At 73.7% G+C, this 56,717-nt stretch carries 55 protein-coding genes and 1 riboswitch (1 of these 56 running past the window's edge); of the genes, 40 read left to right on the top strand and 15 right to left on the bottom strand.

Translation table 11 applies throughout. From position 1 onward, the window contains the following. On the top strand, positions 1-154 hold the final stretch of the coding sequence (gene thiI, locus ABZT47_RS19035) for a tRNA uracil 4-sulfurtransferase ThiI (RefSeq protein WP_354843324.1). The gene continues 1,169 nt to the left of window position 1, outside the view; only the last 154 of its 1,323 coding nucleotides appear in the window; its start codon lies beyond the left edge, outside the window; it ends in the stop codon at positions 152-154. 19 nt (positions 155-173) lie between these two features. On the opposite strand, the gene aroF is transcribed toward thiI, so the two are convergent. Next, positions 174-1,211, bottom strand: coding sequence for a 3-deoxy-7-phosphoheptulonate synthase (aroF, locus tag ABZT47_RS19030; protein ID WP_354843321.1), 1,038 nt, complete (start codon positions 1,209-1,211; stop codon positions 174-176). A 452-nt stretch (positions 1,212-1,663) separates the two neighbouring features. Here aroF and ABZT47_RS19025 point away from each other — a divergent pair, with 452 nt between their 5' ends. The 3 genes from ABZT47_RS19025 (at position 1,664) to ABZT47_RS19015 (ending at position 4,607) form a co-directional block, all read left to right on the top strand. Further along, entirely contained in the window at positions 1,664-2,272 is a 609-nt protein-coding gene (locus tag ABZT47_RS19025; protein WP_354843318.1) for a sulfite oxidase-like oxidoreductase, read from the top strand. Positions 2,273-2,434: 162 nt separating this feature from the next. Continuing rightward, positions 2,435-3,649, top strand: coding sequence for a histidine kinase (locus ABZT47_RS19020; protein WP_354843316.1), 1,215 nt, complete (start codon positions 2,435-2,437; stop codon positions 3,647-3,649). A gap of 73 nt (positions 3,650-3,722) precedes the next feature. Next, entirely contained in the window at positions 3,723-4,607 is an 885-nt protein-coding gene (locus tag ABZT47_RS19015; protein WP_354843313.1) for a LytTR family DNA-binding domain-containing protein, read from the top strand. Positions 4,608-5,661: 1,054 nt separating this feature from the next. Here the strand turns inward: ABZT47_RS19015 and ABZT47_RS19010 are convergent. Then, on the bottom strand, positions 5,662-6,525 hold the full coding sequence (locus tag ABZT47_RS19010) for a deoxyribonuclease IV (RefSeq protein ID WP_354843310.1): 864 nt from the start codon (positions 6,523-6,525) through the stop codon (positions 5,662-5,664). A gap of 173 nt (positions 6,526-6,698) precedes the next feature. Between ABZT47_RS19010 and uraD the strand changes: the two genes are divergently transcribed. The 9 genes from uraD to alc all read left to right on the top strand — a co-directional run bounded on the left by uraD (position 6,699) and on the right by alc (position 15,203). Then, positions 6,699-7,424 (top strand): 2-oxo-4-hydroxy-4-carboxy-5-ureidoimidazoline decarboxylase, encoded by a 726-nt coding sequence (gene uraD / locus ABZT47_RS19005; protein ID WP_354843307.1) that lies wholly within the window; start codon positions 6,699-6,701, stop codon positions 7,422-7,424. Continuing rightward, complete coding sequence (gene uraH, locus ABZT47_RS19000) at positions 7,421-7,744, top strand: hydroxyisourate hydrolase (protein ID WP_354843304.1); 324 nt, start codon at positions 7,421-7,423, stop codon at positions 7,742-7,744. The genes uraD and uraH overlap by 4 nt, the downstream gene beginning before the upstream one ends. A gap of 2 nt (positions 7,745-7,746) precedes the next feature. Beyond that, entirely contained in the window at positions 7,747-8,619 is an 873-nt protein-coding gene (pucL, locus tag ABZT47_RS18995) for a factor-independent urate hydroxylase (RefSeq protein ID WP_354843301.1), read from the top strand. A 12-nt stretch (positions 8,620-8,631) separates the two neighbouring features. Further along, the gene (locus ABZT47_RS18990) at positions 8,632-9,507 is read left to right on the top strand and encodes an FAD binding domain-containing protein (RefSeq protein WP_354843299.1); all 876 of its coding nucleotides are present in this window, start codon (positions 8,632-8,634) and stop codon (positions 9,505-9,507) included. Next, positions 9,498-9,971: a (2Fe-2S)-binding protein gene (locus tag ABZT47_RS18985; RefSeq protein WP_354843297.1), complete on the top strand. Its 474-nt coding sequence runs from the start codon at positions 9,498-9,500 to the stop codon at positions 9,969-9,971. The genes ABZT47_RS18990 and ABZT47_RS18985 overlap by 10 nt, the downstream gene beginning before the upstream one ends. Then, the gene (locus tag ABZT47_RS18980) at positions 9,968-11,452 is read left to right on the top strand and encodes an 8-oxoguanine deaminase (protein ID WP_354843294.1); all 1,485 of its coding nucleotides are present in this window, start codon (positions 9,968-9,970) and stop codon (positions 11,450-11,452) included. The genes ABZT47_RS18985 and ABZT47_RS18980 overlap by 4 nt, the downstream gene beginning before the upstream one ends. 208 nt (positions 11,453-11,660) lie before the next feature. Then, on the top strand, positions 11,661-12,806 hold the full coding sequence (locus tag ABZT47_RS18975) for a glycerate kinase (RefSeq protein WP_354843291.1): 1,146 nt from the start codon (positions 11,661-11,663) through the stop codon (positions 12,804-12,806). Continuing rightward, positions 12,793-14,121, top strand: a complete 1,329-nt coding sequence (gene allB, locus ABZT47_RS18970; RefSeq protein WP_354843288.1) for an allantoinase AllB — start codon at positions 12,793-12,795, stop codon at positions 14,119-14,121. The genes ABZT47_RS18975 and allB overlap by 14 nt, the downstream gene beginning before the upstream one ends. Next, positions 14,118-15,203, top strand: a complete 1,086-nt coding sequence (alc, locus tag ABZT47_RS18965; RefSeq protein ID WP_354843285.1) for an allantoicase — start codon at positions 14,118-14,120, stop codon at positions 15,201-15,203. Before allB ends, alc begins: the two co-directional genes overlap by 4 nt. Positions 15,204-15,248: 45 nt before the next feature. On the opposite strand, the gene pknB is transcribed toward alc, so the two are convergent. From pknB to thiO, 4 genes are all read right to left on the bottom strand, one after another. Then, on the bottom strand, positions 15,249-17,180 hold the full coding sequence (gene pknB / locus ABZT47_RS18960; protein WP_354843283.1) for a Stk1 family PASTA domain-containing Ser/Thr kinase: 1,932 nt from the start codon (positions 17,178-17,180) through the stop codon (positions 15,249-15,251). Positions 17,181-17,273: 93 nt separating this feature from the next. Next, positions 17,274-18,032, bottom strand: coding sequence for a thiazole synthase (locus ABZT47_RS18955; RefSeq protein ID WP_354843869.1), 759 nt, complete (start codon positions 18,030-18,032; stop codon positions 17,274-17,276). Positions 18,033-18,162: 130 nt separating this feature from the next. Continuing rightward, positions 18,163-18,363 carry a sulfur carrier protein ThiS gene (gene thiS, locus ABZT47_RS18950; protein WP_354843281.1) on the bottom strand — a complete coding sequence of 67 codons (201 nt, stop codon included), beginning with the start codon at positions 18,361-18,363 and terminating at the stop codon, positions 18,163-18,165. Positions 18,364-18,427: 64 nt separating this feature from the next. Then, a complete protein-coding gene (gene thiO, locus ABZT47_RS18945) occupies positions 18,428-19,591 on the bottom strand; it encodes a glycine oxidase ThiO (protein ID WP_354843278.1) in 1,164 nt (387 codons plus the stop codon). After that, positions 19,585-19,697: riboswitch (TPP riboswitch) on the bottom strand. (Overlaps the previous gene by 7 nt.) Before the next feature lie 178 nt (positions 19,698-19,875). On the opposite strand from thiO, the gene ABZT47_RS18940 reads away from it, so the two are divergent. The 3 genes from ABZT47_RS18940 to thiE all read left to right on the top strand — a co-directional run bounded on the left by ABZT47_RS18940 (position 19,876) and on the right by thiE (position 22,085). Beyond that, a complete protein-coding gene (locus tag ABZT47_RS18940; RefSeq protein ID WP_354843275.1) occupies positions 19,876-21,045 on the top strand; it encodes an FAD-dependent oxidoreductase in 1,170 nt (389 codons plus the stop codon). Positions 21,046-21,136: 91 nt separating this feature from the next. After that, positions 21,137-21,469, top strand: a complete 333-nt coding sequence (locus tag ABZT47_RS18935; protein WP_354843272.1) for an Rv2175c family DNA-binding protein — start codon at positions 21,137-21,139, stop codon at positions 21,467-21,469. Then, positions 21,447-22,085, top strand: a complete 639-nt coding sequence (gene thiE, locus ABZT47_RS18930) for a thiamine phosphate synthase (protein ID WP_354843269.1) — start codon at positions 21,447-21,449, stop codon at positions 22,083-22,085. The genes ABZT47_RS18935 and thiE overlap by 23 nt, the downstream gene beginning before the upstream one ends. An 18-nt stretch (positions 22,086-22,103) precedes the next feature. Here the strand turns inward: thiE and ABZT47_RS18925 are convergent, their stop codons facing one another. After that, positions 22,104-23,171 carry a polyprenyl synthetase family protein gene (locus ABZT47_RS18925; RefSeq protein WP_354843266.1) on the bottom strand — a complete coding sequence of 356 codons (1,068 nt, stop codon included), beginning with the start codon at positions 23,169-23,171 and terminating at the stop codon, positions 22,104-22,106. A 416-nt stretch (positions 23,172-23,587) separates the two neighbouring features. Here ABZT47_RS18925 and metF point away from each other — a divergent pair, with 416 nt between their 5' ends. Further along, positions 23,588-24,520, top strand: a complete 933-nt coding sequence (gene metF, locus ABZT47_RS18920) for a methylenetetrahydrofolate reductase [NAD(P)H] (protein ID WP_354843263.1) — start codon at positions 23,588-23,590, stop codon at positions 24,518-24,520. An 81-nt stretch (positions 24,521-24,601) separates the two neighbouring features. Here metF and secD read toward each other — a convergent pair whose 3' ends face one another. Together secD and ABZT47_RS18910 are read right to left on the bottom strand one after the other, a co-directional pair. Beyond that, complete coding sequence (gene secD, locus ABZT47_RS18915) at positions 24,602-26,857, bottom strand: protein translocase subunit SecD (protein ID WP_354843260.1); 2,256 nt, start codon at positions 26,855-26,857, stop codon at positions 24,602-24,604. 36 nt (positions 26,858-26,893) lie between these two features. Beyond that, entirely contained in the window at positions 26,894-27,352 is a 459-nt protein-coding gene (locus ABZT47_RS18910; RefSeq protein WP_354843257.1) for a hypothetical protein, read from the bottom strand. A gap of 151 nt (positions 27,353-27,503) precedes the next feature. On the opposite strand from ABZT47_RS18910, the gene ABZT47_RS18905 reads away from it, so the two are divergent. From ABZT47_RS18905 to ABZT47_RS18885, 5 genes are all read left to right on the top strand, one after another. Beyond that, positions 27,504-27,881: a hypothetical protein gene (locus ABZT47_RS18905; protein WP_354843254.1), complete on the top strand. Its 378-nt coding sequence runs from the start codon at positions 27,504-27,506 to the stop codon at positions 27,879-27,881. 560 nt (positions 27,882-28,441) lie between these two features. Then, a complete protein-coding gene (locus ABZT47_RS18900; RefSeq protein ID WP_354843251.1) occupies positions 28,442-28,783 on the top strand; it encodes a TraR/DksA C4-type zinc finger protein in 342 nt (113 codons plus the stop codon). Positions 28,784-28,837: 54 nt separating this feature from the next. Then, positions 28,838-30,421 carry a helix-turn-helix domain-containing protein gene (locus ABZT47_RS18895; protein WP_354843248.1) on the top strand — a complete coding sequence of 528 codons (1,584 nt, stop codon included), beginning with the start codon at positions 28,838-28,840 and terminating at the stop codon, positions 30,419-30,421. Positions 30,422-30,571: 150 nt separating this feature from the next. Further along, complete coding sequence (locus ABZT47_RS18890; RefSeq protein WP_354843246.1) at positions 30,572-31,816, top strand: FAD-dependent oxidoreductase; 1,245 nt, start codon at positions 30,572-30,574, stop codon at positions 31,814-31,816. Positions 31,817-31,918: 102 nt separating this feature from the next. Continuing rightward, positions 31,919-32,653 carry a HAMP domain-containing sensor histidine kinase gene (locus ABZT47_RS18885; RefSeq protein WP_354843243.1) on the top strand — a complete coding sequence of 245 codons (735 nt, stop codon included), beginning with the start codon at positions 31,919-31,921 and terminating at the stop codon, positions 32,651-32,653. Between the two features lie 64 nt (positions 32,654-32,717). On the opposite strand, the gene ABZT47_RS18880 is transcribed toward ABZT47_RS18885, so the two are convergent. Together ABZT47_RS18880 and ABZT47_RS18875 are read right to left on the bottom strand one after the other, a co-directional pair. Continuing rightward, on the bottom strand, positions 32,718-33,272 hold the full coding sequence (locus tag ABZT47_RS18880) for a GNAT family N-acetyltransferase (RefSeq protein WP_354843240.1): 555 nt from the start codon (positions 33,270-33,272) through the stop codon (positions 32,718-32,720). 40 nt (positions 33,273-33,312) lie between these two features. Next, positions 33,313-33,789 carry a YbaK/EbsC family protein gene (locus ABZT47_RS18875; RefSeq protein WP_354843237.1) on the bottom strand — a complete coding sequence of 159 codons (477 nt, stop codon included), beginning with the start codon at positions 33,787-33,789 and terminating at the stop codon, positions 33,313-33,315. Between the two features lie 129 nt (positions 33,790-33,918). Between ABZT47_RS18875 and ABZT47_RS18870 the strand changes: the two genes are divergently transcribed. Then, on the top strand, positions 33,919-34,800 hold the full coding sequence (locus ABZT47_RS18870) for a L,D-transpeptidase family protein (protein ID WP_354843234.1): 882 nt from the start codon (positions 33,919-33,921) through the stop codon (positions 34,798-34,800). Positions 34,801-34,811: 11 nt separating this feature from the next. Here ABZT47_RS18870 and ABZT47_RS18865 read toward each other — a convergent pair whose 3' ends face one another. Further along, a complete protein-coding gene (locus ABZT47_RS18865) occupies positions 34,812-35,963 on the bottom strand; it encodes an epoxide hydrolase family protein (protein ID WP_354843231.1) in 1,152 nt (383 codons plus the stop codon). A gap of 63 nt (positions 35,964-36,026) precedes the next feature. On the opposite strand from ABZT47_RS18865, the gene ABZT47_RS18860 reads away from it, so the two are divergent. From ABZT47_RS18860 to ABZT47_RS18850, 3 genes are all read left to right on the top strand, one after another. Then, positions 36,027-37,004 carry a YafY family protein gene (locus tag ABZT47_RS18860; RefSeq protein ID WP_354843228.1) on the top strand — a complete coding sequence of 326 codons (978 nt, stop codon included), beginning with the start codon at positions 36,027-36,029 and terminating at the stop codon, positions 37,002-37,004. Positions 37,005-37,619: 615 nt separating this feature from the next. Further along, positions 37,620-38,060, top strand: coding sequence for an SAV_6107 family HEPN domain-containing protein (locus ABZT47_RS18855; RefSeq protein WP_354843225.1), 441 nt, complete (start codon positions 37,620-37,622; stop codon positions 38,058-38,060). Between the two features lie 232 nt (positions 38,061-38,292). Further along, positions 38,293-39,762 (top strand): FAD-dependent monooxygenase, encoded by a 1,470-nt coding sequence (locus tag ABZT47_RS18850; protein ID WP_354843222.1) that lies wholly within the window; start codon positions 38,293-38,295, stop codon positions 39,760-39,762. A gap of 1 nt (position 39,763) precedes the next feature. On the opposite strand, the gene ABZT47_RS18845 is transcribed toward ABZT47_RS18850, so the two are convergent. The 3 genes from ABZT47_RS18845 to ABZT47_RS18835 form a co-directional block, all read right to left on the bottom strand. After that, complete coding sequence (locus tag ABZT47_RS18845) at positions 39,764-41,062, bottom strand: globin domain-containing protein (protein ID WP_354843219.1); 1,299 nt, start codon at positions 41,060-41,062, stop codon at positions 39,764-39,766. A gap of 80 nt (positions 41,063-41,142) precedes the next feature. Further along, a complete protein-coding gene (locus ABZT47_RS18840; protein WP_354843216.1) occupies positions 41,143-41,571 on the bottom strand; it encodes an Rrf2 family transcriptional regulator in 429 nt (142 codons plus the stop codon). Between the two features lie 328 nt (positions 41,572-41,899). Continuing rightward, entirely contained in the window at positions 41,900-42,394 is a 495-nt protein-coding gene (locus ABZT47_RS18835) for a transcriptional regulator (protein ID WP_279783368.1), read from the bottom strand. A gap of 475 nt (positions 42,395-42,869) precedes the next feature. Between ABZT47_RS18835 and pyrR the strand changes: the two genes are divergently transcribed. From pyrR to ABZT47_RS18765, 14 genes are all read left to right on the top strand, one after another. Beyond that, positions 42,870-43,490, top strand: a complete 621-nt coding sequence (gene pyrR, locus ABZT47_RS18830; RefSeq protein ID WP_354843212.1) for a bifunctional pyr operon transcriptional regulator/uracil phosphoribosyltransferase PyrR — start codon at positions 42,870-42,872, stop codon at positions 43,488-43,490. A 58-nt stretch (positions 43,491-43,548) separates the two neighbouring features. Further along, positions 43,549-44,481 carry an aspartate carbamoyltransferase catalytic subunit gene (locus ABZT47_RS18825; protein WP_354843866.1) on the top strand — a complete coding sequence of 311 codons (933 nt, stop codon included), beginning with the start codon at positions 43,549-43,551 and terminating at the stop codon, positions 44,479-44,481. Further along, positions 44,478-45,782, top strand: a complete 1,305-nt coding sequence (locus ABZT47_RS18820) for a dihydroorotase (RefSeq protein WP_354843210.1) — start codon at positions 44,478-44,480, stop codon at positions 45,780-45,782. Before ABZT47_RS18825 ends, ABZT47_RS18820 begins: the two co-directional genes overlap by 4 nt. After that, entirely contained in the window at positions 45,779-46,927 is a 1,149-nt protein-coding gene (gene carA, locus ABZT47_RS18815; protein ID WP_354843207.1) for a glutamine-hydrolyzing carbamoyl-phosphate synthase small subunit, read from the top strand. Before ABZT47_RS18820 ends, carA begins: the two co-directional genes overlap by 4 nt. Further along, positions 46,920-50,210, top strand: a complete 3,291-nt coding sequence (carB, locus tag ABZT47_RS18810) for a carbamoyl-phosphate synthase large subunit (RefSeq protein ID WP_354843204.1) — start codon at positions 46,920-46,922, stop codon at positions 50,208-50,210. Before carA ends, carB begins: the two co-directional genes overlap by 8 nt. Positions 50,211-50,247: 37 nt before the next feature. Beyond that, positions 50,248-51,120, top strand: coding sequence for a dihydroorotate dehydrogenase electron transfer subunit (locus tag ABZT47_RS18805; RefSeq protein WP_354843863.1), 873 nt, complete (start codon positions 50,248-50,250; stop codon positions 51,118-51,120). After that, positions 51,110-52,084 (top strand): dihydroorotate dehydrogenase, encoded by a 975-nt coding sequence (locus ABZT47_RS18800; protein WP_354843201.1) that lies wholly within the window; start codon positions 51,110-51,112, stop codon positions 52,082-52,084. Before ABZT47_RS18805 ends, ABZT47_RS18800 begins: the two co-directional genes overlap by 11 nt. After that, positions 52,081-52,779, top strand: coding sequence for an orotidine-5'-phosphate decarboxylase (gene pyrF, locus ABZT47_RS18795; protein ID WP_354843198.1), 699 nt, complete (start codon positions 52,081-52,083; stop codon positions 52,777-52,779). The genes ABZT47_RS18800 and pyrF overlap by 4 nt, the downstream gene beginning before the upstream one ends. A 491-nt stretch (positions 52,780-53,270) precedes the next feature. Beyond that, the gene (gene mihF, locus ABZT47_RS18790) at positions 53,271-53,594 is read left to right on the top strand and encodes an integration host factor, actinobacterial type (RefSeq protein WP_114031276.1); all 324 of its coding nucleotides are present in this window, start codon (positions 53,271-53,273) and stop codon (positions 53,592-53,594) included. 151 nt (positions 53,595-53,745) lie between these two features. After that, on the top strand, positions 53,746-54,309 hold the full coding sequence (gene gmk / locus ABZT47_RS18785) for a guanylate kinase (RefSeq protein WP_354843860.1): 564 nt from the start codon (positions 53,746-53,748) through the stop codon (positions 54,307-54,309). Positions 54,310-54,418: 109 nt separating this feature from the next. Further along, positions 54,419-54,682 (top strand): DNA-directed RNA polymerase subunit omega, encoded by a 264-nt coding sequence (rpoZ, locus tag ABZT47_RS18780; RefSeq protein ID WP_189166350.1) that lies wholly within the window; start codon positions 54,419-54,421, stop codon positions 54,680-54,682. Positions 54,683-54,734: 52 nt separating this feature from the next. Then, complete coding sequence (gene coaBC, locus ABZT47_RS18775; protein WP_354843193.1) at positions 54,735-55,955, top strand: bifunctional phosphopantothenoylcysteine decarboxylase/phosphopantothenate--cysteine ligase CoaBC; 1,221 nt, start codon at positions 54,735-54,737, stop codon at positions 55,953-55,955. A gap of 142 nt (positions 55,956-56,097) precedes the next feature. Next, on the top strand, positions 56,098-56,466 hold the full coding sequence (locus ABZT47_RS18770; protein ID WP_354843190.1) for a hypothetical protein: 369 nt from the start codon (positions 56,098-56,100) through the stop codon (positions 56,464-56,466). Between the two features lie 135 nt (positions 56,467-56,601). Continuing rightward, positions 56,602-56,717: S-adenosylmethionine synthetase N-terminal domain-containing protein (locus ABZT47_RS18765; RefSeq protein WP_354836556.1), on the top strand; the 116-nt coding region annotated here is incomplete at its 3' end.

Raw genomic sequence — 56,717 nt, 5'->3', positions numbered from 1 at the left:
CCAGCTCGCCGACTCCATCCAGGAGTACAAGCTGGACGGCGCGCCCGTGGGCGTCCGTCGGAGCCCGAACGCCGCGGACGCCCTGGACGCCGCGCCGGCCGCAGATGCCGCGCCCGCAGTGGACGCCGCGCCGGCCGCGCCCGCCGCGGTCTGACCGGCCGGCGCCGGCCGTTCTAGACCACCGGGGCGAGCTTGGTGGCCAGGGTGCGGTTCATCAGCGGGGGGAAGTCGCGCGCGATGGCGGCCAGTTCGGCCAGGTCGCCGTCCACGAGCGCCTGGGGGCCGTCGCAGAGCGCCTGCTCGGGGGTCGGGTGCACGTCGATGATCACACCGTCGGCCCCCACGGCGATCGCCGAGCGGGTCAGCGGGAGCACCAGGTCGCGGCGGCCGCCCGAGTGCGAGGGGTCGACGATGACCGGCAGGTGCGACAGCCGCTGGGCCACCGGCACGGCCGAGATGTCCAGGGTGTTGCGCGTCGCGGTCTCGAACGTGCGGATGCCGCGCTCGCACAGGACGATGTCCAGGTTGCCGCGCTGGGCGATGTACTCGGCCGCCATGAGCCATTCCTCGATCGTGGCGTTCATGCCGCGCTTCAGCATGACCGGCCGGCCCACCGACCCGACGGCCTGCAGCAGCGCGAAGTTCTGCGCGTTGCGCGTGCCGACCTGGAGCATGTCGGCGTAGGAGGCGACGAGTTCGACGTCGTGGGCGTCCACCACCTCGGTCACGATGGGCAGTCCGGTCTCGGCGCGCACGTCGGCCAGGATGCGCAGCCCTGCCTCGCCGAGCCCCTGGAAGGCGTAGGGGGAGGTGCGGGGCTTGTACGCGCCGCCGCGCAGCAGGGTCGCGCCGGCGGCCTCGGCCATGCGGGCGGCGGCGAGCGTCTGGTCGGGGGTCTCCACGGCGCACGGCCCGGCGATCAGCGTGACCGTGTCCGGCCCGATCGGCACCCCGCCGACCCGGACCGTCGACCGGTCGGGATGGTTGTCCCGGCTCACGAGCTTGTAGGGGGTCGAGACGCGCATGACGTCGGCCACGCCGTTCATCCCGCCCAGGTTCAGGTTCATGAACTGGGCGATGTCGCCGACCAGGCCGATGATCGTCCGATTGACGCCACGGCTGACGAACGCATCACCGCCGGCCGTGGCGACGAGGTCGACGATGGCGTCGACGTCCTGCTGAGTGGCCCCGGGGGCCATGACGATGACCATGTGATGCCCTTTCTCCGGACCGCGGTCGCGGTCGAGGTGTTCGATACCGGAAAACGACGAAGGCCCCGGGTCCTGATCAGGACCCGGGGCCTTCGTCGACGTCTGGCGGTCAGCGCAGCGTCTGACGGCGATCGGCCGATTCCACGGGTCCGTCGCCATACCAAAACTCCAACGCGGTACGCATCGCCGCAAGCATAACCCATCCCCAGCGGTGGGCGGCGACGGCGCAGGTACGGCCGGCAGGGCCGTCCTGTGCGACCGAGGGCAGGGCCGTCCGTGGAGGGAACCGTCCGCGGGGGATGGGACCGCCGGGCGCTGCGCCGGCACGGCCGCCGGTGGATCGTCCGTGGGTGGATGGGATCGTCCCGCCGTCCGGGGGAGGGCCGCCACCCCGGGCGGGTTAACGGGGTGCCAATGCCGCGCGGCCGACAGCGCGATGGCAGGATTGCTGCGTGCCGGATCCAACCGAGGAAACTCGACTGCCCCCCGGGCAGTACGTCCCCCGTGGCCGACCGGTCCTCCACTACGGCCGGGTTCCCGGGTTCCGGCCGGAGAGCTGGAACCTGTCGGTCTTCGGAGCCACGGCGTCGGGGGAGGAGATCCGCTTCACCTGGCCGGAGTTCTCCGCCCTGCCGCGCGTGACCCTCATCGCCGACTTCCACTGCGTCACCAAGTTCTCGATCATGGGTAACGAGTGGGGAGGCGTGCCGGCCGGCGCCCTGCTGGAGGCCGTTCCCCCGGACCCCGGGGTCACCCATGTCATGATCTGGGGTGAGTACGGCTACAGCGCCAACCTGCGCCTGTCGGACTTCGCGCGCGACTCCACCCTGTTCGCCCTCGAACTGGACGAGAAGCCGCTGTCGGCCGAGCGGGGCTTCCCGGTGCGCGTCGTCGTGCCCCACCTGTACGCGTGGAAGAGCGTCAAGTGGGTGCGCGCCGTGGAGTACCTGGTCGCCGACCGCCGCGGGTTCTGGGAGGAACGCGGCTACCACAACTTGGGCGACCCCTGGCGCGAACAGCGCTACGCCTACCAGGAGGAACCCGGCGACGGCCCCGCCTGACCCCGCCGGCCGCCGTACGGAGAGGTGCTCGCGTGGCCGCCGCACAGCCGGTCGCGCGCCCTGGCCGGGCCGGTGCGGGCTTCGGCCCGCCTCTGACGCCGGCGCGGGCCCGCCGTCCGGTTCCCACACGATCACATCGGGTGACCGATTACGGTTGCCCGCATGCTGCACACCGGGTGGGCGCTGCTGTGCGTCCTCAGCGGCCTGGCCGGGTACCGCCTGGGCCGTCGCCGTCGCGGCGATGCGGGCGCGGGCGGCCGGGCGGGGGAGGGCGGCCCGGCCGGCGACGCCACCTTCGCCGCGCTGCACGTCGCCGCGATGGCCGCGCCCTACCTGCGGGCCGGGCTGTCGCGCGACTCCGCGCGCAGGGCCGTGCGCCACCTGCGCGCCCTGACCGGCACGGCCGCCCTCGCCGTCACCTCCACCGACCAGGTGCTCGCCTGGGACGGCGCGTGGGAGGCGCCCGGCGAGGCGCACGTGCGCGACCTCATCGGGCACGTCCACGGCATCCTCGCCGGTGGGCGGCCCCACCTGGTCGCAGGGGACGAGCTGTTCTGCGAGGCCGACGACTGCGCCATCCGCAGCGCCGTCGTGGTGCCGCTAACCGTGGACGGGCGGGTCATCGGCGCGCTGGCCGCCTACGACCCGCACGTCGGCGCACCCCTGGTGCGGGCGGTGACCGAGGTCGGCCGGTGGGCCTCCGGGCAGCTCGAACTGGCCGAGCTGGACGCCACCCGGCGGCGGGCGATGCAGGCCGAGACCCGGGCCCTGCGCGCGCAGATCTCCCCGCACTTCGTGTGCAACTCCCTGGCCACCATCGCCTCCTTCACCCGCACCGAGCCCGACCGGGCGCGCGAGCTGCTGCTGGACTTCGCCGACTTCGCCCGGCACGCCCTGCGCCGCGCCGGAGACTTCACCACGCTCTCCGACGAGCTGACCTGCGTCGACCGCTACCTGCTGCTGGAGCGGGCCCGCTTCGGCGACAAGCTGCGCTTCGTCGTGGACGTCGTCCCGGAGGTCATGCCGGTGCCGGTGCCGTTCCTGTGCCTGCAACCCCTGGTGGAGAACGCCATCACCCACGGCATCCGCCGCGGCGGCGGGTCGGGCGAGGTGAGCATCGTGGTGCGCGACGCGGGCGAGGAGGTCCACATCACCGTCGAGGACGACGGCGCGGGCATGGAGCCGGGCCGGGTGCGGCGCCTGCTGGCGGGCGAGCCGCCGAGCGGGGACGGCGGGGGCGGCATCGGGCTGGCCAACGTGGACGTGCGGCTGCGCCAGATCTACGGCCAGGAGTACGGGCTGGTGATCGACACCGCGCCCGACGAGGGCACCACGGTGCGCATGCGGGTGCCGAAAATCCGGCCAAACTATAACTGAAAGCATTCGGGTCGCCACTCAATGTCGATAGAGGGCTTGCCCGCGAGGCGGTCCTGACGGCAGTTTGGTCTCCATGCTCCGTGTCTTGGCGGTCGACGACGAGGTGCACGCGCTGTCGGAGCTGGCCTATCTCCTCCGGCAGGACAATCGCGTCGAGCAAGTGCTGACGGCCTCGGACGGGGTCGCCGCGCTGCAGGACATGGTCGCGATGATCGGTGCCGGCGAGCGGCTCGACGGCGTCTTCCTCGACATCCGCATGCCCGGCCTCGACGGCCTCGACCTCGCCCGCCTGGTCGGCGCCTTCCCCAGCCCGCCCAAGCTGGTCTTCGTCACCGCGCACGACGACCGCGCGGTGCAGGCGTTCGAGCTGGAGGCGGTGGACTACCTGCTCAAGCCGCTGCGTCCCGACCGGGTCGCCGAGGCGGTGCGCCGCCTGGAGCAGGCCGCCTACGGGCCCTGCGCCGCCGAGGCCGCGGAGGGCGACGTCATCCCGGTCGAGCTGAGCGGGCGCACGAGCTTCGTGCCGCAGCACGCCGTCGCCTACGCCGAGGCCAGCGGCGACTACGTGCGCCTGCACACCGCCGAGGGCACCCATCTGGTGCGCATGTCCCTGGCGGCCCTGGAGCGCCGCTGGGCGTCCTCGGGGTTCATCCGCGTGCACCGCAGCACGCTGGTGTCGGCGCGGCACGTCACCGAGATGCGCTTCGACGAGGGCCGCATCGTGCTTCGCGTCGGCGAGACGACGCTCCCGGTGAGCCGCCGCCACAGTCGCCGCGTCCGCGAGCAGCTCGTGCGGCAGTTCCGCGCCCCGCTGCCGCGCCCGGCCGACCTCCCGTCGCCTGCGGGCGGCCTGCCCCGCCCGCAGCCCGCCACCACCCCTCAGGACGGCGCTCCCGGCGACACCGCTCCGCATGACCCCGTGCCGCAGGAGCGCGCCCCACAAGACGGCGCCCCATAGGGCGCCGCCCTGTGGAACGGGCCACACGGCGGCCTCTGGAAGGCACCACAAGGTGCCGCCTGGAAGGCACTACAGGGTGGCGGCGGGTGGGGCAGTACAGGGTGGCCTTGGGGGGGCGCCACACGGTGCCCCCTGGAAGGCGCTGACACGGCGACCCGCTGGGAGGCGCGACGCGGTGCACCTTGGGAGGCGCTGACACGGTGACCCGCTGGGAGGCGCCACACGGTGCACCTTGGGGTGGCGGCACTGCATGCGACCCGTAGGACGGATGCCGCACGTGCCCCTTGGGACGACGCCACACGGCGTGGCGTAGAACGGCGTCCCGTACGGGAGCGGGCTGCGCGGGCGGCCCTCACGGAGGGCCCGGGGGTCCGCTGGGTGGGCGCTGGGTGTGGCGTGGGCGCCGCCGACCGCGCGTCCGGCGGCTGCGGGCGGCGAGCGGGCCCGGGCGCGAGCCCCCGTCCCGCCGCTCGTCGGACCAGGGACGCCGCTCGTCGCGCGGACACGCTCCGTACATCGATGACTACTGACCGCTCAGCGAGCGGCGCCCGAAGGGCCCGCGCGACCCAGATGACACGACGTAATGTCGTGCCCGTCGAAGAGCCACAGTGCGTGACCAGGGGGGACACCTGCCCCCTAAGGGCCGGACGGACCCTGGTCACGCGAACCCACCGGCGAACGCCGTGCCTGCGCGCCCGCGCGCCGGCCGGCGGACGCCGGGGTCGCCGGGCCCTCACCGGGGGGTAGGGCCCGTCGGCCCGGGCGGGGCGGGGTGTTCGCCGATCGGCCGCGAGGCCTACGCACGTGATCTGGCCCAAAGGGGGGCGGCCGGATCTCGTTGGCGAACACCCTGCCCGGCGCCGTGCCCCCGACGCCGGGCAGGCCGCCCGTTGCTCAGCGCGCATTCGCCCCAGGCTCGCCCGTTGCTCAGCGGGAGATCGTCGCAGGCTCGCCTCTTGCTCTGCGGAAAATCGCCGTCGGTTCGCCTGTTCAGTGCGGGGTCGCCGTCGGCTGGCCTGTGTTCAGTGCGGGGCCGTCGTAGGCCGGCCTGTGTTCAGTGTGAGGCCGCCGCTGCCGTCGCCGGCTCGCGGAGCTTCTTCAGGAGCTGGATGTCCTCGCGGTGTTTGTCGGCCTTGCCCGGCGTCTCGATGCAGAACGGGACCCCGGCGGCGACCGGGTGGCGCAGCAGCTCGGCGAAGGCGCCCGCGCCGATGTGACCGGCGCCGATGTTCTCGTGGCGGTCGCGCTTGGAGCCGCAGGCGTCCTTGGAGTCGTTGGCGTGCACCAGCTTCAGCCGGCCCGGCGCCACGGCGTGCAGCGCGTCGAGCATCTCGGCGACCCCGCCGGGCGCGGCGAGGTCGTGCCCGGCGGAGAAGGCATGGCAGGTGTCCAGGCACACGTTGGCCCGGGGGTGGTGTTCCAGGGCGTCCAGGTAGGGGGCGAGGTCCTGCACGGTGGCGCAGAGCATCTGCCCCTGGCCGGCCATCGGCTCCAGCAGCAGATCGGGCCCGTGCTCGGGGATCTCGTCCAGCAGCGGCAGCAGGTGCTCGTGGAGCTGGCGCATCGCGGCGTCGCGCGACTGGCTGACCGCCGACCCGGTGTGCACGACCACGCCGAGCGCGCCGATCTCGACCGCGCGCCCCAGCGCGTGACGGATGCTGGCGGTGGACTTCTCCAGCGTGTCGGCGCTCGGGGACCCCATGTTGACCAGGTAGGGCGTGTGGAGGAACACCGGGACGCCCGACTCGCGCAGCGCGGCGTCCTCGGCGGGCTTGCCGGCGTTGAGGGCCCAGCCGCGCGGGTTGGTCACGAACACCTGGATGATCTCGGCTTCGATCTCGGCCGCGTAGCGCAGGCCGCCCGTGGCCAGACCGCCCGCGACCAGCGCGTGGCCGCCGATGAGAGAGGTTGCCGTCATGATGCCTCCAGCTTATGGGAGCGGCCCGGATGCTCGGGGGAGGCGCCGGGCGGCCGTGACGGGCCCGCGCGGGCGGCGTTGGAGCATGACACGAAAAACCATGGCGATGCGTTGCCCCAGTTGGGAGATCCCGCCGCTGGACCGCGCCCGCCCGCGGCTGTTCACTGGCTGCCATGCCGAACGTGACACCCGGCTCTGACGGCCTGGCGGCCCTCAACGCGCTCAGCCCGCCGGAGGCCGAACGGGAACTGCTGAGCTGCTGCGCCGCGCCCGCGTTCGCGCGCCGCGTCGCCGCCGGCCTGCCCTACGCCGACGCCGCCGCGCTGGCGGCCGCCGCGCGGGAGGCCGTCCGCGGGCTGAGCTGGCCGCAGGTGCTGGAGGCGTTGTCGGCCCATCCCCGCATCGGCGACCGCGCCGCGGGCGGCGGGCGGGAGGCGTCCTGGTCGCGGGCCGAGCAGTCCGGCACGGCCGGCGCCGACCGCAGGGTGCTCGCCCAGCTCGCCGCGGGCAACGTGCTCTACGAGCAGCGGTTCGGGCATGTGTACCTGGTCTGCGCGACCGGGCTCACGGCGGAGGAGATGGCCGACCGGCTCATGGCCAGGGTGCGCAACGACGAGGAGACCGAGCGGGCCGTTGTGCGCGAGGAGCTGGCCGAGATCGCCGTGCTGCGGGCCGTCAAGCTCGCGACCGGCCCCGGCGACGGTGACGATCCCGGTAGTTCGAGTGACCCCGCCGACCCCGATCCCAGCGGTCCCGCTCCCGCCGACCCCGACCACGGCGGCCCCGATCCCGGCGGCCCCGGCGGCAGCGGTGGCCGTGACGGCGGCGGGTGGGCTTCCGGGGAGGGCCGCGGCGGAGCCGCCGGCCGCGACGGGCACGATGGGGAGGAGGGGAGGTGAGCCTGTCCACGCATGTGCTCGACTCCAGCAGGGGCCGGCCCGCGGAGGGCGTGCGGGTCACGCTTTTCCAGGGCGACCGGGTCGTCGGCACCGGCGTGACCGACGGCGACGGGCGCCTGGCCGACTGGCTGCCCGAGGGCGAGCCCGGCCGGGGCGTGCACCGCCTGGTCTTCGACACCGGGTCCTACTTCGCCGTGAGCGGCGTCGCGGCCTTCTACCCCGAGGTCGTGGTGACCTTCGCCATCGGCGACCCCGACGCGCACTACCACGTGCCGCTGCTGCTGAGCCCGTTCGCCTACTCGACCTACCGGGGGAGCTAGCGATGGCCGTCGTGCTCGGACCCAACCGCTACGGCAAGGCGGAGACCCGCGTCGTGCGCGTCACCCGCGACGGCGAGGTGCACCACCTCAAGGACTGCAACGTCGGCGTCTCGCTGTCGGGGGCGATGGAGGAGGTGCACCGGCGCGGCGACAACGCCGCCGTGCTGCCGACCGACTCCCAGAAGAACACCGTGTACGCCTTCGCCAAGAAGCACGGCATCGGGGAGATCGAGGAGTTCGCCCTGCTGCTGGCCCGCCACTTCGTCGGCTCGCAGCCCACGATCCACCACGCCCGGGTGGTGGTGGAGGAGTACTCCTGGAAGCGGCGCGGGCCGCACTCGTTCGCGCGTTCGGGCGGCGAGGTGCGCACGTGCGTCGTCCACCACGACCGGGACGGCGCCACCACGGTGGTGTCCGGCCTGCGTGACCTGGTGCTGCTGAACTCCACCGGCTCGGAGTTCCACGGGTTCGCGAAGGACGAGTACACGACGCTGCCCCCGGCCACCGACCGGGTCCTGGCCACCGCCGTGACCGCCCGCTGGCGGCACCTGCTCCCGGCCGGGGAGGAGTCCCGCGACTACGCCGAGTCCTACCGGCAGGCGCGGCGCTGCCTGCTGGACGCCTTCGCCGGCACCTACAGCCTCTCCCTGCAGCAGACCCTGTTCGCCATGGGCGAGCGCGTGCTGCGCGAGCGCCTGGAGATCTGCGAGGTGCGGCTGGAACTGCCCAACAAGCACCACTTCCTGGTCGATCTCGCGCCGTTCGGCCTGGACAACGACAACGAGGTCTACTTCGCCGCCGACCGGCCCTACGGGCTCATCGAGGGAACCGTGCTGCACGACGACGCCCCGCCCGCCGGCGCGGCCTGGGACTAGGAGAGCCGACCGTTGGACTTCCTGCGACCCGCCACCTGGGCCGAGGCCCTGGCCGCGAAGGCGGCCGTCCCGGACGCCGTGCCCATCCAGGGCGGCACCGACGTGATGGTGGAGATCAACTTCGACGTGCGGCGCCCGGTGGCGCTGCTCGACCTCACCACGGTCGGCGAGCTCGGCGAGTGGGAGGTCACCGCCGACGGCCTGCTGCGGGTCGGCGCCGGGGTGTCCTACGCCCGGATCATCGCCGAGCTGGGCGACCGGCTCCCCGGGCTGGCCCAGGCGTCCCGCACGGTCGGCTCGCCGCAGATCCGCAACCGCGGCTCGGTCGGCGGCAATCTGGGCGCCGCGTCCCCCGCCGGGGACAGCCACCCGCCGCTGCTCGCCGGGGACGCCGTCATCGAGGTGGAGTCCGCCGCCCGCGGCACCCGCCTGATCCCGGCCGAGGAGTTCTACCTCGGCGTCAAGCGGAGCGCGCTGGAACCCGACGAGCTGATCCGCGCCTTCCGCGCCCGCCCGGCCACCGGGCCGCAGTACTTCTCCAAGGTCGGCCCGCGCAACGCCATGGTGATCGCGGTGTGCTCGTTCGCGCTGGCCCTGCACCCGGACGAGCGCCGCGTCGGCACCGGCGTCGGCTCGGCCGCCCCGACGCCCCGGCGGGCCCGCGCGGCCGAGGAGTTCGCCGGCCGGGAGCTCGACTGGACCGGGGCCGCGCCCCTGGACGGCGCGCTGCTCGCGCGGTTCGGCGAGCTGGCGGCCGAGGCGGCCTCGCCCATCGACGACGTGCGCGGCACCGCGGCCTACCGGCGCCACGCGATCGCGGTGATGGCCCGCCGCACCCTCACCTGGGCCTGGAACGACTACCGAGGAAAGGTGGCGGCATGCGCGTGAACCTCACCGTCAACGGCAGGCCCGAGGCCGTGGACGGCGTGTGGGAGGGCGAGAGCCTGCTGTACGTGCTGCGGGAGCGGGTCGGCCTGCCGGGCGCCAAGAACGCCTGCGAGCAGGGCGAGTGCGGCTCGTGCACGGTGTACCTGGACGGCCTGCCCGTGTGCGCGTGCCTGGTGGCCGCCGGGCAGGCCGAGGGGCGCGAGGTGCGCACCGTCGAAGGGCTGGCCGGCGGGGAGCGCCTGGACCCGGTGCAGGAGGCCTTCGTCGAGTGCGGCGCCGTGCAGTGCGGCTTCTGCACGCCGGGCCTGCTGGTCCAGGCGCACGACCTCATCGAGCGCGTCGGCGAGCCCACCGACGCCGAGATCCGCGAGGCGCTGGCCGGCAACCTGTGCCGGTGCACCGGATACGAGAAGATCCTCGACGCGGTACGCCTGGCCGCCGCCCGCAAGGCGGCGGCCCGATGACCGACGGCCCGATGACCGACGGCCCGATGACCGGCGGACGCGGAACGGACGCGACCGGCCGCCACGAGACGGTCGCGACCGGCGGCAAGCCCGGAGGCGGAGGGGACACGCTGATCGAGAACGTCGCGATCGCCCCCGTCGCCGGACCCGAGATCGCGCACGGGCACATCCTCGTCCGGGACGGCCGCATCGCCGCCATCGGCGCCGGCCCGGGCCCCGACGTCCCGGGCGCCGCCCGCGTCGACGGCGCCGGATGCCTGGCCACCCCCGGGCTGGTCAACACCCACCACCACCTGTACCAGTGGGCCTCCCAGGGCGTGGCCCAGGACGCCACGCTGTTCGAGTGGCTGACCGCGCTCTACCGGCTGTGGGCCGCCATGGACGCCGAGGTGGTCAGGGGCGCGGCCACCGCCGGGCTCGGCTGGCTCGCCCTGTCCGGCTGCACGACCACGACCGACCACCACTACATCTTCCCGAAGGGCCGCGGCGACCTGCTCGCCGCCGAGATCGAGGCCGCCCGGGACCTCGGCCTGCGCTTCCACCCCTGCCGCGGGTCGATGGACCGCGGCGTCTCCCAGGGCGGCCTCCCCCCGGACGAGGTGGTGGAGAGCCTCCCGGAGATCCTCGCCGCCACGGCGGAGGCCGTTGACGCCTACCACGACCCGTCGCCGGGGTCGATGCTGCGCGTCGCCGTCGCCCCCTGCTCGCCGTTCTCGGTGAGCGCGGAGCTGATGACCGAGGCCGCGGCGCTCGCCCGCGACAAGGGCGTGCGGCTGCACACCCACCTGTGCGAGACCCTCGACGAGGAGGAGCACTGCCTGGCCCAGATGGGCTGCACGCCCGTCGACTACATGGACAAGCTCGGCTGGCTCGGTCCCGACGTCTGGGTGGCCCACGCCGTCCACCTGCACGACCGCGACATCGAGCGCTTCGCCGCCACCGGCACCGGCACCGCCCACTGCCCGAGCTCCAACGGGCGCCTCGGCGCGGGCATCGCCCGGGTGTCGGAGATGCTGCGCGCCGGGGCGGTCGTCGGGCTCGGCGTGGACGGCGCCGCCTCCAGCGAGCTGACCACGCTCGCCGGGGAGGTGCGGCAGGCCCTGCTGTTCCAGCGCGCCCGCTACGGCCCGGCCGCGCTCACCGCCCGGCAGGCCCTGGAACTCGGCACGCTCGGCGGCGCCCGCTGCCTGGGCCGCGAGGACGAGATCGGCACCCTGGAACCCGGCAAGCTGGCCGACATCGTGCTGTGGCGGGTCGGCGGGTTCGCCGCCGCCATCGACGACCCGGTGTGCGCGCTGGTGTTCGGGCCGCCGCCGCCGGTGGCGCGCGTGCTGGTCGGCGGGCGCACCGTGGTCGCGGACGGCGAGCTGCGCACCGTTCCGCACGACGCCGCCGGCCGCGCCGGCGCCGACGCCCACCGCCGCCTCCTGCGCCTGGCCGCCGACCGCGGCGTCACCGTGGCAGGGGAGGTGCACCGGTGACCGCCTCCGCCCGCGTTCGCCGGTGATCGACCTGTCGCATGCCCCCGGCGCGTCGCGGGGGCCCGGCGGCGAGGCGACGGCGGGGGGCATGGAAGATTCTGTGGTGAGGCCGGGCGTGCGCCGGGCGTCTCCGCGCGGCGGAGGCTCCGCCCGGGCGCGAGCGCGCCGGGTGAGGCCGGGACTAGAGGGAGCGGGAGGTCGTCGGGTGATGCCGGGACACGTGCTGGTCGCGCCGGACAAGTTCAAAGGGTCGCTCGGCGCCGTCGAGGTCGCCGCGCGCGTGGCCGCGGGGCTGCGCGCCGCGCGCCCGGAGGTCGAGGTGGTGACCATGCCGGTCGCCGACGGCGGGGACGGCACGGTCGAGGCCGCCGTCGCCTGCGGGTTCCGGCGCGTGGAGACCGTCGCCTCCGGGCCGACCGGCGAGCCGGTGACCGCCGCCTACGGCGTGAAGGACGACGTCGCGGTGGTCGAGCTGGCCGAGGCGTCCGGGCTGCACCGGCTCACCGGCGGGCGGCTCGCCCCGCTCACCGCGACCAGCTACGGCACCGGTGACCTGGTGGCCGCCGCGCTGCGCCACGACCCTCGCCAGATCGTGCTCGGCCTCGGCGGCAGCGCCTGCACCGACGGCGGCTCCGGCATGATGCGCGCCCTCGGGGTGCGCCTGCTCGACGCGCGCGGCCGGGAGCTGCCCCCGGGAGGCGGCGCGCTGGCCGACCTGCGCGCCCTCGACCTGGACGGCTTCGCCCGCCCGCCCGGCACCGCGTTCGTCGTGGCCAGCGACGTGGACAACCCGCTGCTCGGCCCGGACGGCGCCGCCGCCGTGTACGGGCCGCAGAAGGGCGCGGGCCCCGGCGAGCTGCCCCGGCTGGAGGAGGGCCTGGCCCACTGGGCCGACGTGGCCGAGCGCGAGCTGGGCGTGCGGGTGCGCGACGACCCGGGCGCCGGGGCGGCCGGAGGGGTGGGGTTCGCCGCCATGGCCTTCCTCGGCGCGGAGATCCGGCCCGGCATCCGCCTGCTGCTCGACCTGCTCGGCTTCGCCGGCCGGCTCGACGGCGCGCGCCTGGTCATCACCGGCGAGGGGTCGCTGGACCGCCAGACGCTGCGCGGCAAGGCGCCCGCCGGGGTCGCCGAGGCGGCGGGACGCGCCGGGGTGCCGGTCGTCGCCGTGTGCGGCCGCCGGACGCTCACCGACGACGAACTGCGCGCCGCCGGCATCCAGGCGGCGTACGCCCTCACCGACATCGAGGCCGACGTGCGCCGCTGCATGGCCGAGGCCGGCCCGCTGCTGGAACGGCTCGCCGCCGGGCTCGCCGCGGAACGGCTCTCCCAGGCCCCCGCCCATGCCGCCGACTGACCCGCGGGGCGCCGGCCCGTACATGTTCGACCTGATCGTGCGGTCGCGGCGGGCGGTGCTCCCCGACGGCGAGCGCCCGCTGACCGTGGCCGTCCGGGACGGGGTGATCGCCGCCCTGCTCCCGTATGAGGCCGAGGCGGCGGCCGCCGAGACGGTGGACCTGGGCGAGGTGTGCCTGCTGCCGGGGCTGGTGGACAGCCACGTGCACGTCAACGAGCCGGGACGCACCCACTGGGAGGGCTTCGCCACGGCCACCAGGGCGGCGGCGGCCGGCGGCGTCACCACGATCGTCGACATGCCGCTCAACTCCCTGCCGCCGACCGTCGACGTCCCCGCCCTGGCGGCCAAGCGGGCGGCGGCCGCCGGCCAGTGCGCCGTCGACGTGGCCTTCTGGGGCGGCGCGATCCCCGGCAACGCGGGCGAGCTGCGTCCCCTGCACGAGGCCGGCGTGCGCGGCTTCAAGTGCTTCCTGTCGCCCTCGGGCGTGGAGGAGTTCCCGCCGCTCGACGCGGACGGGCTGCGCGCGGCCATGCGCGCGGTGGCCGCGTTCGGCGGGCTCGTCGTGGTGCACGCAGAGGATCCGGCGCTGCTCACCGACCCGGCCGGGCCGACGTACGCCCAGTTCCTGGACTCGCGTCCGGGGGAGGCCGAGCGGCGGGCCGTCGAGCGGGTCATCGCCGCCGCCCGCGAGACCGGCGCGCGGGCGCACATCCTGCACGTGTCCTCGGCCTCCTGCCTGGAACCGCTGGAGGCCGCGCGGCGCGAAGGGGTGCCGGTCAGCGCCGAGACCTGCCCCCACTACCTCACCATCACCGCCGAGCAGGTGCGCGGCCCGGAGTTCAAGTGCTGCCCGCCGATCAGGGACGCCGGCAACCGTGACCGGCTGTGGGAAGGGCTGGCCGCGGGCGTGCTGAGCTGCGTGGTGTCGGACCACTCGCCCTCCACCGCCGACCTGAAGGTCCCCGACTTCGCCGCCGCCTGGGGCGGGGTCTCCTCCCTCCAGGTCGGACTGCCCGCCGTGTGGACCGAGGCCCGGGCGCGCGGGCACGGCCTGGACCGGGTGACCGGGTGGATGTCGCGCGGACCGGCCGCGCTCGCGGGGCTGCCCACCAAGGGCCGGCTGGCCGTGGGGGCGGACGCCGACCTGGTCGCCTTCGACGACACCGCCGAGTTCACCGTCCAGGCGGGCGCGCTGCGCCACCGAAATCCCCTCACGCCCTACCACGGCCGCACGCTGACCGGCGTCGTCCAGGCCACCTGGCTGCGCGGCCGTCCCGTCACCGACGCCGAACCTCCCTTCGGAGCCCTGCTGTGACCACTCCGCACCACCCCGCTTCGGCATCCGCCGCCGCGGCGGGCCGTCCCCCCGCCCCAGAACGGGTCCCCGTGACCGTCCCGGCGACCGCCCCGGACCCGCGCCGGATGCCCGACCTCGCCCTGCGCTCCTACGGCGGGTCGGTGGTGGCGGCCAGCGACGAGTCCTTCGCCGAGCGCCAGGCGCTGGTCAGGCCCGGCCGGCCCGCCTTCCAGGCCGGGACGTTCGGCCCTCGCGGTCAGGTGTACGACGGCTGGGAGACCCGCCGCCGGCGTGAGCCGGGACACGACTGGGCCGTCGTCCGCCTCGGCATGCCCGGCGTCGTGCGGGCCGTGGTCGTCGACACCGCCTGGTTCACCGGCAACTACCCGCCCTTCGCCTCCGTCGAGGCGTGCGAGGCCGCCGGGTATCCCTCGGCGGACGAGCTGCGCGAGGCGTCCTGGACCGAGATCGTGCCGCGGAGCCCGCTGACCGGCGACAGCGAGCACACCTTCCCCGTGACCGCCGGGAACCGGTTCACCCACGTGCGGCTGAACATCTTCCCCGACGGCGGCGTCGCCCGGCTCCGCGTCCACGGCGAGGTGGCCGCCGATCTCGCCCTGCACGACGCGATGCCCCTGGACCTGGCCGCTCTGGAGAACGGCGCGCTGGTCACCGCCTGCTCCGACGCGTTCTACTCCTCCCCGCTGAACGTCATCGCCCCTGGGTCCCCCCGCCACCAGGCCGAAGGGTGGGAGACCGCCCGCCGCCGCGACGGCGGCAACGACTGGCTCGTCGTGCGGCTGGCCGTCCCCGGCGTCGTCCGGGTCGCCGAGCTGGACACCGCGAACCTGGTCTACAACGCGCCCGGCGCGGCGTCGCTCACCGCCGCCCACGTGCCCGGCGGCGCGGAGCCCGGGCCGGACGCCGGGTGGTTCGAGCTGCTGCCCCGCACCCGGCTCCAGCCGGACACCCGCCACCGCTTCCGCCTGGCCGGCGAGCGGCCGGTGACGCACGTCCGCCTCGACATCCACCCCGACGGCGGCCTGGGCCGCCTGCGCCTCTACGGCATCCCCGCCCCCGGCGACGGCGCGCGGGTCTGACCGCTCCCCGGGCGCGACGGACGGACGTCGGCGCGCCCGGGCGGGTCAGTGCCAGATGGTGATGCGGGTGCCCGCCGGGGCCTGGCCGAGGGGGTTCTCGGCCACGACGGCGCCGGTGCCGGCGATGCGGCGCACCCGGACCTTGAACCCGGCCGCGCGCAGCTCGTTCGTGGCGTCGGCGACCTTCTTGAACCGGACGTCGGGGATGGCGACGAGCGCCTGGCCGGGCTGGGGGTTGTCGGGCCTCTCCCACGGCCAGTGGAAGCCGGTGTCGGGCCCCTTGGAGCAGGTGAGCTGCACGTTCTGCCCGGCGGTGACCTCCGACCGCGCGGTCGGGACCTGCGCGATGATGGTGTTGGGCTGGGCGTTGTCGGTCTGCTGCACGACCGTCGGGACGAAGCCCTTCTGCCGCAGGAACGCGTCGGCCTGGTCGCACTGCATGTCGCTGACGTCCGGCATCAGCAGCCCGGCGCTCAGGACGAGCTGCACGCGGCTGCCCTCGCGGACCTTCGTGCCGACCTGCGGGCTGGTGCGCATCACCAGGCCGCGCTGGACGGTGTCACTGGGCACCCGGCTGACCGGGCCGGGGGCCAGCCCCGCCTCGGAGATCTTCGCCTGCGCGTCGCCCTGGGAGAGGTTCAGCACGTTCGGCACGGCGATCTTGACCGGGCCGGAGGAGGGGATGAGCGTGATGACCGCGTCGTTGAGGACGTCCTTGCCCGGCTCGGGATCGGTGCGCAGCACCTTGTCCTCGGCGAGCTTGTCGTCGTGCTCGGCCGGGCCGATCTTGACCGCGAAGCCCTGCCTCTCGGCCTTCTCCTTGGCGAGGGTGACGTTGAGGCCGAGCAGGTCGGGGACCTTGGTGTACCGGCCCTCGGAGAACCACCAGCCGGTGCCGGCGACCGCGCCGATCATGACGACCGCCAGCGCCGCGATGAGCCAGACCGGCCGGACGCCGCGGCGTCCGCCGGGCGGGCCCGGCGCGACCGGCGGGGCGGCCAGCATCTCGGTCTGGGAGTGGATGAGCGTGGGATGGGCCGGCGGGACGGCCTCGCGCGGCGTCACCCCGGTCTCGCGGAGCATCGAGGGGGACGTCGCGCCGGCGGGCGGGACGTGCGGCCCGGGGTCGCGCGGCAGCGTGCGGTGGGCCTCGACGGCGGCGACCAGCATGGCCGTGGCGTCGGCCGGACGGCGCGCGGGGTCGCGGTCGGTCGCCGAGAGCACCAGCGCGTCCAGCGCCTGCGGCGTGCCCGGGACGACCGCCGAGGGCGCGGGGACCCGGTCGTGGACGTGGCGGTAGGCCACCGACATGGGGCTCTCGCCCTGATAGGGCTGCTGCCCGGTCAGCAGCTCGAACAGCAGCACCCCCGCGGCGTACACGTCGCTGCGCGCGTCGGCCACCCCCGCGGTCACCTGCTCGGGCGACATGTACGCGATGGTGCCGATCATCACACCGGTCTTGGTCTGGTTGCCCGCCTCGATCGCGCGGGCCAGCCCGAAGTCGACGACCTTGACCCGGCCGTCGTCGGTCAGCAGGACGTTCTCGGGCTTGACGTCCCGGTGCACCATGCCGGCCTGGTGGGCCGCGCCGAGGGCGGCCAGCACCGGGATGAGGATCTCCAGGGCCTCGCGGGCGGGAAGGCGCCCCCGCCGGCGGAGCACGTCGCGCAGGGTGCGCCCGGGGACGTACTCCATCGACAGGTAGACGTTGCCGGCGTCGGTGCCCTGGTCGAAGACGTGCACGACGTTCGGGTGCGACAGGCTGGCGACGGACTTGGCCTCGCCGATGAAGCGGCGGACGAAGTCGGGGTCCTCGGCGAGCGAGGGGTGCATGACCTTCAGGGCGACCGTGCGGTCGAGCCGGACGTCCAGGGCCAGGTAGACAGCGGCCATGCCGCCCCGGGCGATGCGGGATTCGACCCGGTACCGCCCGTCCAGCAGCCGCCCTAGAAGGGGGTCCGCAACCGTCGTGTCCACGGGAGTGAGTTTACGGGCGGTTTGCCGGGGGGAGGGCAAGCACATCCCAAACCGATGCCGACATGTTCTCCCGTCCCCAAGGGGTCATCGTTGTCACCTGGCACGCGGCTCGATCGCCGGCGAGGAGGCCTCAGCGTACCGCCGCCGGGGGATCCGGCCGGCGAGGCGCGCCATGCGACCTGCCAGAACGGCCTCGCGCATCGCCGACGCCATCAGGCCGGGCCGCTGGGCGCGGGTGACGGCGCTGGCGAGCAGGACCGCGTCGCATCCTAGCTCCATCGCCAGGGCCGCGTCGCTCGCCGTGCCGATGCCGGCGTCCAGGATCACCGGGACGGCCGCCGCCTCGACGATCAGCTCGATGTTGTGCGGGTTGCGGATGCCGAGACCCGAGCCGATCGGGGAGCCCAGGGGCATCACCGCCGCGCACCCCGCCTGCTCCAGCCGCCGCGCGAGCGCCGGGTCGTCCCCGATGTAGGGCAGGACGACGAACCCGTCGGCGACCAGCCGCTCGGCGGCGTCGAAGGTCTCGATGGGATCGGGGAGCAGCGTGCGCTCGTCGTTGATGACCTCCAGCTTCACCCAGTCGGTGCCGAGCGCCTCGCGCGCCAGGCGCGCGGTCAGCACGGCCTCGCCCGCGGTGAAGCAGCCCGCCGTGTTGGGCAGCACCTTGACGCCCCGGCCGCGCAGCACGTCCAGCACCGACCCCCGGGCCGCCGGGTCCAGGCGCCGCATGGCGACCGTGGTGATCTCGGTGGCGGAGGCGGCCAGCGCCTGGTCCAGGACGTCCAGCGAGGGCGCGCCCCCCGTCCCCATGATCAGCCGGGAGGTGAACTTCTCCCCGGCGATGACCAGCGCGTCTCCCGCCTCGTCGAGGTCGTGCCCCGGCGCCGGGTGCGCCCCGGTGGGGTCGAGGTCGTCCCCGGGCGCCCTGATGGCGCCGCTCCGGCCGATGTCGTGTCCCGCCGCGGGGCCGGCGCCGTGGTCAGCCACCTTGCACCGCCGTCAGCACCTCGACGCGGTCGTGCTCGCTGAGCGTGGTGGACTGCCACGCGCCGCGCCGCACCACCTCGTCGTTCACCGCCACCGCGACGCCCGCGCCCGACGAGGTCAGCTCCTGGACCGCCCGGGCGACGGTCGCCCCGGCGGGCAGGTCGCAGGACACACCGTTGATCATCACATTCATCGCCGTTCCGGGGCGCGGGAGGGCCCTGGCCGCCGCCAGGGCGCGCGCCCCGTTCCTCCTTCGTTCATCGGTGGGCCTCGGTGAAGCGCAGAGGGGAGCAGAGCGCCGCGAGAGGGACGAGCCCCGGGTCGGGGTCGCCGGCCACCAGCTCGGCGGTGAGCGGGCACAGCAGGACGCCGCCCCGGTGGTGGCCGGTGGCCAGCACCAGCCCGTCCACGCCGCTCGGGCCGATCACCGGCAGGTTGTCCGGCGTTCCCGGGCGCAGCCCCGCCGCCAGGTCGACCACCTCCAGCTCGGTGATCCCGGGCACCAGCTCGCGGGCGTCGCGCAGCAGCTCCCACAGCGCCCCGGCGGTCACCCGGGTGTCGAACCCCATCTCCTCCTGCGTGGCGCCGAGCACGATCTCGCCGTCGCCGCGCGGCACGAGGTAGGCACGCGAACCGTGCACGACGCCGCGCACGCACCGGCCGAGGAACCCCGGAGCGCCGCGCAGCCGCATGATCTGCCCCTTGACCGGGCGCACCGGAGGGAGCACCTCGGGGGGCAGGCCCGGAAGGGAGCCCGACCACGCCCCCGCCGCCAGGACGACCAGCCCGGCGCCGATCGCCGCGCCGCTCGCGCACCGCACCCCCCGCACGGGCCCGTCCGCGGAGAGCAGCCCCGTCACGCGGTCGGCGACCACCGGCACGCCGCGGCGCGCCAGCGCGGCGAGCAGCGCGGCCGTGACGCGGCGGGGATCCACCCAGGCGTCGCCGGCGACCAGGATGCCGCCCCGGACGGAGGGGGCGAGCATCGGCTCGGCACGGCGGCACTCCCGCCCGGTGAGCCGCTGGACGGGCAGCGACAGCTTCTCCAGGAAGCCGGCCACCTCGGACAACGCCGCCAGGTCGTCCGCGCCGAAGGCCACGTCGAGCGTGCCCTCGCCGCGGTGGTCGACGTCCACCCCCGACTCCGCCGACAGCTCGGCGGCGAACGCCGGCCAGCGGGCCAGCGAGGCCAGGCCGAGCCGCAGCAGGGGCTCCTCGGTGTAGGCGACCTCGCTGACCGGGGCGAGCATCCCCGCCGCCGCGTGCGAGGCGCCCGAGCCGGGCGCGGGGTCGACGACGACGACGGAACGCCCGTGCCGGGCGGCGCGCCAGGCGATCGAGAGCCCGATGATGCCGCCGCCCACGACGACCATGTCGGCGTGCCGCGCGGCGTCGGCCGGGGGCGCGTTCGACACCTGCATCTGAGTCCGCTCCCTTCGCCGGCATGACCCGGATCAGGTTCGTGGCGGTCGAGGGCCCTCAGCCCTCCTCTCAGCCCGGTTTCGCCGGACTCCCGCGCGTGGTGGACCCAGCCTAATCCCGTCCCTGCGCGGCCGGGGACAGCGGGAGAGGCGGTCTGTTTCCGCCCTGGTACGGCATCGCCACCCGCTTGAGTGGTCTCATCACTGCCCGTATGGGACAGTGAGCCAATTTGTTACCAAATCGCCGTTGGCGAGTTACCGTCCTGGCCGCTTAGGGTCAGGTTGTGAATCATGTCGTGGTGGTGGGGGCCGGACTGGCCGGCGTGCGCAGTGTCGAGGCGCTACGGGCGCGCGGATACCGAGGGCGCGTCACTCTGATCGGCGAGGAGGCCCATCGGCCGTACGACCGGCCTCCGCTGTCCAAGGCCGTGCTGCTGGGCGAGCTGGACTCGACGGTCGTCGACTCCGATCTCGGCGCGCTGGACGTCGATCTGCGCACCAACGTCTCCGCCAAGGGGCTTCGCGAGGGCGCCCTGGAGACCACCGAGGGCGAACTGGAGTACGACGGCCTGGTCATCGCCACCGGCGCCACCCCCGTCCGGCTGCGCGGCGAGGGCACCCAGCACGTGCTGCGCACCATCGACGACTCCCTGGCCCTGCGCGCCGCGCTCGTGCCCGAGTGCCGCGTCGCGATCGTCGGCGCCGGGTGGATCGGCGCCGAGGTCGCCACCGCGGCCCGCCGCGCCGGCTGCGAGGTGACCGTCGTCGAGGCCGCCGAGTCACCGCTGGCCGTGGCCCTCGGGCCCGAGGTCGGCGCCCGCACCGCCTCCTGGTACGCCGAGGCGGGCATCGACCTGCGACTCGGCACGATGGTCGGTTCGATCGACCCCGGCGGGCTGACCATGATGGACGGCTCGTGGATCCCGGCCGACGTCGTGGTCACCGGCGTCGGCGTGCGCCCGAACGTCGCCTGGCTGGCCGGCTCGGACGTCGAGATCGACAACGGCGTCCTGGTCGACGAGCACCTGCGCACCTCCATGGAGGGTGTCGTCGCGGCCGGAGACTGCGCCAACTGGTGGTCGCGGCGCTTCGGGCGGCGCATGCGCGTCGAGCACTGGGACACCGCCCTGAACGCCCCCGAGACCGCGGTGGCCACCCTGCTCGGCCAGTCCGCCGTGTACGATCCGGTGCCCTATTTCTGGTCCGAGCAGTTCGGCCGCATGGTGCAGTACGCCGGCCACCATGACGGGGGCCGGCTGGTGCTGCGCGGCGACCCCGAGACCGACCGCAAGTGGGCGGCGTGCTGGTTCACCGCGGACGACCGGCTGGCCGCCATCCTCACCGTCGACCGTCCCCGTGACCTGGTCCAGGGCCGCCGCATCGTCGAGGGCGGGCAAAGAGTCGACGTTGATCGGGCGATCGACCCCTCGATACCCTTGCGCGACTGCTTGTGACCCCCTGCGGGGTGTTTGAGAAGAGGCGCGACGTGGTAGTTGTGGTTCCGTGACGCTTTCTGTTGCACAGATCGACCGCGAGACTGATCAAATGGTGGGGGAGTGGCTTCCCCTCACGGAAGTGGGCAGGCGGCTCGGGCTCAGCACCGGGCGCGCCAAGCAGCTTCTGAAGGACAAGAAGCTCATCGGCGTCCGCCGCGGCGGCCCAGAGCCCGAGGTCCCCGCGAAGTTCATCGCCGGCGACGACGTGGTGAAGGGCCTGCCGGGCACCCTCACCGTGCTGTCCGACTCCGGCTACGACGACGTCGAGGCCCTGCGGTGGCTGTTCACCGCCGACGACTCCCTGCCGGGAGCCCCCATCGACGCGATCGTCGCCGGTCGGCACACCGAGGTGAAAAGGCGTGCCCAGGCGCTCGCTTTCTGACGCCAGGCTCTACCTCTGCACCGACGGGCGCCGCCGCCAAGGCGATCTCGACCAGTTCCTGGACGCCGTCCTCGCCTCGGGCGTGGACATCGTCCAACTGCGCGAGAAGGGTCTGGAGGCCCGCGAGGAGCTCGCGCTGCTGGAGGTGTTCCGCGCGGCCTGCGACAGGCACGGGGCGTTGCTGGCCGTCAACGACCGGGCCGACATCGCCTACGCCGCGCGCCCCGACGTGCTGCACCTCGGCCAGGACGACCTGCCCGTGGCGGTCGCGCGCGACATCCTCGGCCCGGACGTCCTGATCGGCCGCTCGACCCACAGCGACGCCGAGGCCTCCGCCGCGGCGGTCGAGGAGGGCGTCGACTACTTCTGCTGCGGGCCGATCTGGCCGACGCCCACCAAGCCGGGCCGTTTCGCTCCGGGCCCCGGGCTGCTGAAGCACGCCGCGGCCCTGGCGGCCGATCGGCCGTGGTTCGGCATCGGCGGCATCGACCTCGGCACGCTGGACGAGGTCATGTCGTACGGGGTCACCCGGGTCGTGGTGGTGCGCGCCATCACCGAGGCGGAGGACCCCGGAGCCGCCGCCGCCGAGTTCGCCCGCCGCCTCACGCCCGGCTGACCCCTGGCGGGGCCGTCGTCAGCTGCGGCGGGTCGTCGCGGCCACGGCGAGCTCGTGCAGGGCCTCGCGCGCCTCGCCGGTGATCGGCGCGCGCCCCAGGGACGTCAGCGCGTCGTCCAGATAGCGCTTGATCATCTCTTCGCTCGCCGCCAGGGCGCCGGTGTCCTCGATGATCGCGCGCAGCCGCTCGACGCCGTCCTGCTCCAGCTTGGGGTCGCCGAGAAGCAGGCGCACGTCGGCGGCCTGCTCGGGCGTCGCCTCCGACAGCGTGCGCGCGATCAGCATCGTGCGCTTGCCCTCCCGAAGGTCGTCGCCGGCGGGCTTGCCGGTCTCGGCGGGGTCGCCGAACACGCCGAGCACGTCGTCGCGGAGCTGGAAGGCGATGCCGACCTTCTGCCCGTAGTCGACGCACAGCCGGTCGATCCACGGCTCGGGCGCCCGCGCGGCCATCAGCAGCCCGAGGCGCAGCGGCTGCTCGACGGAGTACTTGCCGCTCTTGTGCAGCGCGACCCGCAGCGCGCTTTCGAAGGTGCTGCGGCCGTGCGCCTGCTCCAGCAGGTCCAGGTACTGCCCGCACATCAGCTCGGTGCGCATCAGGTCGTGCACCGGCTCGGCGGCGGCCAGCGCCTCGGCCGGCAGCCCGCTCGTCCGCCACATCTCGCCCGACCACACCAGCAACAGGCTTCCCAGCAGGACCGCGGCGCCCTCGCCGAACTGCTCCGCCGACCCCTGCCACTCCGAGTCCTCGTGCAGCGACTGGAACCGCCGGTGCGCCGACGGACGGCCCCGGCGCATGTCGCTGGCGTCCATCACGTCGTCGTGGATGAGCGCGCTGGCCTGCAGGAGCTCCAGCGAGGCGGCGGCGGTGAAGATGGCGGCGTCCTCGCCTCCGCCCGCGCCGCGCCAGCCCCAGTAGCAGAAGGCCGGGCGCAGCCGCTTGCCGCCGGCGAGGAAGTCCTCGGCGGCCACGAGAAGCGGGCTCAGCTCCGGGCCGCTGACCAGGGGGCGCTGCCGGTCGACGAACGCCCGCAGGCGCTGGTCCACCTCGGAACGGAACGCGTCCGACAGGGCGAAGGAAGTGGTCATGCTTTGAGATTAACGGCCGTACAACGGGCCGCCGCTTCGCCTCCCCTTGTGTGACCCACGCCATGGACCGGCGGTGGCACGCCCGGGGTACTCCGCTGAGCTGCCGACACCGGTCCGCGGCACCGGAAGGGAACCCGACACGCGAGCGATGATCGGTGTGGGGCTGTGGCACGCGCCGCACGCTCTGTGCGATGCCCGTCGCTCGCCGCCCCGTGCGACGCCCGACGGCCGAGCGTCTGTGCGATGTCGTTGGGTCCCTCGGTCCGTGTGATGTCCCTGGGGCCAGCGGTGTCGGTGATGTCCGCCGGCCGAGCGGCCTGTGGAGCGCCAGTCGGCCGCCTCGCTTTCGGCGGTCGTCTTTGGCAGCGCACGTTGGCGATCGGTGCGCGGCGGTCCGGACCTGTAGCCTTGGCACCATGGCTCTGGGTCGTCCATCCGTCCGTCCTGACCGCGTCCCGACGGTACGGGAACTGCTCGCCTCCGGGCGGCGCTCGTTCTCCTTCGAGTTCATGCCCCCGAAGAACGACGAGGGGGAGCGGCAGCTGTGGCGCGCGATCCGCGAGCTCGAGCGGCTGCGCCCGACGTTCGTCTCGGTCACCTACGGCGCCGGCGGCTCCACCCGCGACCGCACGGTCGAGATCGTCGAGCGGCTCGCCCACGAGACGACGCTCACGCCCGTCGCCCACTTCACCGCCGTCGACCACTCGGTGCGCGAGCTGCGCCACCTGGTCGGCAGGTTCGCCGGGGCGGGGGTGCGCAACATCCTCGCCGTGCGGGGCGACCCGCCCGGCCGTGACCCGCTGGCCGAGTGGATCAAGCACCCCGAGGGCGTCGCCTACGCCGAGGATCTCGTCCGCCTCATCCGCCAGTCGGGCGACTTCTGCGTCGGCGTGGCCGCCTTCCCGTACCGGCACCCGAGGTCGCCGTCGGTCGAGTCCGACGTCGATTACTTCGTCCGCAAGTGCCGGGCCGGCGCCGACTACGCCATCACGCAGATGTTCTTCAGCGCCGGCGACTACCTGCGCCTGCGTGACCGGGTGGCCGCCGCCGGGTGCGACACGCCGATCATCCCGGGCATCATGCCGGTCACGCAGATCAGCACCATCGCGCGGTCCGAGAAGCTGTCGGGGGCGCCCTTCCCGGCCGATGTGGCCCGGCGGTTCGAGGCGGTCGCCGACGACCCGGCCGCGGTGCGGCGTCTCGGCATCGAGCACGCCGCCGAGCTGTGCCAGACCCTGCTCGACGAGGGCGCGCCCGGCATCCACTTCATCACCTTCAACCGGTCGAGCGCGACCCGCGAGGTCTACCAGGCCCTGACGCCCGCACCGGAGCCCGTCCCGGCCGGCTAGTGTCCCGCGCCGGGTGTTCGCCTTCTGAGGTGAGGACCCGGCCGGCACGGCCGGCGAGCGGCCCCGGACGGTGATCACCGGCTACAGGACCGCGCCCGTGCCCCGCCGACGGCGCCGGCGCGGTGTGGCCGGCTCGGGCGGCGGTCGCCTGCTGAAGCGTTCGAGCTCGATCGCGAGGGGCCCGGCCACGAGCGCGGAGGACGCGGTCCCGGCCAGGATGCCGACGATGAGCGCGATGGCGAAGTCGCGCAGGGTGCCGTCGCCGAAGACGGTCAGCGCGGTGAGGATGAACAGGGCGCCGAGACCGGTGTTGACGGTACGTGGCACGGTCTGCAGGATCGCCGTGTTGACGACGTCGGCGAAGCGTTCCTGCCGCCGGGTCCGCCACAGTTCGCGTACGCGGTCGAAGACCACCACCTTGTCGTTGATGGAATATCCGATGATGGTCAGCATGGCGGCCAGGAAGACCCCGTCGATGGGCTTGCCCAACCAGGCGAACAGGCCCAGCACCGCGCAGGCGTCCACGACGAGGGCCAGCACCGCGGCCGCGCCGAACGTCCAGCGGAACCTGACGGCCAGGTACAGCAGTTGCGCGGCCAACGCCACGGCGAGTGCGATGAGCGCGTTGCGGCGCAGCTCGTCGCCCAGACTTGGGCCGATCAGCTCGTCGCGTTGCTTGGTCATCTCGCCGAGCGCGCCGTCGAGCGCCCGTTCGACGGCGGTGACCTCCTCGGCGGTGATCTGCCCGGCCCGCACGGACACGACGGTCCCGGAGACCTGCACGTTCGCCGCCGCATGGCCGGCCTCGGCCACCGCCCGCCGCGCCGCTTCGATGTTCACCGGTTGCGCGGCCGCGAACTCGATCATCCGGCCGCCGGTGAACTCGACGCCGTAGTTCAGCCCGTGCAGGACGAGCCCGGCGGTGGCCGCGGCGACCGTGGCGGCGGCCACGACCAGCCATCGCCGGCCCGCGGCCATGAGGCGTGGGTCACGCCGGGTGATCCAGGTTCTGACCCGGCCTCGCGCCGCCAGTCCGGACGACGCCGACAGCCGCGTGCCGGCCCTGCCGATGAGGAGATGGGTCAGCACACGGGTGATGAGCATGGCCGAGGCGAGCGAGGCCAGGACGCCGATGGCCAGCGTCACGCCGAACCCCCGGACCGGACCGGAGGCCAGCCAGAACAACAGCCCGGCGGCCAGGAGCGTGGTGACGGCGGAATCGGAGATGGCGCTCCACGCGTTGGCGAACCCGCGGTCCAGGGCGGCGCGCGGGCCGCGGCGCGGCGCGCGGCCGTACTCTTCCCGCGCGCGTTCGAACACCAGTACGTTGGCGTCGACCGCCATCCCGATGGCCAGGACGAAACCGGCCAGACCCGGCAGCGTGAGGGTCGCTCCGAGGGCGAGCAGGGCGGCGTAGGAGATGAGCCCGTATGCCGCGAGCGCGACGGCGGCCATCAGTCCTGACAGCCGGTAGGTGAGGGCGATGAAGAGCGCGGTGAGCAGGACACCGGCGATCCCCGCCTTGGCGCCGGCCTCGATGGCCTGCGCGCCCAGCGTGGGGCCGACGGTGCGCTGCTCGATCAGCGTGAGCGGGACGGGCAGGGCGCCCCCCTTGATCAACACGGCCAGATCGTCCGCCTGACGATGGGTGAAGGAGCCGGTGATCTGCGTGGAACCGCCAGCGATGCCGGCTTGGCAGGGCACGCGCGCATCGACCTGGGGCGAGGAGATGATCTTGTTGTCCAAGACGATGGCGACACGCCGCTGGGCGTCGCCCGCGCTGTGACAGGCGGCCTCGCCGGTCAGCCGCCGCCAGGCGGCGGCGTCGCGGAAGTCGACCGTGACGAACCAGCCCGGCCCTTGCTGCGGGTCGCTGCGCGCGGCGGCGTCTGTCACCCCGTCGCCGGAGATCATGACGGGGCCGAGCCGCAGGCGCTGCCCGGCCTCGTCGGCCAGAACCTGCCCAGAGGCGCCGGCGTCGTCGGCCTCTCCCCGCACCGGGTGGAAGCCGAGTTGGGCGGTCCTGCCGATGACGTCGGCGGCCTGGCGGGGGTCGAGCACGCCGGGAAGTTCGACGATGATGCGCCGTTCGCCGGAGCGCAGCAGGGTCGGGTCGACCACGCCGAGCGCGTCGGCGCGCCGGCGCAGCACGTCCAGGGCGTGATCGGTGGCCTCGGCGTCGGCCCGGGTCGTGGGCGAGTCCTGGGCCTCGAAGACGAGTTGCGTGCCGCCGCGCAGGTCCAGGCCCAGGCGTGGCGGTATTGTGACGGAGAGTAGCAGGGCGGTGGCGATCAGAAGGAACGTCGCCACCGCGCGCCAGAAGGGCGCGCGTGACATGAGAGCCTCCACGGGCTGAAAGAAAAGGAACGGACGTCAGCGCGTCATGGAGGGGGGCGCCCGTGCCGGAGCACGGCGCCCGGCCGGCTGCGGCGCCGCGCCGGGGTGCCCGGTGATCGTGGTGATGCGCCGCCCGTCAGGGTCCCGCTGCCCGCTGGACGGCGGCATGGCGAGCCACAGCGGCGGCGCGGGCATCTGGCGGGTCGGATGCAGTCGGGGCGGGGCCGCGTCCTGTCCGGCCCGCACCGCAGGGCTGTCCCACCCCGCGGTCGCCGCCTCGGCGATGTCCGCGGCGGTGACAGATGCGACGGTGGTGGACGCCGTACCGGCGGGTGGCGCCGTGGTGATGGACGCGGTACCGGCGGGTGGGGCCACAGTGATGGAGGCCGCGCCGGCGGCGGGTGGCGCCGTGGCCGGCGGATGGACGCCGGCGGGCGCGGGGCCCAGCAGGAAGGCCGACAGCAGGAGCAGGATGGCGGGCAGTCTGCTGCGCACATCTCCTCCTGGCCGGACACGGGGGGTGCGGGGGGTACTGGCCGCCACCGTACCCCACGCCGTCGCCGGTGCGCCGACCACCGATGACGCCGGGAAATACCTTCTATGTCGGGAAATGCCTTTTCCGAGGGGGTGGGCTATGGTCGGCCCTATGACGGGACCGTGGAGAACTCCACGAGGGTCCATCGCGTTCGCCGGCGTGATGGGCCTGGTTCTGTTGTCCCTGGTGCTGGCCGGCGCCGCGTGGACGGCGGGCCGCGGCGGCCCGGCGGTCGCGCAGAGCCCGGCCTCCGGCCCGCAGTGGAAGCCCGGTGCGTGGGACGCCGACCTGTCCGGCCTTCCGCCGCAGGCGGGCGGCGCCCGCGAGCACCACGTGCGGTCCCTGTGGCCGCCCACGCGCGGCGAACGCCACGGCGAACTCGCCCATCTGGCGCTGCTGCCATCGCCGGGCCCGGAGACGGACACGCTGCCCGAGCCTCAGCGACTGGCGCACCTCACCACGGGATCGCGCAGCCCGCCGCTGACCTAGCCGGCGCCTTCCCGTCGGGCTCCGCGGCCACGCGCGCCGCGAAGTCCCGCGACGAGCACCCGGCGCATCTCCGCGCCCGCATCCAGGCTTTCCCCTGGCGCCGGCCCGGGCGTGCCATCGCGCACTGAACCCCTCCGGCTCAGCCGCACCACCAGCGTGGGGCAGGCCAGGTACGCGCTGGAGAGCGTCGCCGACATGACGGCGGGCTCGCCAGGCCGCCTGCCCGCCGCCGCGCGCCCGGGGCGTCGCGGTCCGCGGCGGCGCACCAAGGGCCGCCGCCGCGCCGGCCGAGGCGCCACCTCACGGCTCCCGGACGGCACGGCGCCCCGCAGCACGTCACGGTCCTCGGCCTGACGCGGCCGTGCCGGCGACCGGCCCTGGCGGCCGGCCTCACGCCGTCCGCCGCTGTCGCGGCCCACCGCGCCGCGACTGCGACGGCTCGTTCTCGGTGTCGACGGGCGACGCCCCCGGCCGGGGGACGCGCCGCGAGGCAGAGGTGGCCCGCGCGAGGCCTCCTTCCCAACATCTTCCCGACCCATCACGGAAAGGATCACATGATCATGACCGACGGTCGCACGGCATCACATCTCAGCAGCGTGCAGCTCCAGTCGCTGCGCCAGGAGCTGCGGGAACAGCTTGAGCAGCGCAGCCGGCACCTGCGCGGCCTGCGGGCCCAGGAGGAGGACGGCAGCGGCGCCGACGGCACCTGGCAGGAACTGGCCGTGTCGATCATCGCCGCCGAGCGCACCGTCGCCGAGCTGTCCCAGGCCTGCGACAGACTCGCGGCCGGCGCCTACGGCCGCTGCGCCCACTGCCAGACGCCCATCCCGTTCGAACGGCTCAAGGTACGGCCGCTGGCACGCACCTGCATCGACTGCCAGCGACGGCACGAGGCCGCCTGACACCACGAAAGGGGGCGGGCCCTCCGCCCCCTTTCCGACCACCCGGAGCTGACCGTGATCACATTGGACCGTCTGGTGAACGTGCTCGGCGGGTACGGCGTGCGGCTGTACGGAAATCCCGAGGCGCGCTCGACGTGGCTGCGCAGCGTGGCGATACCGGACGCCACCGACCACCACGTCACCGGCGACGTGCTTCTGGCCGTCGGAACCTCCTCGCTCGCCGAGGCGGTGCGGTGGGCGGCCGCGGCCGAGGCCACGGCGGTCCTGGTGCGCCCCGCCCGCAACGGCACCGGCCGCGAGAGCGGCGGCGGCGGGAGCGGTGCGGACGTCGAGCGGGAGGCCGCCGCCGTCGCCGACCGGCATGGCGTGGCCGTGTTGCTGGCCGACCCCGCCGTCTCCTGGAGCCAGCTGGCCGGCATGGTGTACGGGTTGGTGCTGGAGAGCCGCGAGACGGCCTCGGGACGCGGCCCTACCGACCTGTTCGCCCTGGCCGACAACCTGGCCGACGTCATCGGCGGCGCGGTGACCATCGAGGACCGGCACTCGCAGGTGCTGGCCTACTCCCGCTCCCAGCAGGCGGGTGATCCGGCCCGGCTGGAGACCATCCTCGGACGGCGGGTCCCGGAACGGCTGCGCGAGCTGTTCGAGCGGCAGGAAGTGTTCGCCCGCCTGACGGCGACCGACGAGCCGGTGTTCGTCCCCGCCGATGACCGTTACGGCCTGACCGGGCGGATGGCGGTGGCGGTGCGGGCCGGCCGCGAGTTGCTCGGTTCGGTGTGGGTCGGCTGCGCCGCCCCGCTGACCGGCGCCCACCGCCGGGCGCTGGCCGACGGCGCGCGCACCGTCGCCCTGCACCTGCTGCGCTCGCGGGCCAGCGCCGACCTGGAGCGTCAGGTGGAGTCCGACCTGGTCATCCGACTGCTGGAGGGCAGCGCCGACGCCGCGACGCTGATCAGCCGGCTGGGCCTGGCCCCGCAGGCGATTCGCGTCATCGCGGTCCGCGCGTACACCCCCGACGACCGCCACGCCGCGCTGCTGCTGGCCCTCGAACGGGCCACGACCGGTTTCGGCTGGTCCCGGCCGGGGCGTAGCGCGCTGCTCGGCGACACCCTTTACACGATCCTGCCGGCGGAGCGGACCGAGGCGGCCCGGCAGTGGATCACGGCCCTGCACCGCGATCTGCCCGCCCAGGTGCGCGTCAGAGCCGGGATCGGCGCGCCCGCCGAGGCGGCGGACCTGCCCGCGGGCCGCCAGGAAGCCGACGAGTGCCTGGCTCTGCACGAGAGCGCCGAGCCGGACGCCGTCCCGCCCGCCTACGACGAGTCCTGGGACGACATCCTGCTGCGGCGGCTGCGCGCGGCCGCGCGGACCGGCCGGGCCCCGGCCCGCGGGCCGGTGAGCACGCTGCTGCGGCACGACACCCGTCACGGCACGCGCTTCGTCGCCACGCTGCGGGCCTGGCTGGAAAGCCAGGGCGACCTCACCCTGGCCGCCGAGCGACTCGCGGTGCATCCCAACACCGTCCGCAACCGGCTGCGCAAGATGGGCGAGATCAGCCCGCTGGACCTCTACGACGCCCACCAGCGCCTGGCGATGACCATCATGCTGGCCGCCGTGGAGGAAGAGCCCCGCCGCTGATCTGCGCGGGGCCCGCCGCCGTTCCGAGGGCCGGCGTTGTGCCGGGTCCACAACGGCGGCGCCGCGATTGTCGTCCGCCCACAACGCCGCGGGCCGCCGCCCGGGCCATCCTGGCTGTGACATCGGCATTCGCGCGAGTTGGAGGTCGGCATGGGGGGCAACGGAACGCGATCGGTGATCGTGGTGGGCGCGGGCATCGTGGGTCTGTCGACCGCGTGGTTCCTGCAGGAGCGCGGCGTCCAGGTCGACGTGATCGACCGCGGCGGCGTGGCGGCCGGCGCGTCCTGGGGCAACGCCGGCTGGATCGCGCCGGGCCTGGCCATCCCGCTCAACGAACCCGCCGTCCTGCGCTACGGCCTGCGCTCGCTGCTGAACCCGTCCGCGCCGCTGCACGTGCCCGCGAGCCTCGATCCGGGCCTGTGGAGCTTCCTGGCCCGCTTCGCGGCCAACAGCCACTGGCGGTCGTGGACCCGCGCCGCGCGCGCCGGCCTGCCGCTCAACGACGAATGCGTCGAGGCCTACGAGGTGCTCGCCGCCAACGGCGTGTCCGCCCCGGTCATCGCGGCGCCGATCACCGCGGCGTTCCGCACGCCGCGTCAGGCCGAGAGCCTGCTGCGCGAGCTGCGCAGGCTGGAGGCGGCGGGGCAGCGGGTCGAGCACACCGTGCTGGACGGCGGCCGGCTGGCCGAGCACGTCCCCCTCGCCGGCGGGGCGCTGACGGCGGGGGTGCGAATCGACGGCCAGCGCTACCTCGACCCGGGCGCGTTCGTGCAGGCCCTGGGGGAGGCCGTCGTGCGACGCGGCGCGACCATGTACGCCGCCGAGGTCGACGAGGTGCGCACCGACGCCCGGAAGACGACCGTCCGCTCGGCCACGGGCACCGTGCTGTCCGCCGACGCCGTGGTGCTGGCCACCGGCGCCTGGCTGCCCCGTCTGGCCCGGCAGTGGGGTGTGCGCGTCCCGGTGCGGGCCGGCCGCGGGTACTCCTTCACCGTGCCGGTCGACCATCCTGTCCCCGGCCCCATCTACCTGCCCGGGGAGCGGGTGGCGTGCACCCCGTACCGCGACGGGCTTCGGGTGGCGGGCACCATGGAGTTCCGCGACCCGGACGCCCCGCCGGTGCCCGCCCGGCTGGAGGCCATCATCGCCTCCGCCAGGCCGCTCCTGCGGGGTGTGCACTGGGAGGAGCGCACCGACGCCTGGGTGGGGCCCCGCCCCGTCACCCCGGACGGACGGCCGCTCATCGGCGCGACGGCGGCTCCCACCGTCTACGTGGCGGGAGGCCACGGCATGTGGGGCCTGGCCCACGGCCCGATCACGGGCAGGCTGCTGGCCGAGCAGATCACCACCGGCAAGCAGCCCGCCGCGCTGGCCGACCTCGACCCCCTCCGCTGACGCGGACCGCAGGCGAAGCGCACGGCCCGGCCGATGTCGGAGAGCTTGAGAGAGGAGAAGCGTGAGATGGTTCTTGACCGGTTCGGATTTCACCGGAGGCGCGTGGCCGATCAGGCCAGGAACGGTGTCCTGTTCTCTGATGACCCCTCGCCGCTCAGCGCCACGGCGGCCTGGCAGGCCGCCCAGGCATGGCGATGCCAGTTCGTCGCCGACGCCTCACACGAGCTCCGGACGCCGGTGGCCGGCCTGAGGGTGGAACTCGAGGAGGCTCTCATGCATCCTGAGCAGACCGACCTCCACGAGCTGGCCACACGGGCGCTCAGAAGCGTCGACCGCCTGGAGTCGATCGTGGACGATCTGCTGGCCCTGGCGAGCGTGCGGTCGGGCAGGACCGAGCAACACGAAGACGTCGACCTGTCCGACCTGGTCCGCCGCGTCCTCCAGCGCCGGTCCGATCGCCTTCCGGTCCGGTCGCGGCTGACGCCCGGCGTCATCGTCAGGGTCGCCCCCCTCCAGATCGTCCGCGTCATCAACGGTCTGCTGGACAACGCCCAGCGGCACGCGACCCACGGCGTACGGGTCGAGGTCCACCACGACGGAGCTCACGCCGAACTGGTGGTCATCGACGACGGCAAGGGTGTCGCGAAGGCGGACAGGGAACGGATCTTCGAGCAGTTCAGGCGCACCGACAGCGCCCGCGGCCGGGACCAGGGAGGCGCAGGACTCGGCCTGGCCATCGCGCGCGAGATCGCCGTGGCCCACCGGGGAGGTCTCGAGGTCCGCGAGACCGCCTGCGGCGGCGCGTGCTTCACCCTGCGTCTGCCGTCCCTGACCTGACCTGACCTGGCCTGGCCTGGCCTGGCCTGGCCTGGCCTGGCCTGGCCTGGCCCGGGCGACGGGGTCAGGTGATCGGGCGCAGCGGCAGCGTGCTGCCGACGATGGCGTACCGCTCGTAGCCGCCCGGGAAGACGTACATGCCGATCAGGTCGATGAAGCCCAGCCGCCGGTAGAGATGCCGCGCGGCCGTGGGCTGGTCGTGGGTGGACATCACCGCGGTGCGCTCGCCGCGGCCCGCGCACAGGCCGTGGACCAGCCGGCGGCCGACGCCCTTGCCCTGGTACTCGGGGCGCACGTGGATCTCGGCGATCTCCAGCGCGTTCTCGAACCACGCCGCGGCCCGCGCCGGCCCCTCGCGCTCCTCCAGGGCGCGGCGCACCACGTCGTGCCACCACTGCCCGGGCGAGCCGTGGAAGCCGTACCCGAAGCCGACGACGCGGCCGTCGGTGGTCTCGGCCAGCAGGCAGGTGAAGTCGGGGTAGGTCGCGTGGTTGCGCATGATGCTCTGCCGGCCCGAGAGCTGGTCGCCCGGCGGGCGCATCGCCACCGTGTAGATGTCGATCACGGTGTCCAGCGAGGCGGCGAACTCCTGCGGACCGGCGTGTCGCAGTTCGATCACTTCTCGCACATTAGCAGCACGGCGATCGGCCGCGCCGAGGTCACTCGACCTCGGTCGGCGCGCCTCCGGTCATGCGCAGCAGCTCGTCGTAGGTCGTGGGGAAGACCGTGTGCACGTGGCCGGCCGCGGCCCACACGACCTCGTGCTTGGCGAGCCAGGTGTCGACCAGCGTGCGGATCGGCGCGGGGTGGCCCACAGGGGCGACCCCGCCGATCGCCTGGCCGGTGGCGGCCTTCACGAAGTCGGGCGTGGCGCGCCTCACCTTCGCCGCGCCGACCAGGCCGGCGATCAGGGCGGTGTCCACCCGGTGGGCGCCGCTGGTGAGCACCAGCAGCGGCTCGCCGTCGGCGTCGAAGACCAGGCTGTTGGCGATGGCCCCGACCTCGCACCCCAGCTGGGCGGCGGCCGCGGCGGCCGTCGGCGCCGGATCGGTCAGGACGACGACCTCGCCGGTGGCGCCGGCCTCGCGGAGGGCGTCGGTCACCTTGGTGACGCTCGGATGCAACTTTTCGGGCACGCGGACACTCTAAACAGGTTGACCGGCGTCGGCGATCGATTACATCTCTGTGACCGTACGGGGTCGGGCATGATCGATGCGCTAGGGTCCCGTGAACCGGACGTGGTGCTGACGGAGGGGAGTCCTGACATGACGGCTGGGAGGCGGCTCACGGTCGCGGCGGTGCTGACCGCGGGCGCCGTGCTGGTCTCGGGCGGCGGGATGCCGGGCGCGTGGGCGGCCGCCGGCGCGACACCCCCGCGCGCGGCGCTCACGGCGCTCACCGCCACGACGACGCAGGCGGGTGCCCCCGGCGCGGTCACGGGCGCGGTGCCGGGCGTCACCGGCGTGGTCCGCGCGGGTGCCGCCGGCGCGGTCAGGGCCTTCGCGGCGCCCCACCGCACGCTGAGGCTCGGCGCCAAGGGCGCCGCGGTCAAGGAACTGCAGAACCGCCTGAGCGAGCTCGGCTACGTCCCCGGCAAGATCGACGCCAGGTACGGCGGCACCACCCAGTCCGCGGTGTGGGCCTTCCAGAAGGTCCAGGGCATCAAGCCCACCAGCACGATCACCGCCCGCACCTGGCGGGCGCTGGAAAGCCCCCGGGCGCCCCGCGTGCTGATCCCGAACGGCAAGCCCGACCGCGTGGAGATCGACCTCACCCGGCAGGTCGCCGTCCTGTACCGCGGCGGCCAGGTGCGGCTGATCACCCACGTCTCCTCCGGCAGCGGCATCCCCTACTGCGAGACGGCCACCTGGCAGGGCAAGACGCAGCGGTTCTGCGGCAGCGCCCGCACCCCCACGGGAGACTTCAAGACCACCTGGCGCGCGTCCGGGTGGCACACGTCCTACCTTGGGCAGCTCTACAACCCGATCTTCTTCAACGGCGGCATCGCCCTGCACGGCGCGCTGTCGGTCCCGCTCTACCCGGCCTCCCACGGGTGCGTGCGCCTGCCGATGCACGTCGCCCAGATCCTCCCCGGCCTGCTCGGCGCCGGCGTCCCCGTCCACGTCAGGGGCCGCTTCCAGCGCTGAATGCCGTCCGGTCAGCCCAGGCTCCGGAAGAACGCCCGAAGGTCGGCGATCACCAGGTCGGGGGTCTCCAGGGCCGCGAAGTGGCCGCCCCGCTCGAACTGCGACCAGCGCACCACGTTGTGCGCCTGGTCGGCCAGCGGGCGGACCGAGAAGTCCGTGGGGAACACCGCGACCGCGGTCGGCACCGTCCCGCGCTCCTTCGGCGCCCACATGGTGAGGTCGTTGAACCGCTCGTAGTAGGTGTGCGCCGCCGAGCCCGCGGTGCCGGTGAACCAATAGATGCTCACGTCGGTGAGGATCCGGTCCCGGTCCACCGCGTCCTCGGGGAGCTCGGCGGCCGGGTCCGTCCAGTCCTTGAACTTCTCCACGATCCAGGCGAGCTGACCGGCGGGGGAGTCGTGTAGCGCGGCCGCGACCGTCTGCGGGCGGGTGCCCTGGACCTGCATGTACGCGCCCAGCTTCGCCTGCCAGTCCTTCATCCCGGCCAGCCGCGCACGTTCGGCCTCGGTCAGCGAACCCATGATCGCCGGATCGCCGCCGGGGAACGTGAGCAGGCCGTTGACGTGCACGCCGATGACGCTGTCCGGCGCGGCACGTCCCACCAGCGGGGCGATGAACGCACTGACGTCGCCGCCCTGCACGCCGTACCGGTCGTAGCCGAGCCTGGACATCAGCTCCGCCAGCGCCGCGGCGGTGCGGCCGTCCGTCCAGCCGGTGCCGGGCAGCGTGCCGGAGAAGCCGTACCCCGGCAGCGACGGGATCACCAGGTGGAAGGCGTCGGCGGCCTGGCCGCCGTGGGCCGCGGGGTCGGTGAGCGGGCCGATGAGGTCGAGGAACTCGACGACCGAGCCGGGCCAGCCGTGCAGCAGCAGGAGCGGGGTGGCGTCGGGCTCGGGGGAGCGTACGTGCAGGAAGTGCACCTGCGCGCCGTCCACGGTGGTGGTGAACTGCGGGTACGCGTTGAGCGCCGCCTCCTGGGCGCGCCAGTCGAAGCCGTCGGCCCAGTAGGTGGCGAGCTGCCGCAGGTAGCGGGTCGGCACGCCGCGCTCCCATCCGGTTCCGGGCAGTTCGGGCGCCCAGCGGGTACGGCGCAACCGTTCGTGCAGGTCGTCGAGGTCGGCCTGCGGGATCTGGACGCGGTAAGGCTGGATCTCGTTCGTCATGCCTGTCACGGTATTGGCCATTGGTGTCAGGTTCAGGCACCAATGGTGGCCACAATGGTGCCCATGTTGGAAACCTCCGCGCGGCTGCTGCGCCTGCTGTCGCTCCTGCAGGCACGTACGGACTGGACCGGCGCCGAACTCGCGGGCCGGCTGGAGGTCGGCCTGCGTACCGTGCGGCGGGACGTCGAACGGCTGCGTGAGCTGGGCTATCCGGTGGACGCCACCCCGGGGGTGGCCGGCGGGTACCGGCTCGGCGTGGGGGCCGCGTTGCCGCCGCTGCTGCTCGACGACGAGGAGGCCGTGGCGGTGGCGATCAGCCTGCGTACGGCCGCGACGGGCAGCGTCGCCGGCCTGGAGGAGGCCGCGGTGCGGGCGCTGGTCAAGCTCCAGCAGCTCCTCCCCTCCCGGCTGCGGCACCGGGTGGAGGCGTTCCGCGCGGCGACCGTGGCGCTGCCCGGGGCGGCCGGTCCGGAGGTCGGCGCCGACCTGCTGACCGCGATCGCCGCCGCGTGCCGCGACCGGCGCGGGGTGCGGCTGCGCTACCGGGGGCGCGAGGGCGTCACCGCGCGCGAGGTCGAGCCGCACCGGCTGGTGCACACCCCGCGCCGGTGGTACCTGGTCGCGTGGGACGTGGCCAAGGGGGACTGGCGTACCTTCCGGGTCGACCGGATCGAGGAGCCGCTCGGGCCGCCGGGGGCGCGATTCATGCCGCGCACGCCGCCCGAGGAGGACGCGGCCGCCTACGTCCGGCACGCCATCACCGCGGCGCCGTACACCTACCAGGCCCGCGTCCTCTTCCACGCCCCGCTGGAGGCGGTGGCGCCGCGCACGTCGCCCGGCGCTGGACGGCTGGAGGCCGTGGACGCGCGCACCTGCCTGTTCACGGCGGGATCGAACTCGCTGCGCGAGCTGGCGGTGCACGTGGCGGTGAAGGGGTTCGAATTCGAGGTGCTGGATCCGCCGGAGCTGGTCCCGGTGCTGCGCGAGGTCCGCGACCGCCTCGACCGGGCCGCGACCATGTCGGACTCGGGTTCCGGCTGAAGGAGGGGCCGTTTCCGCGATCACCACAGGGCCCGCGTTGTGGGGGCCGCCGGACCGGGGGCACGGCCGGAGCGCGGTCCGGCTCCGGCCTTGTGTTCGAACCGCTGGTTGACCACATGATCGAACTTGTGTTCGTGAGATGCTTGACATAGCGCGTCATCGAATTTATGTTCGACACAGTGGGGGTGGGACTCGCGGCCCACCCCCACCATCCGGCTGGAGGTGCCGTCCGCGGCGGCCCCTCCACGCGAACCGAAACGGCCGGACGGGGAGAGGGGAAGCTCCTCGTCCGGCCCGAGCGGGCGCCACGTCCATGGGGCGCCGACATCACCACATCGGCGGCGGCACCCAGGGGAGGCGCCGCGGCCGGGCGGACGGCCGCCGGCACACCAGGCCGGTGGGGGGCCGTCCGAGCACCGGAACGTCGGGCGATCACGAGCGGAGGGCTGGCACAGGAAGCGCGGCACCCGCGGCACGTCCGGCGTGCCACGGCGAGGGAGCGAGGAAGCGAGCGTCCGTGACCATGACCAGCGGACCACCGGAATTGTCGGTGGTGTCTGCGACCGTGTTATCACCGGCGGTCACCGCCGGAGCCATGACCCCGAGGAGGGTGGCATGACTCGAGAGTCCGGAGAAGGTCCCCGGGTTTCACAGACGGTGCGCGCGCACCTCACCGACGCGCATTCCTGCCTTGCGGACGCCGCGGCGGCCCGCACCCCCGCCGAGCGTTACGTCTCGGCCCATCTCGCGGCGCTGCGCGCGGCGGCCGCGATCCTCGCGGCGCTGCCCCGGCCGATGGACGGCCGCAGGCGCCGGCTGCGCAGCGCGTGGGAGCTGCTGCCCGAGGCCGAGCCCAGGCTCGCCCGCTGGGCGGCGTACTTCGCCGAGAGCGCCCGCAAGCGGGCGGCCGCCGAGGCCGGCATGGTCCGCGTGGTGTCGGCGCGCGACGCCGACGAACTGATCACCGAGGCCGACACCTTCGTCGGCGTCGTCGAAGACATCCTGGGCCTCCCCGGCCAGTCCGCCCTCCCCGTGAAGGCCCCCTTGGCAGGCTGACCGCCCCCGTGCCCGGCGAGAGACCGGGTGCCCCACGCCGCCGGACGGCCGCGTCCCGGATCCGGTGAGAGCCGGGCGGCTCCTGGCGGGTACGGGCGTGGGTGGGCGCCTGTGCGGGGTGGGTACAGTCGAAAGTGGTCCCCCGTGTGGCCGTCCGGCCGGGCGGTGAGCCACGAACGCCCCCCACGTATTCGCCTGGAGGCGCTGATGGTGCCCTTTCGACACTGATGTCGTGGTCGTGGGCGCGGGGCCGACCGGGCTGCTGCTGGCCGGTGACCTGTGCGCGAGAGGCGTCGGCTGCACGGTCCTCGAACGCGGGGCCCACGGCTCGAACCTCTCCCGGGCGTTCGTCCTGCACGCCCGCTCCCTCGAACAGCTCGACGCCCGCGGCGTCGCCGACGAGCTCATCGCCGGCGGCGTGGTGATCCGCACAATGCGGCTGTTCGGCGATCCTGGTCTCGATCTGTCCCGCCTGCCCTCGCGGTTCCCGTTCGCGTTGTCCACCCCGCAGTACAACACCGAGAACGTGCTGGAGGACCGCGCCGTCGGCCTCGGCGCCGAGATAGTACGGGGGGCCGAGGTCGTCGGGGTGCGCCAGGACGATCAAGGCGTGCTGGTCGACACGCGCGCCGACGGCGCCGCGCGCACGTGGCGGGCCCGCTTCGCCGTCGGCGCCGACGGTGTGCGCAGCACGGTCCGGCAGGCGGTCGGCCTGCCCTTCCCCGGACGGTCGGCCGTCCGGTCGGTGATGCTGGCGGACGTCCGCCTGGCCGAGCCGCCGCCGTGGCCGCTGGCGCTGCACGCCACCGAGGAGGGCTTCTCCTTCATCGCCTCCTACGGGGACGGGTGGTACCGGGTCATCGCCTGGGACCGGCGGCGGCCTCCGGGCGACGCGCCGGTGACGCTTGCGGAGGTGGCGGAGGTCGTCCGCCGCGCCACGGGCCGCGATTTCGGCATGGGCGACGCGCGCTGGCTGTCGCGCTTCCACAGCGACGAGCGGCAGGTGCCGAGCTACCGCGTGGGCCGGGTGCTGCTGGCGGGCGACGCCGCGCACGTGCACTCCCCGGCGGGCGGGCAGGGCATGAACACCGGCCTTCAGGACGCGGCGAACCTGGCGTGGCGGCTCGCGGCCGAGGTGCAGGGATGGGCCTCGCCCACGCTGCTCGACGGCTACGACGCCGAGCGCCGCCCGGTCGGGCGGGCGGTCCTGCGGTTCAGCGGCGCCCTGCTGAGCCTGGCACTGGGCTCCAACCTCCGTACCCGGGCGATCCGGGCGGTCCTGCCGGCCGTCCTTCGCGGCGTGCGGCCGGTCAACGACCGGCTGGCCATGGCCATCTCCGGCCTGGCCGTCGCCTACCCGCCCCCGGAGGGCGTCCCGCGGCCGGCCGGGCGGCGGGCGCCGGACATCCCGCTGGCAGGTGAGCCCGGGAGGCTGTACGAGGCGTTGCGGGGAGGGCGGTTCGTCCTGGTCGTCTCGCCGGACGACCCGGCGTCCGTGGCCGTCCGGCCCGGCGGGCGGGTGGACCGCGTCGCCCCCGAGGAGCGGAGGCGTCCGGCGATGCTGGTGCGGCCGGACGGGTACATCGCGTGGGCCGCCGACAAGGTGCACCCCGGCGCCCGGGCGGTGGGGCTGCGCGCCGCCCTGGCCGCGTGGTGCGGGGAGTCGTCCCCGGCGTCCGTGCGCCGCTCGCTGCGCGCCTGACTCAGGGGCGGGGCAGCCACAGATCGGGCCCGAAGACCTCGTAGTGGATGTCGGAGGCCGGCACTCCGCGCGCGAGCAACTGCGAGCGCGCTTCCCGCATGAACGGCATCGGCCCGCACAGGCAGGCGACCACGCCCTCCGGCAGGTCGACGCCGGTGAGATCCACCCGGCCGATCATCGCCGGCGCCGCCGCGGACCCGGCGGCGCCTCCCGCACGCGCGGCGGTGCCCTGGGCGGTCGTGCGTCCTGTGGGGGCGGTGGCCGGCTGGTCGGCCTGGTCGGCATAACCGGCATGGCCGGCGCGGTCGTCCCGGGCACAGCCGCACTCCTGCTCGTACCAGCGGTGCAGAGTGGCGCCGGGCAGGGCGGCGACCAGGTCCAGCAGCTCCGCGCGGTGGGCATGGTGGGCCGGGGTGCGGTCGGCGTGCGCCACCAGGACCCGGCGGTGCGACCCTGTGGCCGCGAGGTGGTCGAGCATGGAGAGCATGGGCGTGATCCCGATTCCGGCCGAGGCCAGCAGCAGCGGGCCGTCGCCGTGCGGCAGGGTGAGGTCGCCGAACGGCGCCGAGACCGACAGGACGTCTCCGGCGCGCACGCCGGAGTGGAGCAGGGCGGAGACCTCGCCGTCCGGGGCGCCGTCGCCGCGCGCCCGCTTGACGGTGATGCGCCAGTCGCCCCGCTCCGGCGCGCGCGAGAGGCTGTACTGCCGGATCTGCCGGGCCCCGTCGGAAAGGGGGACGGCGACGCTGATGTACTGCCCCGGCCGGAACGACCTGGCGACCTTCGGCCGCAGCGTGAAGGACACGACCTCCGGGGTCTCGCGGCGCCGGTCGATCACCGTCGCCTCCAGCCACCCCTCGCCCGACTCGCGGTAGAGGACCGCCTCCAGGGCGATGAGGGTTCCGGCCATGAGCCAGTACACCTCGTCCCAGGCCGCCGCGACCTCGGGCGTGATCGCCTCGCCGAGGATGTCGCCGATGGCGGCGAAGAGGTACTTGTGCACCAGGACGTACTGGTCGGCGGTGACGCCCAGTGACGCGTGCTTGTTGGCGATGCGGGCGAGCATGGCGTCCGGGGCGGCGCCGGAGCCGACCAGCGAGGCGGCGTAGCCGGCCAGCGCCCCGGCCAGGGCGGCGCGCTGCTCGCCGTTCGCCTGGTTGCCCCGGTTGAAAAGGTCGCGCAGCAGCTCGGGGTTGTCGGCGAACATCGTGTCGTAGAAGCGCGCCGCGATGTCGCCGATGGCGGCGCCGATCGCGGGCAGGGTGGCACGGACGTGCGCGGCCGATTCAAGGGAGAGCACGAATCCTCCTGGAGAGTTAATTGGTATATAATCTTCGTATTTAACCGCGGCCGTGACGGCCGCCGTGCGGGCGGCCGGCTTCAGGTGAGCGACAGCAGGACCGGCCCGGTCGGCGAGGTCACCAGGTCGCCTATGGTCAGCGCGTCGAGAGAGGCGTAGAACGCGCGCTGCGCGTCGCGGAGGGCGCCGCGCAGCCGGCAGGCGGCCCGTAGCGGGCAAGGGAAGTCACCCTCGCACGCCACGACCTCCTCTTCGCCCTCCAGCTCGCGGACCAGCCATCCCAGCGACGCGGACCGCCCGAACGCGGTCAGTTCCAGGCCGCCGCCGCGACCTCGCCGCGCGTCCACGACCCCGAGATGCCGCAGGCGCGAGATGGCCTTGGCGGTGTGGGTGTAAGGGATCGACATCGCCTCGGCCACCTGCGCGGTGGTGAGGGTGGCCCCCGGCTCCACCACCGCCAGGCGCATGGTGACCCGCAGGGCGAGATCGGTGAACTTCGTCAGTCGCACGCCACGACGCTAACAATTTGGCATGCGGGATGACAATTAAGCGGCGGCGAATGTGGGAGACCCCACATCGCGCCCCGTCAGGACGGCGTCCCCGACGGCCCGCCGGCGCGAAGGGCCCGCAGGGCGAAGGGGCCGTCCAGGGCCAAGGGCCCGTCCAGCGCGAAGGGCCTTTGCAGCGCGAAGGGTCCGTGCCGAGTGAAGGACCCCTGTGCAGGGTGAAGGGTCCGTGGAGACGCGAAGAGCCCGCGAGGAGCGGAATGCTCTCTCGCGGGCTCTTCGGCGCACGGCGGCCGCGAGGTGCCGCCGCGTGGCGGCCTCGGCCGCAGGGTCAGAAGGACTCGACCGCGCGGCGTGCCTCGGCGTCCAGCACGCCCCACGTGATGAGCTCCTCGGTGAGCTCGGTGGGGGACTTGTCGTAGATGACCGCGAGGGAGCGCAGGTCCTCCTGGCGGATGGACAGCACCTTGCCGTTGTAGTCGCCGCGCTGGCTCTGGATGGTGGCCGCGTAGCGGGCGAGCGCCCCGGCCTTCTCCTTGGGCAACTGCGCCAGCCGCTCAAGATCGATCACAAGCTTCGGCGTGGGGCCGAGCGGGCTCGGCGCGGAACCGCCCGGGAGCAACTCGGAGACCGGGACGCCGTAGAAGTCGGCCAATTCGGCGAGCTTCTGCACCGTGACGGCGCGGTCACCCCGCTCGTAGGAGCCCACGACGACGGCCTTCCACCTGCCTCGAGACTTCTCTTCGACTCCATGCAGTGATAGCCCCTGCTGGGTGCGGATGGCGCGCAGCCTCGCGCCCAGCGACTTGGCGTAGTCAGACGGCATCGTTTGGCCCCCCGGCTTTCTATGAACGTTCTCACTTATTGTGCGCCTTGCGACGAATGCAACGGCGATCGGGTGGCACCCGGGGAGGCACCATCGGTGACCGACACGTCGTGGTTTACCCGAGAACGTCGCGAGGTGTGGTTACGCACAGTGACGGTAAAGGTGTGGACGTGATTGGTCAAGCTGATTGGAAAAAAGATGCCGAATCCTGTCCGGTTCGGCCCTCCTCCGCTCGGCCCCAAGCGCCACCCCCGCCGCATCCGCCCACCCGGGGCATGCGTCCGGTCGGCCGGACGCAGGGATCGCCGGCCCGGCCGGCCGGGCGGCGGGAAGGCCGCGCCGTCCGGCCTCGAGGGTATCCGCCCAGCTCGTGAAGGTGGCCACCCGTTCCGAGCGTCCGGCGGGGGGCTGCTAACGTGGGGCACGCCAAGTCCTTTAAGACCCGTCCTGTGAGGCGGGAAAGGTGGTGACCCTCATGAACGCCGCCCGAAATCAGGCGCGCGACGACGATCCCCGCGTCGACGGCGATCCGGCGCCCGGCGGTGGCCGTCCGGTCGACGGCGAGCGCGCCGTCCTGGAGGCCCCCGACATCAACCGGGCCCTCACCCGCATCGCCCACGAGATCCTCGAGCGCGCCAAAGGCCCCGACGATCTCCTGCTGCTCGGCATCCCGACCAGGGGCACCCTCCTGGCGCGCCGGCTCGCCGACCGCATCGAGCAGGTCGAGGGACGCCCGGTCGCGGCGGGCTCGCTCGACGTGACCATGTACCGCGACGACCTGCGCCTGCGCCCCACGCGCGCCCTCGGCCGCACCGACCTGCCCAAGGAGGGCGTCGACGGCCGCATCGTGGTCCTGGTCGACGACGTGCTGTTCTCCGGCCGCACCGTGCGGGCCGCGCTGGACGCGCTCAACGACCTCGGCCGCCCGACGGCGGTGCGCCTCGCGGTGCTGGTCGACCGCGGCCACCGCGAGCTGCCCATCCGCGCCGACCACGTCGGCAAGAACCTCCCCACCTCCCGCGCCGAGACCGTCCGGGTGTGCCTGGCCGAGATCGACCAGCGCGACGCGGTCCTGCTGAGAGGGGGCCAGCGATGAGGCGCCGCCCCACCCCTGTCCCCGTCTCGCGCCCTTGCCCGAGAGGAGGCCGGCGATGATGCGCCACCTGCTGTCCACCGCCGACCTGTCGCGCGACGACGCCCTGCTGATCCTCGACACCGCCGAGCAGCTCGCGCAGATCTCCGGCCGCTCGATCAAGAAGCTGCCGACCCTGCGCGGCCGCACGGTGGTGAACCTCTTCTTCGAGGACTCCACCCGCACCCGCATCTCCTTCGAGGCCGCCGCCAAGCGTCTGTCCGCCGACGTGATCAACTTCTCGGCGAAGGGGTCCAGCGTGTCCAAGGGCGAGAGCCTGAAGGACACCGCGCTCACCCTGCAGGCGATGGGCGCGGACGCCGTGGTCGTGCGCCACGGCGCCTCGGGCGCCCCGCACCGCCTGGCCAACTGGGTCGACGGCAGCGTGGTCAACGCCGGCGACGGCACGCACGAGCACCCGACGCAGGCCCTGCTGGACGCATTCACGATGCGCAGGCGCCTCGGCGACCTGGTCGGGCGCCGGGTCACCATCGTCGGCGACGTGCTGCACAGCCGGGTCGCCCGCTCCAACGTCCACCTGCTGCACACCCTGGGCGCCGAGGTGACGCTGGTCGCGCCGCCGACGCTGCTGCCGGTGGCGATGGGCGAGTGGCCGTGCGAGGTCTCCTACGACTTCGACGCGGTGCTGCCCAAGTCCGACGCGGTCATGATGCTGCGCGTCCAGCACGAGCGGATGAACGCCTCCTACTTCCCCTCGGCCCGCGAGTACAGCCGCCGGTACGGCCTGGACCCCGAGCGCCTCGGCCGCATGCCCGACGGCGCGATCGTCATGCACCCCGGGCCGATGAACCGCGGCATGGAGATCGCCGCCGAGGTCGCCGACTCCGCGCGCTCCACCATCGTCGAGCAGGTCACCAACGGCGTGACCGTGCGCATGGCCGTCCTGTACCTGCTTCTGTCCGGCTCGGAGCCCGCGATCGGGGGAAACCAGTGACCTACCTTCTCAAGGGGGCCCGCGTCCTCGGAGGCGAGCCGAAGGACATCCTGCTCAAAGACGGCTACATCGCCGCCGTCGGTGCTCCCGGCGAGGTGGACGCCCCCGGCGCGGGGCATCTCGACGCCGGCGGGCTGATCGCGCTGCCCGGCCTGGTCGACCTGCACACCCACCTTCGCGAGCCGGGCCGCGAGGACGCCGAGACCGTCGAGTCCGGCACCGCCGCCGCGGCGCTCGGCGGGTACACCGCGGTCCACGCGATGGCCAACACCTCCCCGGTCGCCGACACCGCCGGCGTGGTCGAGCAGGTCTACCGGCTCGGCCAGGAGGCCGGGCACTGCGACGTCCAGCCGGTCGGCGCGGTCACCTCGGGCCTGGCCGGCAAGCAGCTCGCCGAGCTCGGCGCGATGGCCGACAGCGCGGCCCGGGTGCGGGTCTTCTCCGACGACGGGGTGTGCGTCTCCGACGCCGTCCTGATGCGCCGGGCCCTCGAGTACGTCAAGGCATTCGACGGGGTGGTGGCCCAGCACGCCCAGGAGCCGCGCCTCACCGAGGCCGCGCAGATGAACGAGGGCGCGATCTCGGGGCGCCTCGGCCTGACCGGCTGGCCGGCGGTCGCCGAGGAGGCCATCATCGCCCGCGACTGCCTGCTGGCCGCGCACGTCGGCTCCCGGCTGCACATCTGCCACGTCTCGACGGCCGGGTCTGTGGAGATCATCCGCTGGGCGAAGTCCAAGGGCTGGGACGTCACCGCCGAGGTCACCCCGCACCACCTGCTGCTCACCGACGCCTGCGCCGAGGACTCGCCCAACGGCGCCTACAACCCGATCTACAAGGTCAACCCGCCGCTGCGCACCAGGGCCGACGTGGAGGCGCTGCGCGAGGCGCTCGCCGACGGCACCATCGACTGCGTGGCCACCGACCACGCCCCCCACCCGGTCGAGGACAAGGAGACCGAGTGGCCGGCCGCGGCCATGGGCATGATCGGCCTGGAGACCGCCCTGTCGGTGGTCCAGGAGGCCATGGTCGAGACCGGCCTGCTCGACTGGGCGGGCGTCGCCGACCGCATGTCCGCGCGGCCCGCCCGCATCGGGCGGCTGGACGGCCAGGGCGGCCCGCTGAGGCCCGGCACGCCCGCCAACCTCACCCTGTTCGACCCGTCGGTCCGCTGGGCCGTGGACCCGGGCGGGTTCGCCTCCAAGAGCCGCAACACCCCCTACCAGGGCATGACCCTGCCGGGGCGGGTGGTCGCCACGTTCCTGCGCGGCCGCCCCACCGTTCTCGAAGGGAAGCTCACGTGACGCTCGCGACCACCGGCACGGCCGTCCTCGTGCTGGAGGACGGCCGGGTCTTCCACGGCACGCCGTACGGCGCCGAGGGGGAGACATTCGGCGAGATGGTGTTCTCCACCGGCATGACCGGCTACCAGGAGACCCTCACCGACCCCTCCTACCACCGGCAGATCGTGGCGATGACCGCCCCGCACATCGGCAACACCGGCGTCAACGACGAGGACCCGGAGTCCTCCCGCGTCTGGGTCGCCGGGTACGTCGTGCGCGAGCCGGCGCGCGTCGCCTCCAACTGGCGCTCCAAGCGCTCGCTGGACGAAGAGCTGCGCCGGCAGGGCGTCGTCGGCATCGCCATGCCGGGCACGCGCGCGCTCACCCGCCACCTGCGCGAGCGCGGCGCCATGCGCGCCGGGGTGTTCACCGCGCCCTCGGCGCCCGTGGAGGAGCTGGTCGAGCGGGTCAAGGGCAGCCCCTCGATGGTGGGCGCCGACCTGGCCAAGGAGGTCTCCACCGCCGAGCCGTACGTCGTGCCCGCCCACGGCGCCAAGCGGTTCACGGTGGCCGCGGTCGACCTCGGCATCAAGGCGATGACGCCCCACCGCATGGCCGAGCGCGGGTGCGAGGTCCACGTGCTCCCGGCGAGCGCCACGGCCGCCGACATCCTCGCCCTGGACCCCGACGGCGTCTTCCTGTCCAACGGGCCGGGCGACCCCGAGACGGCCGGCTACGCCGTCGAGGCGCTCACCGGCGTCATGGAGGCCGGCCGGCCGGTGTTCGGTATCTGCTTCGGCAACCAGATCCTCGGCCGCGCCCTGGGCCTTGGCACCTACAAGCTGCGGTACGGGCATCGGGGCGTCAACCAGCCCGTCCAGGACCGCCGCACCGGCAAGGTGGACATCTCGGCGCACAACCACGGCTTCGCCGTCCAGGCGCCCCTCGACGGGCCGTTCGAGACCCCCTACGGCCGCGCCGAGGTCAGCCATGTGAACCTCAACGACGGCTGTGTGGAAGGGCTGCGCCTGCTCGACTACCCGGCCTTCAGCGTCCAGTACCACCCCGAGGCCGCGGCGGGCCCGCACGACGCCGCCGGCCTGTTCGACGAGTTCTGCGCCCTGATGGCGCGCCCGGGCACCAAGGAGGGTGGCACGCGTGTCTAAGCGCACCGACATCTCGTCGATCATGGTGATCGGCTCCGGCCCCATCGTGATCGGGCAGGCCTGCGAGTTCGACTACTCGGGCACCCAGGCGTGCCGGGTGCTGCGGGCCGAGGGCTACCGGGTGATCCTCGTCAACAGCAACCCCGCGACGATCATGACCGACCCCGAGTTCGCCGACGCCACCTACGTCGAGCCGATCACCCCCGAGATCGTCGAGCAGATCATCGCCAAGGAGCGCCCCGACGCGCTGCTGCCCACCCTGGGCGGGCAGACCGCGCTCAACACGGCCGTCGCGCTGCACGAGGCCGGGGTGCTCGAACGCTACGACGTCGAGCTCATCGGCGCCGACATCGACGCCATCCAGGCCGGGGAGAACCGCGAGCTGTTCAAGCAGATCGTCGCCAGGGTCGCCGCCGAGCACGGCCTGAACGCCGAGTCGGCGCGCTCGGCGATCTGCCACACCCTGCAGGAGTGCCTGGACGCCGCGGCCGGGCTCGGCTACCCCGTCGTGGTGCGGCCGAGCTTCACCATGGGCGGCGCCGGCTCGGGGTTCGCCTACGACGAGGCCGACCTGCGCCGCATCGCCGGCGCCGGCCTGGACGCCTCGCCGACCACCGAGGTGCTCCTCGAGGAGTCCATCCTCGGCTGGAAGGAGTACGAGCTGGAGGTCATGCGCGACCGGGCCGACAACGTCGTCATCGTGTGCTCCATCGAGAACATCGACCCGATGGGCGTGCACACCGGCGACAGCGTCACGGTGGCCCCGGCCATGACCCTCACCGACCGCGAGTACCAGAACATGCGCGACGTCGCCATCGCGGTGATCCGCGAGGTCGGCGTCGACACCGGCGGCTGCAACATCCAGTTCGCCGTGGACCCGCGCACCGGGCGCATGATCGTCATCGAGATGAACCCGCGCGTGTCGCGGTCCAGCGCCCTGGCCTCCAAGGCGACCGGCTTCCCGATCGCCAAGATCGCCGCCAAGCTCGCCGTCGGCTACACCCTGGACCAGATTCCGAACGACATCACCCGCGAGACGCCGGCCTCCTTCGAGCCCTCCCTGGACTACGTCGTGGTCAAGGTGCCGCGCTTCGCCTTCGAGAAGTTCGCCGGGGCCGACCAGACCCTCACCACCCACATGAAGTCGGTCGGCGAGGCCATGGCCATCGGCCGGTCCTTCCCCGAGGCGCTCCAGAAGGCCCTCAGGTCGCTGGAGAAGAAGAATTCGTCCTTCTCCTGGATGGGCGACCCCGGAGACAAGGACGAACTGCTCGCCGCCTGCCGCAAGCCGCACGACGGGCGGCTGCGCACCATGCAGCAGGCGATCAGGGCCGGGGCGACCCTTGCGGAGCTGTACGAGGCCACCAGCGTCGACCCGTGGTTCCTTGACCAGCTCTATCTCATCGACGAGGAGGCCCGCGAGCTCGGCCGCGGCGAGCCGACCGCCGCCGCCCTCACCCGCGCCAAGCGGCACGGCTTCAGCGACGCGCAGATCGCCGAGATCCGCGGCATGGCCGAGCCCGAGGTGCGCGCGCTGCGCCACGGCCTCGGCGTGCGGCCGGTGTACAACACCGTCGACACCTGCGCCGCCGAGTTCGCCGCCAAGACCCCCTACCTCTACTCGACCTACGACGAGGAGAACGAGGTCCCCGGCGGCGACCGGCCCAAGGTCATCATCCTGGGCAGCGGCCCCAACCGCATCGGCCAGGGCATCGAGTTCGACTACGCCTGCGTCCACGCCTCGTTCGAGCTGTCGAAGGCGGGGTACGAGACCGTGATGGTCAACTGCAACCCCGAGACCGTCTCGACCGACTACGACACCTCCGACCGGCTGTACTTCGAGCCGCTCACGCTGGAGGACGTCCTTGAGGTCGTGCACGCCGAGCAGCAGGCCGGCCCGGTCGCCGGGGTGATCGTCCAGCTCGGCGGGCAGACCCCGCTCGGGCTGGCGCAGGCTCTCAAGGACGCCGGGGTGCCGGTCGTCGGCACCAGCCCCGAGTCCATCCACCTGGCCGAGGAGCGCGGGGCGTTCGGGCGGGTGCTGGCCGAGGCGGGCCTGCCCGCGCCCAAGCACGGCACCGCGGTCACCGTCGAGGAGGCGCGGGCCATCGCCGGCGAGATCGGCTACCCCGTCCTGGTGCGCCCGTCCTACGTCCTGGGCGGCGCGGGCATGGCCATCGTCTACGACGAGGCCACCCTGAGCGCGTACATGGAGCGGGCCGGCGCCGCCAGCGACCACCCGGTGCTGGTCGACAAGTTCCTCGACGAGGCCATCGAGATCGACGTGGACGCCCTGTTCGACGGCGAGGAGCTCTACCTGGGCGGCGTCATGGAGCACATCGAGGAGGCCGGCATCCACTCCGGCGACTCGGCGTGCGCGCTGCCGCCGATCACCCTGGGCGGGTTCGACATCAAGCGCATCCGCGCCGCCACCGAGGCCATCGCGCGCGGCGTCGGCGTGCGCGGGCTGCTGAACGTCCAGTACGCCATGTCGGCCAACATCCTGTACGTCCTTGAGGCCAACCCGCGGGCGAGCCGCACGGTGCCGTTCGTGTCCAAGGCGACCGCCGTGCCGCTGGCCAAGGCCGCCGCGCGGGTGATGATGGGCGAGACCATCGCCGCGCTGCGCGGCCAGGGCATGCTGCCCGCCGAAGGCGACGGCGGGACGCTCCCGCTGGACGCCCCCATCGCGGTCAAGGAGGCCGTGCTGCCCTTCAACCGCTTCCACGGCGTCGACATCATCCTCGGGCCCGAGATGCGCTCCACGGGCGAGGTCATGGGCATCGACGAGGTGTTCGGCACCGCCTACGCCAAGTCGCAGTCGGCCTCCTACGGGTCGCTGCCGACCAAGGGGCGGGCGTTCGTCTCGGTCGCCAACCGCGACAAGCGGGCGATGATCTTCCCGGTGAAGGCCCTGGCCGACCTGGGGTTCGAGATCCTGGCCACAGAGGGCACCGCCGAGGTGCTGCGCCGCAACGGCGTCCATGCCAAGATCGTGCGAAAGCAGAGCGACGGCATCGGCACGGACGGTGAGCCCACCATCGTGACCCGCATCCTGGACGGCGAGGTGGACCTCATCGTGAACACCCCCTTCGGCAGCCCCGGGCAGTCGGGGCCGCGCCTGGACGGCTACGACATCCGCACGGCGGCCGTCCTGCGGGGCATCCCGTGCGTCACCACTGTGCAGGGGCTCGGCGCGGCCGTCCAGGGCATCCAGGCGATCGCCGCCGGGTCGGTGGGCGTACGGTCGCTCCAGGAGCACGCCCAGCGGCTGAGGGGCTGACGCCCGGCGGGAGGTGGAGGAGACGGCCGTTACTCCGGTGCAGGTGACCGGCACGGTGCTGACGACGCGCCGCGTGGACGCCTACCACGCCCTGACCGTCGTCGCGCCGGGCATCGCCGAGCGCTTCCGTCCCGGGCACTTCGTCTCCGTGGCCGTCGGCGGCCCGCACACCTCCATGCCGACGCGCCGGGCCTTCTCCGTGCACGACGTCAAGCCCGACTACGGCGGCACCGTCGAGCTGGTGTTCGCCGTGCGCGGGCGGGGCACCGCGTGGCTGGCCGAGCGCAAGGCCAGGGACACCCTGGACCTGGTCGGGCCGCTCGGCCGGCCCTTCCCCGTGCCGCGCGACCCGTGCGCGTGCGTTCTGGTCGGCGGAGAGTACGGCTCGGCATCGCTGTTCGCGCTGGCCGACACCCTGCAGCAGCGCGGCTGCCGGGTCGACTTCGTGCTCGGCGCCGCCTCGGCCGACCGGGTGTTCGGCGCGCTGCGTGCCCGGCGCATGGGGGAGACCACGACGCTCACCACCGAAGACGGCTCCCTGGGGCTGCGCGGCAGGGTCACCGACGCGCTGCCCTCGGTGATCGCCGACGCGCGGGCCGACGTGGTGTACGCCAGCGGGCCGATGGCCATGCTGCGCGGGGTGACCGCCGTCGCGGTCGAGTTCGACATTCCCGTGCAGGTCAGCGTGGAGGAGGCGATGGCCTGCGGGTACGGCGTCTGCATGACGTGCGTGATCCCGGTCATCGGGGAGGACGGGGTGACCCGCATGGTGCGGTCGTGCGTCGAGGGCCCGGTCTTCCGCGGCGAGCGCGTGCGGTTCGAGGACATCGGCACGATCCCGTTCGACGCCCTCGGAGCCCCCGGGGGACGAGCCCAGGAGGGAGGTGCCAACACCCGAAATGTCAGTTGACATGCGGACGTACCTGGCGCACGTCGAACTGGCCAACCCGATCACCACGGCCGCCGGGTGCGCCGCCTCCGGCGCCGAGCTCTCCCAGTTCTTCGACCTCGCCCGCCTCGGCGCGGTGGTCACCCGCTCGATCACCATGGCGCCCAGGGCCGGGCGGCCCACCCCCCGCATGGCGGAGACGCCCTCCGGCATGCTGAACGCCGTGGGGCTCCAGGGGCCCGGCGTGGAGGTCTTCCTCGAACGCGAGCTTCCCCGGCTGGTCGAGCGCGGGGCCAGGGCCGTGGTGTCCATCGCCGGCGGCAGCATCGCCGAGTACACCGCGCTCGCGCGCAGGCTCGCCGACGCGCCCGGCGTGGCCGCCGTCGAGGTCAACCTGTCGTGCCCCAACGTCGAGGACCTCGGCCGGGTCTTCGCCCGCGACCCCGCCGCCTCCGCCGAGGTGCTCGCCTCGGTGCGCGCCACCATGCGCTACGACGTCCCCGTCGTGGCCAAGCTCGCCCCGGACGTGGCCGACATCGTCGCCGTCGCCCGCGCCTGCGTGGACGGCGGCGCCGACGCCCTCGCCATGATCAACACCCCGCTCGGCATGAGCATCGACGTCGACACCATGCGCCCCTCGCTCGCCGCCGGCACCGGAGGGCTCTCGGGGCCTGCCATCCGGCCGCTGGCCGTGCGCTGCCTGTGGCAGGTGCACGCCGCACTGCCCGGCGTGCCCATCGTCGGCATGGGCGGCGTCATGACCGGCAGGGACGCCCTGGAGCTCATCCTGGCCGGCGCCTGCGTCGTCTCGGTGGGCACCGCACTGTTCCACGACCCCTACGCTTGCCTGCGGATTCTGCGGGAGCTGGAAGACCTGCTCAAGGAGCGCGGCTTCGAGCGCCTCGCCGACGCCGTCGGCCTCGCGCACCGACCGCCCGGGGCAGGGCCCCGGCACCGTATCGACCTGGAGGAGAGCTCACTTTGACGTCCGCACCCATCGCCGTCGCCCTGGACGCACCTGATCTGGAGACGGCGGCCCGCTGGGCGGCCCTGGTGACGCCGCACGTGAGCACCGTGAAGGTCGGCCTCGAACTCTACCTGCGCTACGGACCCGACGTGATCGCCTCCGTGCGCGGCGCCTCCGGCGTCCAGATCTTCCTGGACCTGAAGCTCCACGACATCCCGAACACCGTCGCCGGAGCGGCCAAGGCCGTCACGCGCCTCAAGCCGCACATCCTCACCGTCCACGCGGCCGGAGGCGGCACCATGATCCGCGCCGCCGTCGACGCCCTCCCCAACACCGTCATCGCCGCCGTGACGGCCCTGACATCGCTGTCAGAGGCCGATCTGGTGCGCCTGGGGGTCAGGGGCCCGGCGAGCGACGCCGTGCGCCGTCTGGCCGTAGAGGCCGTCGGAGCGGGCGCCCAGGCCCTCGTGTGCTCCCCGCGCGAGGTGGCCGCCGTCCGCGCGGAGGTCGGACCCGGCATCACGCTCATCACCCCGGGCGTGCGGCCCGCCGGTTCCGACACCCAGGACCAGGCGAGGGTAGCCACCCCCGAGCAGGCCATCGCCGACGGGGCCGACCTGCTGGTGATCGGACGGCCCATCACCGGCTCGCCCGACCCCGGCGCCGCCGCCGCCGGCATCGCCGCGGCCCTCCGGCGCGTCCTCTCAGGTTGAGCTGTGCTCGCTCGGCAGGCTCGGGGCGCCTTTGAGGCGGCGGGCTGTGTTTGCTTGGCCTCGCTCCGCTCGGCGGGCTCGGAGTGCCTTTGAGGCGGCGTCCTTCGTCGTCGTTCACGAGCGCTCGTTCCTCGCACTCGCTTTCTCCTCCTCAGGACACCGCCGCGCCCCGAGCGAGTCTTTGCGGCCGATCTTCTGGCGTCGCTCGGTGGGTTCGGGGTGCGGGGGAGGGGTGCGGGGGATGGCGGAAAGGATGATCTTTGTGGTGCCGAATGGACTAGCCCGCGGGGTTTCCCGCCGCGTGGGAGGACTAGCCCGCGAGGGGCCAGTACAGGCCGGTTTTGTCGACGCACAGCAATGATGCGAACACGCTGGGTGATGAAATGAATTTCTTGTGGGGAGAAACTGGTCTTGACGTTGCTTGCGAGCCCAAGACCAGCTAGTTTCCCCTCCCGTCCGAGTACATCGACAGAAATTCGAGGTGACCCGGCGTGGCTCTTCCTCCCCTGACCCCCGAGCAGCGCGCCGCAGCCCTGGAGAAGGCTGCCAAGGCCCGCAAGGAGCGTGCCGAGGTCAAGAACCGGCTGAAGCACGGCGCGGTTTCTCTGGCTGAGGTGCTGAAGGATGGTCAGACCGACGACGTCATCGGCAAGATGAAGGTGTCGGCACTTTTGGAGTCGCTCCCCGGCGTGGGCAAGGTCCGCGCCAAGCAGCTCATGGAGCGGCTCGGTATCGCCGAGTCCCGTCGTGTACGGGGCCTCGGCGCCAACCAGCGCGCCGCTCTGGAGCGTGAGTTCGGCGGTGCCGAGAGCTGATCTCGGTTCGCGGAACATGATTTACGGGGGTGTGGTAGTGACCGGTACGTCCTGGCCCGAAGAGGGCGGAGCCCACAAGGCTCCCGTTTTCGGGGGGTACGGGACACGTGACGGTGACTCCATGCCTCCATCCGGGAGTCCGGAGGCGACGATGGTCTCCTCCGGACCGACGGGCAAGCGCCTCACGGTCCTGTCCGGCCCGTCGGGCGTCGGCAAGTCCACGGTCGTCGCCGAGCTTCGGCGGTCCCACCCCGAGGTGTGGCTGTCGGTCTCGGTGACCACCAGGTCTCCCCGGCCCGGTGAGACCCACGGCGTCGAGTACTACTTCGTCGACGGCGCCGAGTTCGACCGCATGGTGGCCGGCGGCGAGCTGCTCGAATGGGCGGAGTTCGCCGGCAACCGGTACGGGACGCCCCGCGCGCCCGTCGAGCGCAAGCTCGCCGAGGGCGTGCCGACGCTGCTGGAGATCGACCTCCAGGGCGCGCGGCAGGTGCGCGAGTCGATGCCGGAGGCGCTGCTGGTCTTCCTGGCCCCGCCGAGCTGGGAAGAGCTGGAGAGCCGCCTGCGCGGCCGCGGCACCGAGCCCGAGGACGTCATCGAGCGCCGCCTGGCGGCGGGCCGCGTCGAGCTGGCCGCCGAGAAGGAGTTCGACCTGTCGCTGGTCAACACGGCGGTCAAGGATGTGTGCGGCCGGCTGGTAGCCTTGCTGAAGTGACGATCGGCCCGGCCTGAGCGAGTCGGCCCCGCCGTTCCCGCCTGGTATCCTCCGAGGCCAAGACCGCAGACTCGAATACGAGTCCAATTCCGACTGAGAGGCCGACGACGTGGCAGGCACTGCCCCGGTTGCCGAAGGCATCACCAACCCGCCGATCGACCAGCTGCTTGAGGTCGTCGACAGCAAGTACAGCCTGGTCATCATGGGCGCGAAGCGGGCGCGCCAGATCAACGCCTACTACTCCCAGCTCGGCGAGGGCCTGCTGGAGTACGTCGGCCCCCTGGTGGAGACCCACGCCCAGGAGAAGCCGCTGTCCATCGCGCTGCGCGAGATCTCCGAGGGGCTGCTGAGCTCCGAGCCCATCGAGGGCTGAGACCTTCCCGAGGCGACCCCGAGCCCGACAGCACTCCGCCCCGGAGACCACGATGGCCAGCCACGACCGCGCCAGGCCGAGAGTCGTTCTCGGCGTCGGCGCGGGCATCGCCGCGTACAAGGCGTGCGAGCTGCTGCGGCTGTTCACCGAGTCGGGGCACGACGTCCGGGTCGTCCCCACGCGCGACGCGCTGCGCTTCGTCGGCGAGCCCACGTGGGCGGCCCTGTCCGGCAACCCCGTCACCAGTGAGGTGTGGGAGTCGGTCCACGAGGTGCCGCACGTCCGCATCGGCCAGGGCGCCGATCTGGTGGTGGTCGCCCCGGCGACCGCCGACATCCTGGCCAGGGCGGCCCATGGCCTGGCCGGCGACCTGCTCACCAACACGCTGCTCACCGCGCGATGTCCGGTGGTCTTCGCCCCCGCCATGCACACCGAGATGTGGGAGCACCCCGCCACCCGGGCCAATGTCACGACGCTGCGTGAGCGCGGCTCGCTGGTCATCGAGCCGGCGGTGGGCCGGCTGACCGGCGCCGACACCGGGCCCGGCCGTCTTCCCGACCCCGAGCAGATCTTCGAGGCCTGCCGGCTCGTTCTGGCGGGGCGCGAGCGCGACCTCGCCGGCCGCCGCGTGGTGATCTCCGCCGGCGGCACCCGCGAGGCCATCGACCCGGTCCGCTACATCGGCAACCGCTCCTCCGGCCTGCAGGGGTACGCCCTGGCCCGCACGGCGGTGGCGCGCGGGGCCGAGGTGACGCTGGTCGCGGCGAACGTGGCCCTGCCCGACCCGGCGGGGGTCACCGTCCTGCGCGTCGAGTCCGCTCTGGAACTGCGCGCGGCGGTGTTCGAGGCGGCCGCCCGCGCCGACGTGGTGGTCATGGCGGCGGCCGTGGCCGACTTCCGTCCCGCCGAGCGCAGCGGATCCAAGATCAAGAAGACCTCCGCGGGGCCCGAGCCGATCCGGCTGACCGAGAACCCCGACATCCTGGCCGAGCTGTGCGAGCGGCGCAGGCAGGGCGGCGAGCCCGCTCCCGAGGTGATCGCCGGCTTCGCCGCGGAGACCGACGACGTGCTGGCCAACGGCCGCGCCAAGCTCGCCCGCAAGGGCTGCGACCTGCTGGTCGTCAACCAGGTGGGGGAGGGGCTGGCCTTCGGCACCCCCGACAACGCGGCGGTCGTCCTGGTGGCCGATGGCGAGCCCGTCGAGGTGCCTCGCGCTCCCAAGGAGGTCCTGGCGGACGTCGTCTGGGACCTGGTCGTCCCCCGACTGAGCTGATCGCGGGCTTCGCCGCGGCGGCGATGCGGGCGCTTCGGAGCCACAGATCTCTGACCTTGACCGCAAACCGGGACGAAGGCGCTTGATGGCGGGCGATTCCCGGCGGATACTCCAGATGGATGCCGGACCGGGAGGTCTTGACATGCCGGTGACCGCCGCCATCAGGGGACGCTGTCGCGCTCTGCTGCCGCCGGGCGAGGACATTCACTATGTCTTCCCCGTCACTTTGGTGCGCTCGGGCGGCGTGGCCAACTACATGGTCGTGGTGACGGGCCGTTCGATCACCGTGCTGGCCACCAAGGTGTTCAGCAGGTACGAGCCCGCCGCGGTGTGGGCGACCTACCCGCGCCAGACGCGCCTCGGCCCCGTGCGATTCGCTGCCGGTCCCACGATCGAGTTGGGTGGTACGGTTTTCGAGGTCGACGATGAATACGTCGCGGTCGTCGCGGCGGCGGACGCCGAGGCGTTCTCCCCGGGAGACCTCCCGAAGGATCCGCTGCCCGACCTGTGAACGGCGTCGGCCACGCCCACATGCCAGGACGGTAGAGCGGCGCCGCTTCAGGTAGGGCTACACTCGGCGGAGCGCTTCGGCCGTCTCACGCCCAAGCCAACGACGTCAGCAGCCGCTGCATGAGGAGCCACTGAGTTGTCCCGCCGCCTGTTCACTTCCGAGTCGGTCACCGAGGGTCACCCGGACAAGATCGCCGACCAGATCAGCGACGCCATCCTCGACGCCATGCTCAAGGGCGATCCGACGAGCCG

Source organism: Sphaerisporangium sp. NPDC005289, from assembly GCF_040607455.1.
Lineage (GTDB): Bacteria > Actinomycetota > Actinomycetes > Streptosporangiales > Streptosporangiaceae > Sphaerisporangium > Sphaerisporangium rhizosphaerae.
This window is presented reverse-complemented; position numbering and strand designations above follow the sequence as displayed.

Bases quoted from the DNA above. Each gene is read 5' to 3' on its own strand.
- ABZT47_RS18890 (WP_354843246.1), top strand. From the start codon at position 30,572: ATGGGGGGCAACGGAACGCGATCGGTGATCGTGGTGGGCGCGGGCATC.
- ABZT47_RS18860 (WP_354843228.1), top strand. From the start codon at position 36,027: ATGTTGGAAACCTCCGCGCGGCTGCTGCGCCTGCTGTCGCTCCTGCAG.
- ABZT47_RS19015 (WP_354843313.1), top strand. From the start codon at position 3,723: ATGCTCCGTGTCTTGGCGGTCGACGACGAGGTGCACGCGCTGTCGGAG.
- pucL (WP_354843301.1), top strand. From the start codon at position 7,747: ATGGCCGTCGTGCTCGGACCCAACCGCTACGGCAAGGCGGAGACCCGC.
- ABZT47_RS18985 (WP_354843297.1), top strand. From the start codon at position 9,498: ATGCGCGTGAACCTCACCGTCAACGGCAGGCCCGAGGCCGTGGACGGC.
- ABZT47_RS18800 (WP_354843201.1), top strand. From the start codon at position 51,110: ATGTCAGTTGACATGCGGACGTACCTGGCGCACGTCGAACTGGCCAAC.
- thiO (WP_354843278.1), bottom strand. From the start codon at position 19,591: ATGCAGGTGTCGAACGCGCCCCCGGCCGACGCCGCGCGGCACGCCGAC.
- pyrR (WP_354843212.1), top strand. From the start codon at position 42,870: ATGAACGCCGCCCGAAATCAGGCGCGCGACGACGATCCCCGCGTCGAC.
- ABZT47_RS18865 (WP_354843231.1), bottom strand. From the start codon at position 35,963: ATGACGAACGAGATCCAGCCTTACCGCGTCCAGATCCCGCAGGCCGAC.
- uraD (WP_354843307.1), top strand. From the start codon at position 6,699: ATGCCGAACGTGACACCCGGCTCTGACGGCCTGGCGGCCCTCAACGCG.
- ABZT47_RS18980 (WP_354843294.1), top strand. From the start codon at position 9,968: ATGACCGACGGCCCGATGACCGACGGCCCGATGACCGGCGGACGCGGA.
- ABZT47_RS19010 (WP_354843310.1), bottom strand. From the start codon at position 6,525: ATGACGGCAACCTCTCTCATCGGCGGCCACGCGCTGGTCGCGGGCGGT.
- ABZT47_RS18825 (WP_354843866.1), top strand. From the start codon at position 43,549: ATGCGCCACCTGCTGTCCACCGCCGACCTGTCGCGCGACGACGCCCTG.
- ABZT47_RS18870 (WP_354843234.1), top strand. From the start codon at position 33,919: ATGACGGCTGGGAGGCGGCTCACGGTCGCGGCGGTGCTGACCGCGGGC.
- secD (WP_354843260.1), bottom strand. From the start codon at position 26,857: ATGTCACGCGCGCCCTTCTGGCGCGCGGTGGCGACGTTCCTTCTGATC.
- ABZT47_RS18905 (WP_354843254.1), top strand. From the start codon at position 27,504: ATGACGGGACCGTGGAGAACTCCACGAGGGTCCATCGCGTTCGCCGGC.
- ABZT47_RS18855 (WP_354843225.1), top strand. From the start codon at position 37,620: ATGACTCGAGAGTCCGGAGAAGGTCCCCGGGTTTCACAGACGGTGCGC.
- metF (WP_354843263.1), top strand. From the start codon at position 23,588: ATGGCTCTGGGTCGTCCATCCGTCCGTCCTGACCGCGTCCCGACGGTA.
- ABZT47_RS18770 (WP_354843190.1), top strand. From the start codon at position 56,098: ATGCCGGTGACCGCCGCCATCAGGGGACGCTGTCGCGCTCTGCTGCCG.
- coaBC (WP_354843193.1), top strand. From the start codon at position 54,735: ATGGCCAGCCACGACCGCGCCAGGCCGAGAGTCGTTCTCGGCGTCGGC.
- gmk (WP_354843860.1), top strand. From the start codon at position 53,746: ATGGTCTCCTCCGGACCGACGGGCAAGCGCCTCACGGTCCTGTCCGGC.
- aroF (WP_354843321.1), bottom strand. From the start codon at position 1,211: ATGGTCATCGTCATGGCCCCCGGGGCCACTCAGCAGGACGTCGACGCC.
- allB (WP_354843288.1), top strand. From the start codon at position 12,793: ATGCCGCCGACTGACCCGCGGGGCGCCGGCCCGTACATGTTCGACCTG.
- thiS (WP_354843281.1), bottom strand. From the start codon at position 18,363: ATGAATGTGATGATCAACGGTGTGTCCTGCGACCTGCCCGCCGGGGCG.
- ABZT47_RS18935 (WP_354843272.1), top strand. From the start codon at position 21,137: ATGGTGGGGGAGTGGCTTCCCCTCACGGAAGTGGGCAGGCGGCTCGGG.
- ABZT47_RS18925 (WP_354843266.1), bottom strand. From the start codon at position 23,171: ATGACCACTTCCTTCGCCCTGTCGGACGCGTTCCGTTCCGAGGTGGAC.
- ABZT47_RS19020 (WP_354843316.1), top strand. From the start codon at position 2,435: ATGCTGCACACCGGGTGGGCGCTGCTGTGCGTCCTCAGCGGCCTGGCC.
- ABZT47_RS18835 (WP_279783368.1), bottom strand. From the start codon at position 42,394: ATGCCGTCTGACTACGCCAAGTCGCTGGGCGCGAGGCTGCGCGCCATC.
- ABZT47_RS18975 (WP_354843291.1), top strand. From the start codon at position 11,661: ATGCCGGGACACGTGCTGGTCGCGCCGGACAAGTTCAAAGGGTCGCTC.
- ABZT47_RS18900 (WP_354843251.1), top strand. From the start codon at position 28,442: ATGACCGACGGTCGCACGGCATCACATCTCAGCAGCGTGCAGCTCCAG.